We start from the raw sequence: 53853 nt of genomic DNA, 5'->3' as shown, positions 1-53853 counted from the left end.
CGGCTGGCTCACCGGGGCGCAATTCAGCAGCGCCACGCTCACGGGTGATGACCTGAGCGGCGCCCTTCTCTGGTCAGCAAAATTCGATCACGCCTCCCTCGCTGATGTCGATCTCAGTAAAGCTAGCCTTTCAGGTGCGGATATGACGCATGCCAAACTCACGAGAGTAAATCTAAACGGAGCAGATCTAACGAACGCGGATCTACGTGGTGCTGTCCTAAAAGGAACTAACCTGAACGGTGCCGCCCTCGATGGCGCAAAGATCGATGGGGCGGTGGGCCTGCCGCGCCGGTAGGCGTGGATTCCAGAGGCACCCGATTCAGGGGCAGTTCAGAGAGCAGCATTCCTGTCTTCTGGGTTGGAATTCCGCCACTCCGGCTAAAGGGGGCCGTTCCGCAGGGCGAATCGGGTTTCCCTCCGGTAGTGCTGCACGGTGGCTGACATCCATAAGTGACATCAACAGCGCCGGACGTCAGCACGCTTGGGCTGCCTGACACGGACGAGGTGCCCGTACGGGTCCGCGGTCCAGCCCTGTGGAGATCGAACTCCTAAAGCGGTGGTCACACCTTTGGTGACGGTTCTCGATCGAGCGGAGCGAGGTGTTGGCCAGTCGTGTCCCTGCCGCACAGCGCGCGATGGTAGCGAAGGTGTGCCGCGTTGATCTGGTGAGCGGGGTGCGGCCGGAGCTCGCCTATGCGGCTGCCGTCGGCAGTCATGCGAACGATGCCGTCCGGGTCGACGTAAATCGCCAATGTGTCGAACTGGACGTGATGGTTCGGGCACAGCACCAGTAGGTTCGGCAGCTCGTCGGGACCGTTATGGGGACGGCCCAGGCCGCGGATGTGGGCGGCTTCGCTGTAGGTGCCGAACCGCGTGGGCAACTGTAGGCCGCAGACCTGACATCGGTCGGCGTGCAGCTTCTTCGCCTTGGCCGCCAAATCGGTGTCGCGGACGATACGAGATGCGGCGACCGTACGCCGTGCGGCGGGGCTGGCTTCCGTCCCCTGTTCTTCTGTGAAGTCGCCGACGCCGCTGGCCCTCTCGTAGCCGGCCAATCCCAGCCGTTGCATCAGGGCATGCTGGTCTATGTCGGCAAGGTATGTCTCCCGCAGCACGGCGATCGCTTCCGACCGCACGCACAGATCGCTCAGCAGCCGCTCGGCCCGCCCGACTATCCCTCCCTCGGGGTTCAACCTGTCGAACGTTGCCGCATGCACCTTGGTGGCCTGCTCGGCCGGCACACCATGCACATCCCACAGTTGGCTCGTCCGCAGGTGCCAGAACGGATACTCAGGGGTCACAGAAGAGTCCGGAAGGCCGAACTCCGCCAACAGCCCTCCCACCTCGTCGCGGAACTGGCGCCATGGTGCAAAGGAAGGCTTTCCCGTAGCCACGCGGGAGATGCCCCACAGCAAGGCAAGTGGCTTGTGCCTGCTCTGCCGACCGTTCCTCTGGTGGACTTTGAGGCTTCTCAACCTGTCCATGAGCTCGCTGACCGTCATATTCTCCAGCGACCCGGTTGGTGCAGAAGGGGCTGAAGCTGAGTCGTCCGGTCGGCGAGGGACGGGAAATAGGGTCATGGAGCCGCGGTCGTCGTCCTCCGAGCGCCAGTCTGAGCTACTGGCCCCGCGCGTGGTCCGCCGTCGCAACTTCGGCAAGGCGGCATGCCCCTGCTCGACCCACTGACGCCAGGAGCGGGGAGCGCGCGTGAGCGCGTCTGCAGCCGACAGCTCGGGGCTTCCGCGGTCCTCGATCCAAGCCCAATCGACCTGATCGTCTTCTGCGGTCAAGTCCAAGAAGGAGAGGTCATAGCGGTAGTTGGGGAAGGACCTTCCCTCCGCCTCCTGCTCGATCTGCTCGGCATCTTCGATGACCGCCACGCCGCAGAACTCGACGTATCCCTTCGGCGTTCCGTTCCGGGATACCGCCGCGAAGAGCAGCATAGGCGCGGCCAGTGCACGCTCTTCCGGGGTAGTTGCCTGATGCTCCCCCAGTGCCTCCAGCAGCACCGCGTTGCCTTGGGTCGTTCCCACCGGCACTGCGTGATCCACCCTGTGGTCGCCGAAGTAGCGCACGTGGCCGTTGTCCAGGTCGAACACGTCGTGCCAAGGTGTCTCAGCGGTACCAGCCTTCCACGGGCTGGAACGGATCAGGATGGCCGGGCGGCGCCGCCCGCCGACAGCCTTGGCCTTGGCGATCGGGTTGATTCCCTTGCTGAGCTGGATCTGGGCGAGGACCGTGGAAGCTGTGACGTGATGGATATTCGGGTAGCCATCGATGCGCCTTACCGACGGGTCTCTGTTCTGGGCCGACCGAAACACGTCACCGACACGCAAGCTTCCCACCGGGCCTCCCCTGCTGCACCATCCTGCTTTCCTGATCTTGCCAGGCGGGGGAGCCTCCACTCCTTTCAGGCGTGGACTATTTGTGGACGGCGGTTGCCGGGCGGGGGCCCGGCGACTGTGTGACCAGCGGAGGCAGGCGAGCCGCATGGGGCCTCCGGAGCCGTTTGTAGAGAAGCCCCGGACTCAGTCCGGGGCTTCTCGTCATTCTTGGGTAGGCGTTGCTCGCTAGCCGAAGGCCGCTGCCGGCAGCGTAGTGCTCTCGGCTCCGTTGCTGTGGGTTCCCGGGCTTGGGAGCGGCAGGCGGCGGCCGCGGCTTTCCGCGACGCGCAGTGTGTCCCGCAAAGATTCCGCGAGGTCGTGGGCCAGGGTGCGGAGCTCTTCCGGGGCGGTCTCGGTGTCGCCGAGTACCTCAGAGGCGTGGTCCAGGAGTTCGGCCGCCAGGCCGAGTTGGATCGCTTCGGTGTCGTCCGCCAAGCGGGACAGGTGGCCGTTGGTGTCGTCGGTGCTCAGGAAGCAGGGCTTGCCGTCGGTGCCCGACCAGGGGAGGAGCCGTAGTTCGTTGTCGCGCGTCATCCTTCCGTCTTCCTCTCTTCGGTCGTGGGGTGTGTGGTGAAGATTGCGTCCGCGCGGTCGCCGGGGAGCACCAGGAGCGCGGCTTCCACTACGCGGCCGGTGGTATCGGTTGCCACGCTCGTGATCGCGAGGACGGCCAGGGTGGAGTTGATCCGGAGAGTTGTTGCCTCCTCTGGGGTGGGGAGGCGGGCGGTGACCGTCTCTCGGATCTCCGTTGATATCGGCTCCGCTCTCTGGGGCCACGGCGACGAGCTGAGTTGGATGGCCGGCGCCAGGTCGCGGGGGACGTAGATGCGGGCCAGGCTGTGGGGCGACTTTCCCTCGTGGGTGATGCAGAGGAACTCGGTCAAAGGGCTGTTAGGCGAGACCCTCAGTAGGGCTCTGAGGTGACCGCGCGCTCGGAGGCTGGTCGTGCGGATGCTGACTTGGAGTGCGGGATCGAAGGGCGTGCGGCCACCTCCGGCGTACGTGATGCGGCGGAGTGGGGGACGGACGAAGTTCCCCTTGCCGTGGACCTTTTCGATGAGTCCCTCAGCCTGGAGGAGCGCGAGGGCGAGCCGCAGTGTCGTCGTGCTGACCTTGTAGTGGGCGGCGAGCTGGGGCTCCGAGGGGAGGCGGTCGCCGGCCTTGAGGTGGCCCGTCGTGATTTGGGTTCGCAGGTCATCGGCGATGGTGTGACGGAGGGAAGGCACGGCGTGAGTCACCGCCTCTCAGCATTCGTAGGGCGATGAGCCGGGTCCGGGAGTGCATCGTTAGCAGCTCGCCGGATTCGAAGAGGAGGCGTTTGGCGCCGCCGGGGAGTTGGAAGAGGTTGACGACCCGGCACGGCTGACCGCCGATCTGGATGACGTCTCCTGGTTGCACGGTGGCCGAGGTGATCTCGACGTTGGAGGCAAAGGCACCGCTGGGTGCCCGTCCCCTCACTGGGGCACCTCCTTCGGCGCGTTCTGGTCGCCGGCCGGATGGCAGGAGCAGCCACACGCTTCGTAGACCACGGGGATGTCGACCGGCGCCGCGGTGGGGGCGGAGTGGGCGCACTCGTGATGCGTGCCGATCCGGCACGCGCTCGACTGGTAGGCAGCTGCGGAGTCCGTCACTCGCGGTTGGTGGCGACGAGGCATCAGAGGGCCTCCGCCGGCGCGAACCAGGTGTGCGTGAGGAAGTCGTGAGGCAGGGGCGTCGAGCGCCGCAATGCACGCTCCTCGCTGGCCAGTACGTATGGGCGGACGAGCGCGCTGTCCTCGCCCGCGAAGATGTCCGTGCGGTTGCGGTGCGGCGCCGTGAGCAGCGTCGGATAGTTGGAGAGGCCGTGGTGAACGATCGTCGGTCGGTTGGGCGTTAAGGGACGGCGATGCCTGCCCTTCGGGAGGTGCCGCTCTCTGGTGCACGAGACTGCGCGGCGGATACGGTTGAACACGCTGATCAGCTCCTATCGCTGACGGCCAGGTCCCCGGACGTCGCCCGTCGCGGGGACCGCTTTGTGTACGGCGGCCCATAACGTGCGGCCGCTCACACTGCTGGCGAGAAGCCCGAACTGATCGGCCTCCGCCACCACTTCCAGGGCCTCCCGCCATGTCTCGGCCGGGAGAGATTCCGGCACCTCCGCTTCGATCGACGTGTGTCGGGCGTGCGGCTCCACGCGTGTGGTGAGTCCGAGGGCGGACAACCTGGCGGCGATGGCCTCCGCGCTTACTTCCGGAGCAGGCACAGGGAGCCTCCGTCACCATGTGATCACTTTACGTGAAGCTAGTTAACTAGATTAGAGCTAGTGGACTAGATTTTCCATATGCCTGAGCAGCCGCCTTATCTCCGCATCGCGGATGTCCTTCGACAGCGGATCGCGGAGCATGAGTGGACGGCTGGCGACCGGCTTCCCTCCCGCGCTCAGATCGCCCAAGAGTGCGGCGTCGGTGAGAACGTGGTTCGCCGGGCCCAGGAACTACTTATCTCTCAGGGGGTCCTTGAAGGCCGCGCGGGGTCAGGCACGTACGTCGCCGAACCTCGTCAGCGCGTTCGGATGGTTCGGTCCTCGGCGCGCGAGCAGCGCGGCGGTTCTCCATTCCGGGCTGACATGAAGGCTGTGGGGAAGCAGGGAGACTGGGAGAGCCGGACGGAGGCCAAGGTCCCGGCGCCGACTGAGATCGCGGCGCGGCTCGGCATCGCCGAGGGGGACCTGTGTGTCCGGACCGTGTACGAGTTCCTTGCCGACGGCCGGCCCGTGCAGTTGTCGACGAGTTGGGAACCGTACGACCTCACCGGCGGGACGCTCGTCGTCCTTCCCGAGGGAGGGCCGCACGCCGGGGCCGGCGTCGTGAACCGGATGGCCGAGATCGGCATCACGGTTAGCCATGCCGTCGAGCAGCCGGAACCCCGGCAAGCGACGGCCGAGGAGGCGTCGCTGCTCGGGGTCCAGAAGGCCGCGCTCGTTACGCACATCCGGCGGACGTACTACAGCGACCAGGGGCAGCCTGTGGAGACGGCGGACATCGTCGTCCCCGCTGCCCTCTGTGAGATCGTCTACGAGGTCCCGATCAGTCGGTAGGGGGGTCCCTCTGAACGGTGAGACCCGGGCCCGAGTGAACGACCGACGGTGGGCGTCTTAATAGCCGATGCAGGGTGCTGCTACAGGTGGCTCGGTTTCGCCGTTCAAGGCTCGTCGGGCAGCATCCGACATGCGTCCCACCGCCTGGAGCCTCGCGCGTCCAGCATCAACCACGCTCTGGGCAGGCCCGCTTCCTGAGCGGTGTGCATGCGTGGCTTCTAGCTCTCGTTCAAGGCTTCGACGTGCCTGAACGGCTGCGGCGGAGACTTCCTGGGGACCTTCCACACTCACAATGGCCTGAGCAGAGATCAGGTCGGACAGGGCATGCTGAACGGCCGAGTGACGGTCGAGATACTCGGCATCGTCGATGTGGGCCTCCTTCGCCTCACGGATCAAGCCAGCACATCGGATGGCGGCAGCTATGAACTGTGTATAGGCATCCCGTCTGACCGCGCGAGCTTCGGTCTCCCGGCGGTCCACGCGGTCGGCTGCAGCCAGCTCACGTTGAGTCGTGGTCTGGTGGCGCACGCCCCGCAACGCGAGCCAGGAGGCGAGCCCTGCTGCGGCGAAGGCAGCAGCAGCAGTTAAGGCAGCAGTTATCAGTGCTTCGCTCACGGTCAGATCCCACCAAACTCGGTGCAGCGAGCGCAGCTGATTGGTCTGTTCAGCAGCGAGCTGTACGGCACCAGGCTTCCTGCTGAGAGGAAGTCTGACATCCAAAGGTGACATCAACGGCGCCGGACGTGGGCGGTGTCAGGTGGTCAGCGGCGGTGGGTCAGCGCCAGCTCGGAGGCCTGGTTGACCCTGTCCGGGCGAACTTACAAAGCAGATGTCGGCGGTTCGAAACCGTCCGCGCCCACCAGTGCAAAGGCCCCCGCAGCTCATCGCTGCGGGGGCCTTTGACGGTAGAGACTGACGGCAGTCCGGTCGGAGCACGTACGTCAGGACTCCGAGGGCTCGTTCACCGCCCCGTCGCTCGACTGGGGGCCGAGGGTCCAGAGGTATAGCACGCACTGGAACAAAATCGCAGCCGCAGGCGACCCTACGGTGGCCAAGAATCCGTGAGCGATTTCATTCCTTAGGTTCCATCCTCCGGCAGGGTTTCCGCAGATTGTGAGAATGTTGCGATACCAGGACTCCTCCAGTCCTTTTTCGCGGAGGACGCCGAGGAGGGAGCCCAATCCAGGATATTGTCCTGGCTTCTCGTTTCGCTGAAGTCGGTAGACTCCAGCGTCGAGCGCAATTACTAGATTCCTGACTAGAGTCTCAATCTTTGGCGCGATGGTGAAAGCTGCCGCCTCTGGATCTCCCGTCCAATAGCGAATGAGGCAGCGAGAAATGGAGTTCGCAAGATCCTCGTCCGTCAATTTCCCGAGAGCGAGAAACTCCGTAAGTTCTCGTTCGGTCGGAATTCCGTGGGCTTCTGGGATTTTATGCAGTGCTGCAGCCAGGATTGGTGCAGTGTGTTGAAGCATGAAAGATTCCTGTTGGGCCATCCTCATTTCTTCTACGTCGGAGTCGCTCTTGGGTGTGAAACGTGGCAGGCCATCGGACCCAATGAGCTCAGTGGTGAGTATGCTTGCGAAAGTTGCATTCTCGACGAATTCTTGAACCCTCGTGCGCGTATTGTCCACCGTACCGACGGCTGGGCCGTAGGTGAGAGTGAAATTTAGCAAGGCCTCTCGCCAGTCATTGCAATCGGTGATCGGGCTGAGGATTTTTTCGAACTGTTCTTGCGGGACGGCGCTGGACGTCGAAAACCTTGAAAGGCCGAGATCCTCCTCGCGGATTTTCTGCAGTGCTGAGGCGGCGCGCCCGATTAGGTCAGGGTCGTTGGATTCCTGTGCCCGCTCCAGGGCCTTTTTGAGGTGTCCGGATTTGACGAGGCCTGTCGTGCTCTCTGCCGCATCCAGCCAGACCTGTACTTGATGGGCCCGGATTTCCTTCCTTTGGTCGTCGCTCCTGTGGAGGTTAAACTTGATAGTTAGGAGTTCATCCCTCGTGAACGGGGATTCGTATACGTCGATCGCCGAGTCAAGTGCGGCAGCAAGCCCTTCTGGGGGGTTTCGCTCGTAGGCGAGTGGCCTGAGTAGGCGTAGTGTCACCCCAGGCTTGTCGTAGCCGGCTGAAATTGTCTGCCGGTTCACCTCCAGGATTCTTTCGCTTACCTCGCTCGCGAGCTCCGCGGCTCCAACTGCGCGCGCTAGTCGAAGGGCTGTATGCAAACTCTCGGACTTGTCGAGACCAGTTCTCCAGTGGTGGGAGAGGTCGAGATGGCTGCGCGCTGCCGCTATAGCGTAGTCACGCGGATTTCCAACCTTCCTGTCGAACAGGAGATGGTTAAGGCGCGCCTTTCCGAAGTTCGAGGTGACTTTCTCGTGCAGCCTTCTCCAAACTTCGACACCGGTTTCTGAAACATCCTGGACTCTAGGAGGCGTGGAGTGTCCGCTTGAGTCCGCGAAGTACGGGATAAGCTGGACCCGCCACTTGCCGTCGCTTTGGGCTATCTGTAGCCGGTAAGCAAAAGCCCATGCTGTTGCCTTACGGATCGTGGCTTCGGTTAGTTCGGAATCGAGGTTCCCCTGATGCTCACTAATCGGGATTATTTCGTTGAAAGTGCGGATTGCCTGAAAACTGGAGTCGTTGAGGGCGGCTTGGTCGATCCACCCTGCGGCGAGGTCCAATAGGGCGTCGTTGCTCTGCATGCGCCTCAGTGTGGAGGGCATCGGTACGTCGGGCTACCCGTTTGTCCAAGTCCATAGTGGCCGGGACTGCCGACGTGCCTTCCTATAGAGGCACCAGGAAGGCACGTCTAGAGGCACCAGGAAGGCACGTCGGCGAGCTCACTCAATGACGGCGCTTCAGCAGTCGGTCCATGTGGCCCATTGCCTCCCTCCGACGCTCGTCGGAGACGTGGATGTAGACGTTCATCGTGACGGCGATCTGCGAGTGCCCCAGGATCTCCATCACGACCCGCGCCGGAACGCAGAGCGAACAGGAGCGCGGCGCACCCGTGCCGAGCGTCGTGCGGGCGGATGCGGGGGAGCCCCGCCCCCTCCGAGATGCGAGAGAACGAGCGGCTGAGGCTCGGCTGTACGGTCACCATGTGGACGATGAACCAGTGATCATCAAACTGACGCGTGACCAGGCATTCGTCCTGTCTGACTGGCTTTATGAAGTCATGATGCAGTCCGACAAGCTGGACGCCATCGTGCCGGACCGAGCGGTCTGGTCGGGCATCTACGCGATTTCCGGAACGTTGGAGACGACTTTGCCCGAGGTGTTCATGCCCGACTACGCCGGCCGCCTGGAGCAGGCGAGGCGGCGTTTGTTGGAGGCCGCAGGCAGCGATGAAGATGACGAAGCGGGAGCGTGAAGGACTTTGGAGACGCTCGGGTACGCGATTGCCGCCGTGGTGTGGGGCAGCGTTGTCATGGCCCTACTCGCAGGTCTGGTTGCTACGGTGCTGACCGTCAGGTGGCGTCGGCGCGCCATCGCGGCTCTGGAAAGCGAAGAGTTGGCCGCCGAAGGGCGGCAAGCCCCGGGCCGGCCTGACATCTCTCCCTGACAACAGTGCCACCGCCGACATTCCTGCCCGAGGCCCTCTTGAGCGCCGGTCGCTCGGCGGACAATGCCGGCATGACGCTGACGATTTGGGTCGATGACTGGCAGATGCAGTGCTGCGGAGAGAACTTCGCGCCAGGTGATGTTGTCTCGTGGACCCTGCTGGAGGTCGATCCGGAGGACTACGCCGACGTCGTCGGCAGCGAACGTGCGGATGAGATCGACTTCCGCGAGGAGCATCACGGCCAGGACGAAGGGCACGCACCCACCTCGGTGGAGGTGGTGTCGATCGTCGAGGTGCACTGCCGTTACGGGGTACCCCCGGGCGCCACGGACAAGGTGAACTACCCGGTTCCGGGCACGACCGTACTGGTACCGGTTGAGAAGGCGGACGGGTGGGCGAAGGCCAGGCCCGGCGTGAGCTTCGCGGGCTACCTGGTGACGGCCCGGCGAGTCACCGATCTGCCGGAAGGCGCGGCTGCGCGCGGTCAATGAGGGAGCCGGCGGACGCGTGCCAGATGCGTGCCAGATCGAGCGGTCAACCACGGTCACTGGAGGATCTCTGCGGCGTCCACAGCTTGTGGCAGCCAGCGCAGCGCACAGAGGGGCTGAGCTGCCATGACGGATCAGCTGCGGGCGCCAGGCTTACAAAGCAGATGTCGGCGGTTCGAAACCGTCCGCGCCCACCAGTACAAAGGCCCCGCAGCTCATCGCTGCGGGGCTTTTGGCGGTAGTGGCTGACGGTGGTCTCACCTGGGGCTTCGGCGGTGCGTCTCGTTCTCGGTTCGCAGGGTGTCGCCCCGGGGCTGGTGGGGTCGGATCTATCGGACGACGACGTTGTGGGCCGGGATGATCGTGGGCTGTACGTCGGCGTGGCCGAGGTCGGTCAGGATCGGGCCGAAGGTCTTCGCGTGGGTTTCGAGGGCCTCCATGCTCTCCCAGACCTCGGTGACGCGGAATCCTCCGTCGACCGGGCCCGCCGCGTGGGAGATGAGGCCTGGGTTCGGCAGGTCCGCGAACTGTGTGAAGCCTTGTCCATCGGTCACGCGGTCGATGACCGCGTCGTAGAGCTCCTGTCCGGCGTCGGGGAACTCGAAGGTGACGATGATGGCCATGTGGATGCCCCTATCTCGGTCCGCCGCGTGGCTGCGGCAACGCCCGCGAGCCTAGCTGTAAGTAATCGGTTGAGTTCGTCGAGTGAGTAGATGCCCCTCTGGCGGGTGATGTTGCGGCTCGGGTGCCGCGTTGCCGCTGCCGGGTGTGAAGGGTTGTCTTTTGGGTGGTGTGGGTGAGTGTGTGGACGGGTGGGGCGGGTGTGGTCGGATGAGGGGATGAGCACTCTGTACTTGTTTGCCGGCGCCGCCGAGCCCGTCTTCGATATCGCCCGTGTCATCGAGGACGCACAGGCCGACGGATGGGACGTCTGTCTTGGGCTGACCCCTACGGCGGCTCGTTGGCTCGCCGGGTCGCTCGATGGGCTCGCCGTGCTCACCGGGCATGCCGTGCGCTGGGACTACGAGCTGCCCGGTGAGCCGGGCGCGTGGCCGGAGGCCTCGGCGGTTCTTGTCGCGCCGGCCACCTTCAACACGGTCAACCAGTGGGCGCTCGGGATCGTGGACAAGTTTGTTGTCGGGGTGGCTGCGGAAGGGATCGGTAAGGGGATTCCTATGGTGGCCGTGCCCTGTCTGAGTGCCGCCTACGCCCAGCACCCGCAGTTCGAGCGGTCCGTGGAGACGCTGCGCGGGGTCGGGGTCTCGGTGCTGTACGGAGAGGACGAGCCGGTGTGGTGGGACGCGGCGCGTTTTCCGTGGCGGTCCGCTCTCGATGCCGTGCGCGAGCGGGTCGTGGTCGGCTGAGAGTTGACGTGGACTCGTCCTTGCCGGTGTACTCCCGGCATGGCTGAGGTGGGGGACGCGCCCGAACCAGGGGCGCAGGGCGGCGAGATGACGCCGCAGCGGTACATCGAGACCAGGCTCGCGCAGTACCAGGGCTGGTACGACGCCAAGGCGACCCGGATGAAGGCGATGCATCTGCGGATGCGGACCGTGTCCGTCGTCGGCGGGGCGCTGGTCCCGGTGTTCGTGAATCTGGACCTGGGGTTCGCCCGGGTCACCGCCACGGTGCTGAGCGTCGTGGTCCTCGCCGCCGTGTCGTTGGAGAGCGTCTACCGCTATCGGGAGCAGTGGAAGAACTATCGGTCCACCGAGCAGCTCCTCGGGCACGAGCGCGTCTACTTCGAGACCAAGGTCGGGCCGTACCACGGCCTGGGCAAGCGCGAGGCGTTCTCCGTTCTCGTCGCCCGCGTCGAGAAGGCCATCGCCAATGAGAACTCTGCGACTCTGAACGTCATGACCCTCGGCGGGCAGGTCAACTCCGATGTGCAGCAGCAGCAGCAGCGCGGCGGCGGGGGCGGCGGCGAGGGCGGCGAGGGCGGGGGTGGGGTTCCTGCTGCTCGGGAGGAGAGTGAGGCCTCCTGAGCAGCAGACCCGTGGGGCCCGGGGGCCTTCAGGCGTGGTGACCCGTCAGCACCACTTGTAGTCGACCCGCGTCGAGTTGTACGCGCACGTGTCGACGCTCGTGCCGTTCGACCGGCGCAGCGTCGCCGTGTCCTTGTCGTTGTTCCAGACGTACGCGGCACGGTTCTGGTACACGTTCGCGGAGGTGTTCGTGCCGCGGCCCGTGCGGACCGTCACGATCTTGCCCGCACCGAGCGTGAAGCTGCCGAAGGTGTACTTGTGGCTCGCCGCGTCCGTCAGCGTCCAGCCCCGCAGGTTGACCGCCGAACCGGTCGTGTTGCGTATCTGGACGTACTCGGCGTTCAGGCTGCTGTTGGACCGGTTGTCCGTGCCCGGGCTGTCGTAGTAGATCTTGTAGAGGTGGACCGAACCGGCGGCCTGCGCCTGTGAAGGAAGCAGCAGGATGCCGGAGGCGGCGGCCGCGGTCACGGCCGCGAGCGTGCGTACGCGAAGCATGAATGTCCCTCAGTTCTCTGCCGGGCGCCCGCCGATGGGCCCCGGCGAGCACACAGAATACGCACGTCCTTCACCTGTCCCGCACAAGTTCAGGCCAGTTGCCGGAAGCTCGGCCTAGACTCGGTGCATGGGCAGCGACTCGTTGCGGATCACCGTTCTCGGGTCCGCCACCCCCTTTCCCCGGCCGGGCAACGCCTGCTCCGGCTACCTCGTCGAGGGCGGCGGCGTCCGCCTCTGGGTGGACGCCGGGACCGGCACCCTCGCCGAGCTCCAGCGGTACGTGACGCTCGGCGAGGTCGACGCCGTGTGGATCTCCCACCTCCACGCCGACCACAGCGCCGATCTCCTCACCTACTATTACGGGCTGTTGTACGCCGGGCTCGACGTTCCGCTGCCCGTGCCCCTCTTCGGCCCGCCCGGCATCGCCGATCGCCTCGCCGCCTTCCTGACGAACGGACCCGACCGCAGTCCCATCGAAAAGGCCTTCGGCGTGGAGGAGTTGTACGACGGGCACGTCGTACGCGTCGGGGGGCTCACCCTTCGGTCCCGCGCCGTCGACCACGGCGGTCTGCCCGCCTTCGCCCTGCGCGTGGAGGACGAGGGAGGGGCCTCTCTCGTGTACTCCGGGGACTGCGAGCCGTGTTCCCCTCTCGTCGAACTCGCCCTCGGGTGCGATCTGTTCCTCTGCGAGGCCGACGGGTGCGTGCCCGGTCACCATTCGGCCGCCCAGGCCGGACGCAGTGCCGCCGAAGCCCGCGCCGGCCGCCTCGTCGTGACCCACGTCGGCCCGGGGACCGACCCGGCGGACGCCGTCGCCCGGGCCGCCGCCGAGTTCCCCGGTGACGTCGTCCACGCCGACCCCGGCATGCGGTTCGAGGCCGTCGCTATGCGTCGAAGTCGTACTCCAGGACGTACGACGACGAGTCCAACGTCATCTCGTTGAGCTCCACCGCCATCCCCGGCCCCGTGAACGCCGTACGGCCGATGAGGACCACCGGCGTCCCGAACTCCAGGGACAGCCGGTCCGACTCCTCCGCCGTCGGCATCCGGCAGCGGATCTCCTCCCGGAACCGCACCGGCCGGTGCCCCAGCTCCGTGAGCCGCGCGTAGGTGCCGCCGGGACCCGTGTCCGGCTCGGTGATCGGCGTACCCCGTACCAGCTCGGCCGAGAGGTACGAGACCGAGAGCAGCACCGGCTTCGAGTCGAGCACGAAGCGGCGGCTGCGGACGCAGACCGGCGCCCCCGGTGCCAGGTTCAGCACCTCCGCCACCCGGTCCCCGGCCTCCGTCTCGCCCACCTCGATCTGATCGACGACCAGCTCCCGGTCCTCGACGTCCGCCGACCAGACCGAACGGCCGCTGCCCCACTGCTCCCCGGCCAGGCGCGGGATGCCCCGGCGGCGCAGCGGGCGGAAGACCCGGACGAAGACGCCGGCGCCCCTGCGCGCCTCCGCGAGCCCTTCCGTACGCAGCACGGAGAGGGCCTGGCGAGCGGTCATGCGGGCCACGTCGTAGGTCGACATGAGGTCGTTCTCGCCGGGGAGACGATCGCCCGGCGCGAAGGCGCCCGACTGGATCGCGGTTCTCAACTCGTCGGCGATGCGCTGGTACTTGGGCCGACGAGCGCTGTCCTGGTCAGTCACGGGTGGACCACTCCCTTCCATTGCGGGACACCCTACGGCGCACTCCTCGGCCCGGGGGCACACGCGTACGCCGTCCCGCCCGGTCGATCCATCCATCGGGGGACATCTCTAGAGATACGTTGACAGGGCGGGGTCGCCGCGCTTCCCTGAGTGTCCCCAGGCTTCAGGATTCGGGACGGAGGGGATGCGTGCAGCCACTGCCCGAGGTCGGTGACCTCGTCCGCGACACCGCCACGGGGCGGGTCGGTTTCTATGTGCGGAGCGTCTCCGGGCGCTTTCTGATCCGCGCCGTCCACGGCGGCGCCGAGTGGGAGGCCGAGCCCGTCGACGTCCAGCCCGCCACGCCCCTGCACGAGCTGCGCGCCCGCACCGCCGAGATCAACGCACGGAGCAGACGCGGGCTGGGTGGGTGAGGGCGGGCGCCGTCCGACTTCGGGGGCGGGTGTCTGGTGTCGGGGGCGGGTGCCCGGCTTCGGGCGGTCTGGTGTCGGGCGATCTGGTGTCGAGCGGTCTGGTGTCGGGCGGTCTGGCGTCGGGCCTCGGGCTTCGGGGCGTTGTCAGTGGGGCGCGCCACACTGGAGGCATGTGCCGCAGCATCAAGACGCTCCGCCCGCCCGTACTGCCCGAGGAGGCGACCGAGGACGACATCCGCGCCGCCGCCCTGCAGTACGTCCGCAAGGTCTCCGGCTTCCGCGCCCCCGCCGCCCACAACCGCGAGGTCTTCGAGCGGGCCGTGGACGAGATCGCCGACGCGACCGCGAGACTCCTCGACGGCCTTGAGGTGCGCGGCGCGCACCACCACCCCGTCGCCGTCAGGACGCAGGCGCGGGAGCCGCAGCCGGACGCCGTATGAGGTACGCGGCGAGGCCGCCCGCCAGGAACAGCGCCAGGGTCGACACCCCCGCGCTGAACCAGGTCGCGCCCAGCCACTGACCGCCCAGCCAGCCGAGCCCGACGCTGTACGAGGCCCAGGTCACCCCCGCCAGCGCCGACCACGGCAGGAACTCCTCGACCCGGCGCTTCGCCGCGCCCGCGCCCAGCGAGACCACGGAGCGGCCGGCCGGGGCGAAGCGCGCGAGTACGACGAGCAGCCCGCCGCCCCGGGCGAGCGCGGTGCCGAGACGTTCCTGCGCCAGTGAGAGGCGGCGTGACCGTGCGATCGCCCGGTCCAGCCTGGCCCCGCCGCGCAGCGCCAGGCGGTACGCCAGGAAGTCGCCGAGGGTCGAGGCGGTCGCCGCGCAGAGGAACAGGGGGAGGAGGGACGGTACGCCGGAAGAAGCCCCGGCCGCCGTCGTCGCCGCCGTGGCGGCGGTGATCACCAGGAAACCGCTCGGCAGCACGGGCAGGAAGACGTCGAGCAGGATCGACGTCGCCACCACCGGATAGATCCATGGACCGGCGGTGAGCGACCGCAGCGAGCCCAGGCTGTCGAGCAGATTCACAGGGCCAGAGCCTACGCGGGGGCGGGGGGTCGGCTGCCGGTGGGTGCGGGAGGTGCGTCCCGGGGTGGAGATCGAGGGGGGAGGGAGAACGGTGCCGAGCCCCGGCCCCGGTGCCGAGCCCCGGCCCCGGTGCCGAGCCCCGGCCCCGGTGCCGAGCCCCGGCCCCGGTGTGAGCCCCGGCCCCGGTGCGAGGGCCGCTTCGGGCGAGGGCGGTTCGAGCGAGGCCGGTCAGGGCGAGGCCGGTTCGGGCTGGTGCCGGGATCGGTGTGCGGGCCGGTGCCGAGCCCCGGTGCGAGGGCGGTGCCCGCTCTCGCACCGGGAAGGGCCGGAAACCGTCGTGTGGTTTCCGGCCCTTCCCCGTAGGCGTGCTCGTACGTCAGGCCGCGACCGGCGTGCCCCGCTCCTCGCGGGCCTTCGCGTCCGTCGTCTCCCCGGCGCCGAAGAGCCGGTCGAGGGCCAGCGCGCCCGGGCCCGTGAACACGAGCAGCAGGAAGGCCCAGCAGAACATGGCCGAGCTCTCGCCGCCGTTCTGGATCGGGAAGAGCGACTCCGGCTGGTGGACCTTGAAGTACGCGTACGCCATCGAGCCCGAGGCGAGGAAGGCGGCGCTCCGGGTGCCGAGTCCGGCCAGGACCAGGACGCCGGCGCCGAGCTGGATGACGGCCGCGTACCAGCCCGGCCAGGTGCCGGCCGGTATCGAGGTGCCGCCGAGGAGGCCGAAGAGCGAGGAGGCGCCGTGGCAGGCGAAGAGCAGGCCGACGACGATGCGGAACAGGCCGAGCGCGTAGGGCTGGGCGTGGTTCAGGCGGGCCGTGAGGCTCGTGGGAGTGGTGTTCGGGGTGGTACCCGGGGTGGTGCTCTGGGCGGTCATTGGGGTGGGACTCCTTCGGCCTGGCCCCGTCCGTGGGGAACGGGGCGCGGGGGGACGTAAACCGATGAGGCCGTAAGGTTAGGCACCCCTCACTAGTACTTGCAAGTTCAACATTCGGACATCGGGGAGTGTGTGGCGAGGCTCACTCCCCGACGTCCGTCGCTGACGCGCGCTCAGCGGGTGCCCGGTCAGCAGCCGTTGAGGACGGACTGGAGGGCGCTCTTCTCGGCGGAGTCGACGCTGAGGTTGTAGTAGTACTTCACGTGCACCCATGCCCGGACGTACGTGCAGCGGTAGGCCGTCACCGAGGGCAGCCACGTCGCCGGGTCCTGGTCGCCCTTCGCCTGGTTGACGTTGTCGGTGACGGCTATGAGCTGCGGCCGGGTGAGGTCGTTCGCGAACGCCTGGCGCTGGGCGGTGGTCCAGGAGTTCGCGCCCGAGCGCCAGGCCTCGGCGAGCGGGACCATGTGGTCGATGTCGAGGTCGGAGGCGGCGGTCCAGGTGGCACCGTCGTACTCGGAGTACCAGCTGCCGCTGATCGCGGCGCAGCTGGAGTCGGTGACGACGTTCACGCCGTCGCGCTTGAGGACGGTCTCGCGCGTGTTGCAGGTGCCGGACTGGGTGATCCAGTGCGGGAAGAGGTCCCGGCTGTAACCCGTGGTGGAACCTTCCGCCTTGACCGTGAGGGCGGCCAGGTAGGTGCGGGCGGTCGCGGCGCTGACCGGGGTGGGCATCGCGGCCTGCGCGGCCGGGGCGGTGGCGAGGAGGCCGGTGACGGTGAGGGTGGCGGAGGCGGCGAGTACGGCGAGTCGACGCGCGTAGATCATGCCGACGGGCATGGGAACTCCCTTGAGGTGGGGGGACCTTGGCTGACTGTCGTCCCCGCGGGCTGCCGGGCGGTGGGCCCGGCCATCGTGGCGGCGCCAGGTTTCGTTGGGGGGTGCGCCAGGTAACAGGGTGGCGACATGGACACGTCACATCAAGGGGTGTGACGCGTCCTGATGGAGTGCCAGATTCCGCCCGGCGCCCAAGGTTTCAGGGGTTTGTCCGGAAACGCCTCGCGCGCGGCCGGAGGTTCCGGCCGCGCGCGAGGGGAGGGGAGGAGGGGGGTGCTGTGCCTACGCCAGTGCGGTCAGCGTGATCGAGCCGTCCGCCGCGGGCTCCACCCGCAGCCGGGTGAGGTCGGCGATGTGCACGTCCGGCGCGAAGGCCGCCGCGCGCGGGCCCACGCCCACGACGCGCATGCCGGCCGCGCGGCCCGCCTGGATGCCGGCCTCGGAGTCCTCGAAGACCACGCAGTCCGCCGGGGCGAAGCCCAGCGCCGCGGCGCCCTTGAGAAAGCCCTCGGGGTCCGGCTTGCTCGCCCCGACGCTCTCGGCCGTGACCCGGACCTCCGGCATCCGGAGCGCCGCCGCGCCCATCCGGGCCTGCGCCAGCGCCTCGTCCGCCGAGGTCACCAGGGCGTGCGGGAGGTCCGCGATCGCGGCCATGAAGGCGGGGGCGCCGGGGACGGGTACGACCCCGTCCAGATCGGCGGTCTCCTCGGCCAGCATCACCCGGTTGTCGGCGTGGTTCTCCGCCATCGGGCGGTCCGGGAGGAGGACGGCCATCGTCGCGAACCCCTGGCGGCCGTGAACCACCTTGAGCACCTCGCCCGCGTCGAGACCCTGCCGGTCCGCCCAGCGACGCCAGCAGCGTTCGACGACGGCGTCCGAGTTGACGAGGGTGCCGTCCATGTCGAGGAGGAGGGCGCGGGCGGTGAGCGTTGCCGGGGTGGTGGCAGGCATCGGGTCTCCAGAGGGGATGGCGCGGAGAACGAAGCGGTCCCGCCCACCGGTCAGGGAAGCGGGCGGGGCCACTTTGTTCTTTCACGATACAAAACCGTGGGCCGTCTTGGCCAACCGGTCCGCCGCCCTCAGGACAGCGAGGTGCTCCGCTCCAGGGCCTCACGCGTGTGCGGGCCGTACACGCCCTTCGGGTCGTCCTTGATGTACATCCAGGACTGGTAGTTCTTCACCGCGCGCCAGACGTCCTGGTCGTACTTCCCGTCGATCTCGTCGTGGTACGCCCCCGCCAGCGTCAGCCGCATCTGGAGCTCGACCACCTCGTCGCCCTCCGAGCCGATGCCCAGCGTGACCGTCGTCTCCTCGGTCGGCGGCGAGGACGGCGGGGTCGTCGTCGGCGTCGCGGTCGTCGGAGCCTCCGAGGGGGCGGCGGCCGGAGGGGCGGCCCGGCTCGTCGACGCGCTCGGGCTCGCCGTGGCGCTGCTCGGGGAGGAGGTCGGGGGCGGCGATGCGGAGGTCCGCTCCGGGGTCGGGGAGGAGGTGGTCGGTTCCGGGGTCTCGGAGGAGGGGGACGGCGCCTCCGACACGGCGACGTTCAGGGACGCGCTCGTGGTCACCTCGGGCACGGCCGCCCGGTCGTCGGTGTCGCCTGCGCCGCCGAGGACGGCCGCCGCCAGGGCCGCGGTGCCCGCCACGGCGACGGCGGCCACCGCCGCGACCACCGCGCCGCGCCGGCGGCCCCGCCCCCGCGGCTCCTCGTGGCCGGGCGGGGGCGGTACGTCGCCGATGCCGCGCAGCAGCAAGGGCATCGTCTCGGAGGCGTCACCCACGGCCCCGGGGCGCCCGTACTCGGAGTACGCCTCCGGGCCCGAGCCGTTCGGGTACGCCTCCGGGCCCGAGCCGTTCGGGTGCGCCTCCGATCCCGAGTCGTCCGGGTACGCCTCCGGGCCCGAGCCGTCCGGGTGCGCCTCCGGCCCCGCGGCGCCCGGATACGCCTCCGGCCCCGCGACGCCCGGGTGCATGCCGGGGCCGGTCGCCGTCGGGTACGCCTCCGATCCCGAGCCGTCCGGGTGCGTGCCCGGCTGTCCCCCCGTCGGGTGCACCGCCGGTATCGGCGCGGTGAGGTCGGTCTCCGGGCGGATCGCCGTCAGCTGGGTGGTCGGCGGGTCCTCCGGCGCGTACGCCTGCAGGTGCGCGGTCGGCTGCCCGTCCGGCCCCTCGGGCGCGTCCAGGCTCACGTACGGCCTGATCCGCAGCGGGTCGAAGTCCTCGGCCGCCGCCATCTCCGCCGCCCGGGCGCAGGCGCAGCCAGGTCTGTGTACACCGCATTCAGGACAGACGTGTCCGGTCATGATGGGTCCCCTCCCCGATACCACTGCGAGCGATTATGCAGGCCGACCGTGTACGGCGGGCGAACGACTGTGCCCCTCGGCAGGCCATAACGGGACATTCCAATCAGGATGGAGGGGCCGCCCACGGAGACGGAGACAGAGACCCCATGGCCCAGGACACGCACCCGTCCCAGCTCGGTGACGCCGCCGCCCCCGTGCCCGGGGAGGGGCAGAGCCGTCGCACCGTCCTCGTCGCGATCGGCGCGCTGCTGCTCGGCATGCTGCTCGCCGCACTCGACCAGACCATCGTCTCCACCGCCCTGCCGACCATCGTCAGCGAGCTCGGCGGCATGGAACACCTCTCCTGGGTGGTCACCGCGTACATGCTCGCGTCCACGGCCGGGACCCCCCTCTGGGGCAAGCTCGGCGACCAGTACGGACGCAAGAGACTCATCCAGGGCGCCATCGTCCTCTTCCTCGTCGGCTCCGCCCTCTGCGGCATCGCCCAGAACATGCCGCAGCTCATCGCCTTCCGCGCGATCCAGGGCCTCGGCGGCGGCGGTCTCATGGTCCTGTCGATGGCGATCGTCGGCGACCTCGTCCCGCCCCGGGAACGCGGCAGGTACCAAGGCCTCTTCGGCGCCGTCTTCGGCGGCACCAGCGTCCTCGGCCCGCTGCTCGGCGGGCTCTTCACCCAGCACCTGTCCTGGCGCTGGGTGTTCTACATCAACCTCCCCATCGGCATCGTCGCCCTCTTCGTGATCGCGACCGTCCTGCACATCCCGGTCCGCTCCACCCGCCACACCATCGACTACCTCGGCACCTTCCTCATCGCCTCGGTCGCCACCTGCCTGGTCCTGGTGGCCTCCCTCGGCGGCACGACCTGGGCGTGGGGCTCGGCGCAGATCATCGGACTCGCGGTCCTCGGAGCCGTACTCCTCGTCTGGTTCCTGTACGTGGAGCGGCGGGCCGCCGAACCCGTGCTGCCGCCCGCGCTGTTCCGGATCCGGACCTTCAGCCTCGTCTCGGTCATCAGCTTCGTCGTCGGCTTCGCCATGTTCGGCGCGATGACCTTCCTGCCGACCTTCCTCCAGGTGGTCCAGGGCGTCACGCCGACCATGTCGGGCGTTCACATGCTGCCCATGGTCCTCGGCGTCCTGATCACCTCGACCGCCTCCGGCCAGATCGTCTCGCGCACCGGCCGCTGGAAGGTCTTCCCCATCGTCGGCACCGCCCTCACCTGCGTCGGCCTGCTCCTCCTGCACCAGCTGACGGAGACCAGCTCGACCTGGTCGATGAGCGTCTGCTTCTTCGTCTTCGGCGCCGGACTCGGCCTCGTCATCCAGGTCCTCGTCCTGGTCGTGCAGAACGCCGTCCCGTACGAGGACCTCGGCGTCGCCACCTCAGGAGTCACGTTCTTCCGCTCCATCGGCGCCTCCTTCGGCGTCGCCGTCTTCGGCACGATCTTCACCAGCCGGCTCGCCGGCACGCTCGGCGAGGTGTTCGCGAACGCGGGAAGGGAACTCCCGCCCGGCACCGGCCCCGGCCGGGTCGCAGCCGACCCGCGCGCCATCGCCGAGCTCCCGCCCGAACTGCGCCCGCAGGTCCTCCACGCCTACGCCACGTCCATCACGGACGTCTTCCTGTACGCGGCACCCGTCGTCCTCGTCGCGTTCGTCTTCGCCTGCCTCCTGAAGGAGGACAAACTGCGCGCCTTCGTCACCGCCCCCGACACCCACCAGACCCCCGCCTCAGACGAACACGCCCGCGCCCTGTCCCTCCTCGACTCCAGGGAGGGCCGCAAGGAGATCTACGCGAAGATCACCGCGCGCGCCGGGCTCGACCTGCCGCCCGCCGCGAGCTGGCTGCTGCTGCGCATCCGCCGCCACGGGACCGTCGAACCCTCCCGGCTCGCCGAGACCACCCCCGTACCGCTGCGAGTGATCACGGAGGCGTCCCGGCAGGTGGAGGAGCGGCGCCTGGCGACCCGGGAGGGCGGCCGGCTGACCCTCACCGAGGACGGCGTACGGGCGGCGACGGTACTGGCCGAGGCCCGGGAGGAGTCGCTCGCCGAACTCCTCGGCGACTGGTGGGGACCCGAACGGCCCACCGACCTCGTACAACTGCTGGAGGAGCTGACGGCCGAACTGCGCGGCCCGGACGGGGAGCGGCCCCCCACACCCGAGCCGCCCGGCGACCACCACGCCTGAACCCGTCCTCGCGCGGGCTCAGAGCTCCTTGCCGTACCAGACGTCCATATAAGGACCGGTGCAGTACGCGGGGATCTCCACGTACCCGTGCCGCGTGTACAGGGCACGTGCCTCGACCAGGTCGAGCCGCGTGTTGAGGACCATCCGGCGCGCCCCGAGCTCCCGCGCCTCCTCCTCGAGCCTCCGCAGCAGGGCGCCCGCGCCGCCCGCACCGCGGAACGCGTGCCGCAGGAAGACCCGGGTCAGCTCGGCGCGTTCGTCGTCCAGCATCAGGACCCCGCCGCAGCCGGCCGGCTTCCCCTCGAACCGGGCCACCAGGAACTGCCCGGTCGGCGGAGTCAGCTTCTCCACCCCGTCGTCCGCCAGCCCCTCGTCTATCTCCGCCTCGGTCGCGGGCCGCTTCCAGTAACGTCCGGCCACATCGCCGTAGTAGTCACGCCGCAGGGCTGTCGCGTCCGGGGTGTCGACGCGCTCGGGAGAGAAAGTCCAGGTCATGCGGGCCATTCTGCGACCCGCACGACCACCCTCGCCGCCGAATTACTTGGGCGAGGCCTGCTGGACGACCTCGAACGACCACAGGGTGGAACCGGACGCGGCCGGCTTCGGCCGCTCCCCACCCTCGCCACCGCCTTGGTGGGCGGCCTTCATGGAACCGTTCATCCAGTTCTGGAAGTCCTCCTCGCTGCGCCACCGCGTGTACACCAGGTACTGGTCGGTGCCCTCGACCGGGCGCAGCAGCTCGAACCACTCGAACCCGTCGGCCCCCTCCACGGCCCCGGCCCGAGAGGCGAACCGCTGCTCAAGCACCTCACGCTGCTCGGCCGGCACGGTCAGGACGTTGATCTTCACGATGCTCATGGAGGGCAGGATATGACCCACGGCTCCGGCATCACGGAAGCGGACGCGATACGGGATCTGGCCGTGCGCTGGCTGCCCCGGCTCGGGGACGGTGATTTCGTCGTGTCGCCCGTCGGGTTGTGGCTGGCGCTCGGGGTGGTGGCGTCCGGGGCTCGGGGGCGGACCGGGGAGGAGTTGCGGGGGCTGCTCGGGGTTCAGGGGGAGGCGGCTGCCGAGGGCGTGGGCCTTGTCGGGCGGCGGGTCGCGGGTGTCGACGGGGTCTCCGTGGCCACCGGGGTGTGGAGCACCTTGCCGATCCTGGAGACGTTTCGGCGGGGGGTGCCCGGGGTGCGGTTCGGGGTGTTGCCCGGGGCGGTTCTGTTCGCGTTGCCCGACGAGGTGTTCCCGGCGACGGACGACATGTCGTTCGGTGAGCTTCCCGATTTTCAGGGGGAGCTCGACGGGTGGGTGCGGGAGGCCACCGGTGGGCGCATCGAGCGGCTGCCGCTCGATCTCGACGGTTCCGAGGATCTGGTGCTGCTCAACGCTCTCGCCCTCAAGGCCTCTTGGCTGAGCGCCTTTCCGGGGCACCTCACCCGCGACGAGCCCTTCACCGACGGGTACGGCGACACCCGGCCCGTACCGACCATGCGGCAGCGGATTCCGGCCGGGTGGGTCTGGTACGTGGCGGGGGCGTGCGTCGTCGAGCTGCCCTGCCTCGGTGACCGGGCCGTTCGCGTGCGGTTCGTGCTCGGGCCCGAGGGTGCCGGGCCCGCCGAGGTGCTGCCCGCCGCCTGGGCGGAGCCCGGGGCGCGGCGGCCGCTCGTGGCCGAATCGGCCGATCTCCACCTGCCGCGGTTCACTCTCCGTACGACGCTCGACGCGGTGGTGGAGGACCTGGCGGCCCTCGGCGTCGACCGGGCCCTGCGTCCCGGCGCCGACTTCTCCGGGATCTCCGCGGCCGATCTCTTCATCGGCAAGGTCGGGCAGTCGGCGGTGGTCGAGGTCGCGGAGGAGGGCGTCGAGGCGGCCGCCGTCACCCAGGTGGAGATGGGCCGCGGCGCCGTCCCGCCCCGCCACCGGGTGGTCGAGCGGATCGCCTTCGACCGGCCCTTCGGGGTCGTCGTGCTCGACGGGGCCGGTGAGCTGCCGCTCTTCACCGGATGGCGGGCCGGCATCTCCGTTTGACGATTCCTGGCGGTGAGCGTAGTCCGGAATGAGGGGATCCGTCCGGGTTCCCGGGAGGGATTCGGAGAGGAGTCCCACCATGCTGGGCGACGAGCTGGGAACGGTTTCCGGAGAGATGACGGGAATGCGGGTGCTGTCCACGGACGGCGGCCATGCCGTGACGGAGGTCTCGTTCTCGGGGACGGGCACGCTCCTTGGTACGACCGTCAAGGACATGGGGACGTACGAGGCGGTCTCGCAGTCCGACGGCACGCTCTTCGCCGAGGGCCAGGGCATCAGCATGACCCGGGCCGGAGAGACGATCACCTGGCACGGCGTCGGTGTCGGCAGCTTCAACGAGTCCGGCGGGGTGAACTGGCGAGGCGCCCTCTTCTACGAGACCGCCGCCGCCGCGTTCGCCCGGCTCAACGGCATCTGCACCGTCTTCGAGTTCAACACCGAAGAGAGCGGGAAGGTCAGCGGTTCGCTTTACGAGTGGAAGTAGGCCTATGCGGTGACCCGGGCGAGCAGCAGGCCGTCGTAGCCCTTCGTGCCGACCGTCTGGATCGCCGTCGCGTCCAGGCGGGGTTCGCGGGCGATCAGGTCGAACATCTCACGGGTGCCGGTGATCGCCGGGTCGTCGGAGTGTTCGGTGGCGACCCTGCCGTTTCTCACCACGTTGTCGACGATGATGACCGTGCCGGGCCGTGAGAGCTTCAGGGCCCACTCCACGTAGTGCGCGTTGTTGACCTTGTCCGCGTCGATGAAGACGAGGTCGAAGGGGCCCGCGCCCTCCGCCTCCAGCTGCGGCAGGGTGTCCAGGGCCGCGCCCGTCCGGACCTCGACGATCTTGTCGAGGCCAGCACGGGCGATGTTGGCGCGGGCCACGTCCGCGTGGACGGGGGAGTACTCCAGGGTGATCAGCCGGCCGTCGGCGGGCAGCGCGCGGGCCAGCCAGATCGTGCTGTAGCCGCCGAGGGTGCCGATCTCCAGGACGTTCCGCGCGCCCTGCATCCGGGCGAGCAGGTGGAGCAGCTTGCCCTGGTTGGGAGCGACGGCGATCTCGGGCAGGCCCGCCGCCGTGGAGTCGGCGAGCGCTGCCGTGAGCGCCTCGTCGGCGGGGGCGATCGTCTCGGTGAAGTACTGGTCCACTGCCGTCCACTGAGGGTTCGTCATGCGGGCGAACGTACACCGGTGTCCCTGCCGGAGCGGCGCCTTTTCACCCGTACGGCGAACAGTGCCGCCGACAGCAGACCGGCGCCGACCGCCAGGAGCCAGACCGGGATGCCGCCGCCGATGGTGAGGAGCCGGTCGGTGTACTCGATCTCGCGGTACGACGTGTCGGCGACGGTCCTCAGGTGGTGGTCGTCGTCGATGCGTTCGGGGTGGGGGAAGTGCTGTTCCAGGATCGTCAGGCGGACAGGCGCGTCGCCCGTGAGACCCGCGACGGCTCCCTCCGGGCGCTCGATGCGGTCGGCGAACGTCACCTCGGGGCGGTCGCCGCCGATGGGGGAGCGGGGCTCCATCCGGTGCTCGGCGAGGACGTACAGGCCGAGGGTCTGGGGCGTCCGGGCCAGGCGGGAGAGCCGCATGGGATAGACGAGTTCGGGGGAGGCGAAGGCGATCCGCAGCGGGGTCAGCTCGCCGTAGAGGATCGCCCCCTGCTCCTGCGGGGCCAGGCGGACGGCGACGTACTCCCACTTCCGCTCGACGTACGGCCGGAGCGCGCCGGTGAGCCGCTCGGGCAGCTCGAAGCCGTTGGTGTGCAGCCAGTCGCCGAGGGCCTCCGGGTCGGTGGCGGTGAGCCGGGCCACGTCGAAGGGGCCGAGCCGTTCGCGCCCGACGACGCCGACGCCGGAACCCGCGCCGGGCGGGGCGGCGGCGGCTCCGTCGCCGTTCGTGACGTCGAAGGGCCAGTCGCCGCCGCGGGGCCAGAAGTAGTAGCGGTCGCGCTGCTCGGGCTCGGCGAGCCGGTCGAGCTCGTCGAAGAGCGCCGGGTCGCCGAGCCGGACGTCGGCGCGGCCCGGCACCGGCATGATCCAGGCCGCCCGCTCGGCGTTCCCGTGGACGTTGAAGCGCATGACGACGGTCTCGTCGTGCCCGTCCCAGCGGACGGCGGACTCCTCCCGGTCGACGCCGATGCGCTGGGCCTTGTCCGGGATCATGGCGCCGCAGCCGCAGGCGTACGCCGGTGCGACGAGCGAGCCGAGCTGGAGCGCGAGCAGCGCGATGACGATGGTCAGGATGTGTCTCTGTGTCCCCCGCATGCGGGGTCAGACGTGGCAGATCGCGTTCCGGTTCCGCATGCACGGGTCGTACGGGTCGTACGGGTTGTGCGGTCCGGTTCCGTGCGGGCGGGGCACGCCGTCGTACGGACGGGTCGCGCCGTCGTACGGGCGGGTCATGCCGTGCGGGCGGGTCACGCCGAGGCGCGTACGCGGAGTTCCTTCACGCCGTTCAGCCAGGCCGCCCGCAGTCGGCGTGGTTCGCCGGCGAGGGTGAGGTCGGGCAGGGCGTCGGCGATCGCGTTGAAGATCAGCTCGATCTCCTTGATCGCGAGGGACTTGCCGAGGCAGAAGTGGGGTCCGCCGCCGCCGAAGCCGAGGTGCGGGTTGGGGTCGCGGGTGATGTCGAAGCGTTCGGGGTCGGTGAAGACCTCGGGGTCGTTGTTGGCGGAGGAGTAGAAGAGGCCGACCCGGTCGCCCTTGCGGATCTTCTGTCCGCCGAGTTCGGTGTCCTGGGTCGCGGTCCGCTGGAAGGAGACGACGGGGGTCGCCCAGCGCACGATCTCCTCGGCGGTGGTCGCGGGCCGTTCCCGTTTGAAGAGTTCCCACTGGTCGGGGTGGGTGAGGAAGGCGTGCATGCCGTGGCTGATGGCGTTGCGGGTGGTCTCGTTGCCTGCGACGGCGAGCAGCAGCACGAAGAAGCCGAACTCGTCGGAGGAGAGGTTGCCCTGGCCCTCGGCGGCGACGAGCTGCGACACGATGTCCTTGGCGGGGCACTCCTTGCGGGCGGCGGCCATGTTCATCGAGTAGCCGATGAGTTCCATGGCGGCCTCGGCGCCGATCTCCTCGGTGATGGCGTACTCGGGGTCGTCGTACGCGACCATCTTGTTCGACCAGTCGAAGATCCGGGAGCGGTCCTCCTGGGGGACGCCGATGAGTTCGGCGATGGCCTGGAGGGGGAGTTCGACGGCGACCCGGGTGACGAAGTCGAAGGTGCCGTCGGCGTCCGTGCCGCGCTTCGCCTCCTCGACGATGGCGTGCGCGCGCTCGCGCAGGGCGGTCTCCAGGTTCCGGATCGCGCGCGGGGTGAAGCCGCGCTGGACGATCTGGCGGACCCGGGTGTGCTCGGGCGGGTCCATGTTGAGCATGATCAGTTTCTGGACCTCGATCTGGTCCCGGGTGATGTGCTCGTTGAAGCGGATGACGGCGGTGTTCTCGTTGGAGGAGAACAGCTCGGGGTGGGTGGAGACGTACTTGACGTCCGCGTGGCGCGTGACCGCCCAGTACCCGCCGTCCGCGAAGCCGGTGACGCCGGCCGGCTGGGGGCACCACCACACGGGCGCGGTCTGCCGCAGCCGGGCGAACTCCGGGAAGGGGACGCGGTCGCGGAGCAGGTCGGGGTCGGTGGCGTCGAACCCCTCGGGGAGCCCCTCGGGGAGCCCCTGGGGGAGGCCGTCGGGGAGTCCCTCGGGGAGCCGTCCTTCGGGGATCCCTTCGGGGGTCCCGCCGGGGAGATGGGGGCAGGCGGCCATCGGCAACACTCTCCAAATCTGATGGACCATCAGAAGTTGCCGGGAAAGTTAGTAACGAGTTCTACAAGTAGCAAGGGGCGGAGCGGGAACTGTTGCTTCCCGGACCCTTGCGTACCGGCGGTAGCAGTCATAAGACTGCACTCAGAACTAGAACGCGTACTAGTTCCCCCGTGACGCCGACCGACCGGGGTGCCGGGACACCCCGTCCGGTCGAGGAGAGGACGAGCTCATGGCCGCGGAACCCGTCATCGTCGAAGCCGTACGCACCCCCATCGGCAAGCGCGGAGGCGCGCTCGCCAACCTCCACCCCGCCTACCTCCTGGGCGAGACCTACCGCGAACTCCTCGGGCGCACCGGCATCCACGCCGACTGCGTCGAACAGATCGTCGGCGGCACGGTCACCCACGCCGGCGAGCAGTCCATGAACCCGGCGCGCACCGCCTGGCTCACCATGGGCCTGCCCTACGAGACGGCCGCCACCACCGTCGACTGTCAGTGCGGCTCCTCGCAGCAGGCCAGCCACATGGTCGCCAACATGGTCGCGGCCGGCGTCATCGACATCGGGATCTCCTGCGGCGTCGAGGCCATGTCGCGCGTCCCGCTCGGTTCCGGTTCCAAGCACGGGCCCGGCAAGCCGTTCCCCGACGAGTGGAACGTCGACCTGCCCAACCAGTTCGAGGCCGCCGAGCGCATCGCCCGCCGCCGCGGACTCACCCGCGAGCGCGTCGACTCCCTCGGCCTGCTCTCCCAGGAGCGGGCCGCCGTCGCCTGGTCCGAGGAGCGCTTCAAGCGCGAGACCTTCGCCGTCCAGGTCCCGACGACGGAGGCCGAACAGGCCGCGGGGCAGGGCATGTGGCGGCTCGTCGACCGCGACGAGGGCCTGCGCGACACCACCATGGAGGGCCTGGCCCGCCTCAAGCCCGTCATGCCCACCGCGATCCACACCGCCGGGAACTCATCCCAGATCTCCGACGGCGCCTCCGCCATCATGTGGGCCTCCAAGCGCATGGCCCGCGCCCTGAAGCTGAAACCGCGCGCCCGGATCGTCGCCCAGGCCCTCGTCGGCGCCGACCCGCACTTCCACCTCGACGGGCCGATCGACGCGACGCGGGCGGTGCTCGGCAAGGCCGGGATGTCGCTCAGGGACATCGACCTCGTCGAGATCAACGAGGCCTTCGCCTCCGTGGTGTTGAGCTGGGCGCAGGTCTTCGATCAGGACCTGGAGAAGGTCAACGTCAACGGCGGCGCCATCGCACTCGGCCACCCCGTCGGCGCCACCGGAGCCCGGCTCATCGCCACCGCCCTGCACGAACTGGAGCGCACCGACAAGGAGTTCGCGCTCGTCACCATGTGCGCGGGCGGGGCGCTCGCGACCGGGACGATCATCCAGCGGCTCTGACCGCCTCCTCGACGAGGGAGGCGAGGTACGCGGCGGCCGAGGGCTCCTGCGCCAGGGCCGCCGCCTGGCCGGCCCAGAGGTTCACGTACTCGGGCCGGCCCTGCTCCGCCGCGGCCCGCCGCACCGGACCCATCAGCGCGTTCTGCACGGGATACGGCGGTACGTGCTCCTCGTGGGCCGCCATGTCGCGTACGAAGCCGTTCGGGATTCCGCGCGCCGTACGGCCCGAGAAGAGACGGGTCAGGACGGTCGTCCGGGCCTCCGGGGTGCCGAGGATCCGCCGGTGCACCTCGCTCGCCCCCGACTCGCGCGCCGCCAGGAAGCCGGTGCCGACCTGGACGGCGTCCGCGCCGAGCGCGAGCGCGGCGGCGACCCCGCGCCCGTCGGCGATCCCGCCCGCCGCGACCACCGGGACCGACACCGCGTCCGCCACCTGCGGGACGAGGGAGAAGGTGCCGACCAGGGACTCCCGTACGGGACGGAGGAACGCGCCCCGGTGGCCGCCCGCGTCGCTGCCCGAGGCGACGACCGCGTCCGCCCCGGCCGCCTCCAGGGCCACCGCCTCCTCCACCGTCGTCGCCGTGCCGACCACGACGATCCCGCGCCGCCGGGCCTCGGCGACCAGGCGGCGCGGCGGCAGGCCCATGACCAGGCTGATCACCGGCGGGGCGGCCGCGATCAGGGCGTCCAGCTGCGCGTCGAAGTCGGGCCAGGACCGGACGTCCTCGGCGCTCGGGGGACGTACCCCCAGCTCCTCGTAGTACGGGCGCAGTCGCTCGACGTGCTCGGCGAGCGCGGCGGCCGGGAGCTCGGTCCGCTCGCCCTCCTGCGGCACCCACAGGTTCACGGCGAAGGGGCGGCCGGTCGCGGCGCGGAGCTTCGCCACGAGCGCGGTGATCTCCTCGGGGGTGTGGATGTGCGCCCCGTACGAGCCCAGGCCGCCGCCCTCGGAGACGGTCGCGGCCAGTTCGACGGAGGAGAGGCCCCCGCCGAAGGGGCCCTGGACGACGGGGAGCGGGATCCCGACGAGCTCGCCGAAGCGGCCGGGCGGGAGGGTGGGGGTGCGGTGCGCTGACATGGGCAGCCTCCGGGGTCGCGACGGGCCGTCCGCCGCCGAGAGGAACCCTAGACGAAGCTAGACGACCGGTCTACTAAATCGATCGACAGCGATCGATAGCGATTGACGTCGATCTGGCGCCGATCGATCCGGAAAACGCCGCAGGCCCCGCCCCTCCGTGAGGAGGGCGGGGCCTTGCGGATGCGCGGTGCGGCAGGGGCGCTGGGTGTTTCTTAGTACCAGCCGTTGGCCTGCCAGAACGCCCAGGCGGCGTTCGGGGAGCCGTAGCGCTCGTTCATGTAGTTGAGGCCCCACTTGATCTGGGTGGCCGCGTTGGTCTTCCAGTCGGCACCGGCCGAGGACATCTTCGAGCCCGGCAGGGCCTGGACGAGACCGTAGGCGCCGCTGGACGAGTTGGTCGCGCTGGGGTTCCAGCCGGACTCGTGCTCGACGATCTTGCTGAACGACGCGTACTGCGAGGCGGGGACGATCTGACGAGCGAGCTCCTGCGGGCTGGAGGCCGAAGCCGAGCCCGTCGTGCCCAGCACCGCACCGGACGCGCCCAGCAGCACGGCTGCGGAGACGGCGATCTTCTTGTTGCGGGCAGAGACACGAGTGGTGAGCGAGCGGATCAAGGTATCGACCTAACTTCGGGGACAAGGGGCGCGCCAGGCGTTTTCGGCATGCCGGAACCAGGGCCCGGGAGACCCGGGAACTGGGGGGAACCGGCCGTCCGTGGCGCTGCGATGAGCACCGGCTGCCTGGCGACGTCCACCAGAGAAGCAGGGCCGGAACGCCGATGCAACGACCCCCTGTACGAGGAAGGTTCGGACCCGGGGGGTGCGGGGGAGGTGGTTGCTGTGCGGTGTTTCCGCAGGTCATGCGGGGGTGTGGGGTGGTTTGAGGTGGTCTGCCGGTCTACTATTTCGGGTCGTACGTGATGTAGGTCCTATGGGGCGCCTCACTCGGAGAGGGCTCTTCCGGGGCCTCGAATGTGACCTGGGCCTCGAAGTTCGCCCGCCGTGTGGCCCGCCGCAGCGCCCGCAGGAGCGTGCCGCCGACGGTGAGGGTCAGGACGACGGTCAGGGCGGCGCGACCCAGGTCCCAGCCGAGGGAAGTGGCGAGGACGTACGCGAGGAAACGGACCAGGTTCTCGTGGAGCGGGGCGCCCGGCACGAAGGAGATCCCGCTGCTGCCCGGACTCTGGAGCAGGACCCAGCCCTGCAGGTTCATGACCGTGCCGTACGCGAACGCCGCCACGAATCCGTACGCGGACAGCATCAGCAGCTCGGCCCGACCACGAGGGCGGTCCGAGCCCGGCAGCAGCCCCGCGCCCATCGTGAACCAGCCCATCGACAGCATCTGGAACGGCATCCACGGGCCCACCCCGCCCGTCAGCAGAGCCGACGCGAACATCGTCACCGAGCCCAGGACGAAGCCGAAGCCCGGCCCCAGGACCCGGCCGCTCAGCACCATCAGGAAGAACATCGGCTCCAGGCCGGCCGTCCCCGCCCCCAACGGGCGGAGCGCCGCGCCCACCGCGGCGAGCACACCCAGCATCGCCACCGCCTTCGCGTCCATCCCGCAGTCCGCGATCGTCGCCACCACCACCGCGACCAGGAGCGGGAGCAGCGCCGCGAACAGCCACGGCGCGTCCCCGGCGTGCGAGGTCACGGCGGAACCGGCGTCCGCGAAGAGGGGCCAGCAGAAGGCGAGCACCCCGACGAGAGAGACGAGGGCGAGTGCCGCGACCGAGCGGGGGCCGAGGCGGAGCGGGCGGGACGTCCTGGTGGTGCTCACAGGGCAGCCTCCACCTGCTCGACCGTGAGCCACGGCTGCGGGGCGAGGATCTTCGCCACCTGCGGCGAGAAGGCCGGTGAGGAGACGACCACCTCGGCCGTCGGGCCGTCCGCGACGACCTCGCCGTCCGCGATGATCACCACCCGGTGCGCCAGCTCCGCCGCCAGCTCCACGTCGTGCGTCGCCAGCACGATCGCGTGCCCGTCCGCCGCGAGGGTACGGAGGTGGGCGACCAGGCGGGCCTTCGCCGCGTAGTCCAGGCCGCGGGTCGGCTCGTCGAGCAGGAGCAGCGGGGGGCGGCCGGTCAGGACCACGGCCAGCGCGAGTGCGAGGCGCTGGCCCTCGGAGAGGTCGCGGGGGTGCGTGTCGTCCGCGATCTCCGGCAGCAGGTCGTCCACCAGCGCCCGGCAGGTCCCGGGCGTCGCGCCCGCGTCCGCGTCGGCCGCCGTGCACTCGGCGGCGACGGTGTCCGCGTACAGCAGGTCCCGCGGCTCCTGCGGAACCAGGCCGACCTGGCGGATCAGCTCACGGGGCGGGGTGCTGTGCGGGGCCCGCCCCGCGACCCGGACCGTGCCGGTCGTCGGCTCGATCATGCCCACGAGCGTGGAGAGCAGGGTGGACTTCCCGGCACCGTTCCGGCCCATGAGCGCGACGGTCTCGCCGGGGGCGACCTGGAGGTCGACGCGGCGGAGGGCCTCTACGCGGGCGCGGCGGACGCCGAGGGCGGTGACGGTTACGAGGGTGTCGGTGGGGGTGCCGGGTTCGGTGCGGCGCCGTCGGAACAGGGAGAAGCCCCCACCCCGCCCCTTCCCCAGACCGGGGCTCCGCCCCGGACCCCGGGGGGCCGGACTGGCCCCGGGCCCAGAACCGGGGGCGCTGCCCCCGGCCCCCCGCGCCTCAAACGCCGGCGGGGCGGGATTGGCCCCCCGCGCCTCAAGCGCCGGCGGGGCTGTATTTCGGGTGGGGTGGGGGAGAAGTCCCGCAGGGCTCGTCGGTGCCCGGCCCTCCAGGCTGGCCTTCAGTGGCGCCGCCCTTCGCCGCGCATCCCGCACCGTCAGCGGCAGCGGGGCCCAGCCCGCGAGTCGGCCCAGTGCCACCACCGGTGGGTGCACCGGCGAGATCGACATGATCTCCGCCGGGGGGCCCATCACCGCGTCCGGCAGGAGGATGACCTGGTCCGCGTACTGTACGACGCGCTCCAGGCGGTGTTCCGCCAGGAGGACCGTCGTGCCGAGGTCGTGGACCAGGCGCTGGAGGACCGCGAGGACGTCCTCCGCCGCCGACGGGTCGAGCGCGGACGTCGGTTCGTCGAGGACGAGGACCTTCGGGTGCGGGGTCAGGACGGAGCCGATCGCGACCCGCTGGCGCTGGCCGCCGGAGAGCGTCGCGATCGGGCGGTCGCGGAGTTCCGCGAGGCCCAGGAGGTCGAGGGTCTCCTCGACCCGGCGGCGCATCACTCCCGGCGCCAGGCCCAGGGACTCCATGCCGTACGCGAGCTCGTCCTCCACCGTGTCCGTGACGAAGTGCGCGGACGGGTCCTGTCCCACCGTCCCCACCAGGTCCGCGAGCTCGCGCGGCGGATGCGTGCGGGTGTCGCGGCCGTCGACCGTCACCCGTCCGGTCAGGGTGCCGCCCGTGAAGTGGGGGACGAGGCCCGACACCGCGCCCAGGAGGGTCGACTTGCCCACGCCCGACGGGCCGACCAGGAGGACCAGTTCGCCCTCGGGGACGGTGAGGTTCACGTTCCGGAGCGTGGGCTCGGCGTCCTCCTCGTAGCGCACCGAGACGTTTTCGAAGCGGATCACACGTTCTCCTTGGGTTTCGGCGCCACCCACGCCGGGAGCAGGCCCACCAGGACCGACGCCGCCGGCCACAGCGGCAGCTCCGGCGCCTCCAGCGGGACGACCCCGGGGTGCAGTGCCTCCGGCGCGTACGCGTTCGCCCGGATCATCAGGACCGCGACCGCCGCCCCGGAGCCCGCGACCAGCCACGCCCGCGCGCCCCAGCGGTCGGGGCGGTAGCGCGTACGGACCGTCCTGCGGCCGCCGAGCCGGAGCCCCGCCATCGCCGCGACGAGCCCGGCGAGGAGGAGCGGGAGTCCGTATTCCGCGCCCTCCGCCGCCAACAGGCCGTACGAGCCCGCGCAGATGCCGAGGAGGCCCCCCAGGGTCAGGACGTTCGTGGTGCGGCGTACCGCCGCCGGGACCCGGGCCGTCCGCCCGTAGCCCCGCGCGTCCATCGACGCCGCCACCGCGATCGACCGTTCCAGCGCTCCCTCCAGGACCGGCAGCCCGATCTGGAGCACCGCCCGCACCCCGCCCGTGGGCCGGCCGCGCAGTCGGCGGGCGGTCCGCAGCCGGACCACGTCGGCGACCATGTTCGGCGCGAAGGTCATCGCCACGACGACGGCGACCCCGGCCTCGTACAGCGCCCCCGGCAGCGACTTGAGGAGCCGCGCCGGGTTGGCGAGCGCGTTCGCGGCGCCCACGCAGATCAGCAGGGCCGCCAGCTTCGCGCCGTCGTACAGCGCGAACACCAGCTGCTCGGCCGTCACCCGGCCCCCGATCCGTACCCCCTGCGCCCAGTCCGGCAGCGGCACCTCGGGGAGGGTGAACAGTTCGTGCTCACCGGGGATCGGGGAGCCGAGGAGGAGGGAGAAGACCACTCGTAGCACCACGACGAACAGGCCCAGCTTCACGAACGCGCCGTACGAGCGGGCCCAGGGCGCGTCCGTACGCCGCGCCGCCACCACGTAACCCGCCACCCCGACGAGCAGTCCGAGCAGCAGCGGGTTCGTGGTCCTGGACGCGGCGACGGCCAGGCCGAGCGCCCACAGCCACCACGCGCCCGCGTGCAGGGCGTTGGCCCGGCTCGCCTCGGGGGCCGTGTACACGCTCCGGGCCGACGCCGTGAACATGCTCCGGGCCGACGCCGTGTACACGCTCCGGGCCGTACTCATCCGCGTCATCCGCGTCGGCGGGCCTTCCAGATCGCCGCCCCGCCCAGGGCCAGGACCGCCGCCCCGCCCGCGAGTACGCCGAAGGACGGGCCGCCCTTCCCGTCCGGAGAGGCCGGAGTCGTCGGCGCCGGGGTCTTCTTCCCGGTCTCCTCGACCTGTTCGCCGCAGCCCTTCGCCGGGTACCCCGCGATCCCGCACAGCATGGCCGCGCTGTCGTACCGCAGCGGCTTCGCCACCGCCGCCAGCGCCTCCGCGCCCGTCGCGTCCTCGCGGACCTCCGCGCAGCCGACCTCGATCGGCTTCTTCGGCGGGGTCTCCCCGGGCGGCGCGTCCACCGGGCCGCCGAAGTCGACGACGACCGCGATCCGCTTCGTACCGTCCTTCTTCTCCACGCCCCCGCAGATCCCCGGGAAGTCGGGGGCCACGGAGGGCCGGGAGGTGTCGTCCGTGCCGTTGCTGATCGCGAAGCGGAAGCCGAGGACGTCGCCGTCCGCCGGCCGGGCGGTCGCCGGGCCCTGCGTGGCGTACGCCCAGGGCTTCCCGCCGTCGCTCTCCCAGAACGACCAGTAGCGGTAACCGGCCGCCTGCGCCGGAGCCGCCGCGGCCAGGGCCAGGAGCGCCCCCGCCGCGGCGCCCGCGGCCCGTATCCCCGTACGGCTCACTTCTTGCGGCCGCTCACGAGGAAGCCGATGCCGACGCCGACGACCATGCCGATGCCGATGATCCACCAGACGTCGAAGCCGGACTCCCCCTCGTCGCTGGTGGAGGAGGCGGAGGTGTCCGGGGCCTTGGGCGCGGGGCCGGTGGCGTTGAGCTGCTCGACCAGGTCCACCGTGCCGAACTCGCGCGGGTCGGTGTCCGTCGCGCGGGCCGCCAGGATCAGCTGCGCGTACGCGGCGGGGCCGCCCTCCTTCGCCCAGGCGGCGGAGTTCTTCTCCAGCCACGCGAGCGCCGGTTCGGCCTCCTTCGCGGCGCCGGCGGCGGCGAGCGCGACGACGGCGTCGGCGGTGTTGCCGATGTCGGGCTGCTCGGTGGTGTCGGTGGCGCCGGGCATCGGCGGCAGGGTGAGGTGGCCGGTCTTCGCGAGGGCCTTCGAGAGGTACGAGGCGCCGTTCAGCGCGGCCCGCTCGACGGTCGGCTTCGACAGGTCGGTGCAGGTCGGCGGCTGCTCGGGGGAGGCCTTGGTGGCGACGACGCTCTTGCCGAGCCCGGCGAGGGTGGCCGCCGCGGTGGCGTCGGCGTTGGCGAGGAGCTTGCCGGTCTTGTCCGGCTGGTACGCGAACGCCCCTGCGCCCTCTGTAGCGGAGCAGGGCAGGGCGAAGGAGAGGAGCGCGTCGTAGGGGCTGCGGCCCTCGGCGGAGGTGAACTGGCCGGGCCGCACACCGATCGCGGCGAGCGCGCCGACGACGACCGACGTGGAGTTGGCGTCGCTCGCGCCGCCGACGCCGTAGCCCCAGCCGCCGTCCTTGTTCTGCACGGTCCGCAGCCAGTCGGAGCCGGCCTTGACGGCCTTGTCGATCTTCTCCGGGGCGGCGGACTGACGGCGCACGGCGCGGAGCGCCTGGACGGCGACGGCGGTGGCGTTGGTGTCCCGCATCGTCTTCGCGTCGCAGGCCTTCGTCACGTCCGCGCGGTACGAGGCGAACGAGCCGTCGGCGCACTGCTGGCCCAGGAGCCAGTCCACGGCCCGGTCGGCGGGCTGGTAGCCGGTGCCGCGCTGGGCGAGGAAGGCGAGCGACTGCCGCCAGACACCGTCGTACGTGGGGTCCTTCGTGCCGTACAGGCCGGACGCGGAGGTGCCGACGGAGGGCGACGGCGACGGCGAGGGCGCGGCGGAGGCCGCCCCGGCTGCGGCGGTGCCGAGCACGACTGCGGCGGCGGCGAGCGCGGCGGCGCCGCGGCGGACGGTGTTCATGGGGCCCTCTCCTGCGGCCGGGCACCGGCACGCCTCGGGGGCACCAGGCTCCGGCTCCGTATTCCTCGACGGTGCCGGCGGTCATGTCCCGGGCGGGGCATTCCGACTCACCGCTGGTTTTCGGAGCGGCATACGGAATGGGGTGTCCCCTGCTCGAGCGGAGCCGAGAGCTCGGGGAAGGGTCAGTGCCGGATTTTCACCGGCTTCCCCCCGTACGGGCATGATGACGACCCGCCCACTCTACCGGCCCGTACGCCCGCCGCTCCGGGGGTGGGAGGCGCCTCACACCTGGCCGGAAGCGGGTCCGCCGATCGTCTGCCGGGGCAGTGATCGCTGTGCCATGCTGGCGCCGCCACGACAACATGCCGACGGCGTCTTCACGGGGGTGCGGAATGCGGGCGTTGACCGGGAGCGACCCGCGGGGGATCGGTCCCTACCGGCTCCTCTACCGGCTGGGCGAGGGCGGCATGGGCCGCGTCTACCTGGGCCGTTCGCGGGGCGGTCGCACGGTCGCGCTCAAGGTGGTGCACGGCGCGCTCGCCGGCGACCCGGGCTTCCGTACGCGCTTCGCCCGCGAGGTGCGGGCCGCCCAGTCCTTACGCGGCGCCGGCACGGTCCCGGTCCTCGACGCCGACCCCGACGCGGAGGTGCCCTGGCTGGCCACCGCGTACGTACCCGGTCCCGCGCTCTCCGAGGCGGTCCTGGCGCACGGACCGCTCCCCGAACCGGCCCTCTGGCGGCTGCTCTCCGGCCTCGCGCACGCCCTCGACGGCGTACACCGGGCGGGGCTCGTGCACCGGGACGTCAAACCGTCCAACGTGCTGCTCTCGTCGTCCGGCCCCCTGCTCATCGACTTCGGCATCGCGCGCTCCGCCGACGAGACGGCCCTGACGGGGACGGGCCTGGTCGTCGGCTCGCCCGGTTTCATGTCGCCGGAGCAGGCGGAGGGGCGGACGGTCGGGCCCGCCGCGGACCTCTTCTCGCTCGGCGCGGTCCTCGCGTTCGCGGCGACCGGGCGCGGGCCCTTCGGCGGCGGCTCGGTGGCGGAGCTGCTCTACCGGCTCGTCCACCACGAGCCCGACCTCGCCGGGGTCGAGGGGCCGTTCGCGGAGCTCGTACGGCGCTGCCTGGCCAAGCGGCCGGAGGACCGCCCGCCGGTGACCGAGCTCGCCGCGACCGCGGACGCCCACCGGGAGGAGTCGGGGAGCTGGCTGCCGGCGCCGGTGGTCGCGGCCATCGCGCAGAAGGCGGAGGAACTGCTCAACGCGGAGGCGGAGTTCGAGCCGGAGCCCGAGCGAGAGCCTGCGCCAGTGCCTTCAGCGGGCCAGGAGTGGGGAACGGAGCCCGAGCCCGATCCGGAGCCCCGGCCGGGTGCGGCGGAGACCGCCGTCGACCCGGGGCCGACTGCCGTCACCGTCGCCCAGCCGCGCACCGGGCCGCCCCGGACGGCCGTCCTGCCCGCGCCGGAGCCCGCGCCGGAGCCCGCCCCGAAGCCCGCACCGAAGCCCGTCCGGGCGCGCGCCACGAGGTCGTCCGCGCCCGCGCCCGCCCGGTCCTCCGCGCCCGCGCCCACCCGACCGTCCGCACCGACGCCCACTCGGCCGTCCGCGCCCCCGCCCGCCCGGTCCTCCGCGCCGGCACCCGCCCGGTCCTCCGCGGTACCGCGTGCCCGCGCCGCCGCTCGCGGGCCGGCCGTCGGGGCGCGGGCCCGCGCCTCCTCGACGGGGGCGGGGGTGCCGTCCGCGCGGGAGCGTGCCCTGCGGACGCTGACCACGGGGCTGGGGAGGCCGGTCCTCGGGCTGTTCTACCTGGTGCCGATGGTGGTCTTCCTCGTGGGCGGGGTCGACCTCATGGACAAGGCGGTGGCGTACCCCTCGGTCTCCGACCAGGCGCAGGGCCCCTACCAGTGGGCGATGGACGACTGGTGGCGCGTCCCCGCGACCCTCCTCCTGATCGCCGCGATGGTCGGACTCCAGGGCTACCGGGGGCGGCTGCTCACGGTGCCGCCCGGCCGGGTCCGGCTGTGGTCGGTCGGGATCGCCCTGTACTGGATCGCGCTGATCGCCGTACTGACCCTGCACCTCCTCTGGTTCCTGTTCGTCGAGAACGGCTACGCCTCCTACAAGCACGGCGGAGAGCACTGGCTGTGGTGGGTGGCGGGCCCGGTGATGCTGCTCGGCGGCGGCATCTCCCCGCTGGTCCTGGTCATGTCCCTCATCCGCCTGTTCAAGGCCTGAGGCGGGGACTCACACCGCGACGTACGTGACCGGCTCCGTGCCCGCCACCGGCTCCGCGCGGCCGAGCTTCACCAGGCGGCGGAGGTGGGCCTCGGCCTCGCTGACGGCGATGTTGCGGGAGCCGTACGGGATCTGGTCCCAGGGGCGGTTCCACTCCATGCGCTCGGCGAGCTGCCACGGTGTGAGCGGGGTGGCGAGGAGGCCGAGGAGGCCGGTGAGGCGTTCCTCGTGGTGGTCGAGGAGTTCGCGGACCCGGCCGGCGGCGTCGGTGAAGGCGTACTGGTGGGCGGGGAGGACCTCGGCGACCCCGAGGCGGCCGATCCGTTCGAGGGAGTCGAGGTAGTCGCCGAGGGGGTCGGTCGCGGTCGCGTCGTCGGGGTCCTCGTACAGGCCGATGTGCGGGGAGATCCCGGGCAGCAGGTGGTCGCCGGAGAAGAGCCGGCCGTGGCCGGGCAGCCGGGAGGGGTGCTCCTCCTCCAGGTGGAGGCAGACGTGTCCGGGGGTGTGGCCGGGGGTCCAGATCGCGCGGAGGCGCCGCCCGGCCAGGTCGAGGAGTTCGCCGGGGACGATCTCGCGGTCGGGGAGGGCCGAGCGGAGACCGGGCAGGGTCCGCATCCTGCCCGCGTCGCGGGCGGCCCGCAGCGGGGCGATGTGGTCCTCGGGGGCGCCGACGGTGGCGAGTTTGCGGGCGAGGTAGTCGAACCAGGTGCCGGGTTCGGACGCGCGGGTGCGGCGGACGACGGCCGTGTCGGCGGCGTGCATGGCGATCCAGGCCCCGGACTCCTCGCGGACCCGGCCGGAGAGGCCGTGGTGGTCGGGGTGGTGGTGGGTGATGACGACCCCGTGGATCTCCGTGACGGAGAGGCCCAGGGCGCCCAGGCCGCCGGTGAGTTCGCTCCAGGAGGCCGGGTCGTCCCAGCCCGTGTCGACGAGGACCGGGCCGCGGTCGGTGTCGAGGACGTGGACCAGGGTGTGGCCCAGCGGATTGTCCGGGATGGGCACCCGCAGGGACCAGACGCCTCCGCCGTGCTCGGTCACCTGGGGCACCTGTGTCATGAGCGTCCTCGTCTCTGCGTACCGGTACGACCATTGCCCACCATAACTAGAACTGACTGCACGTCAGAAGGGCCTGCGGTGAGGAGACTTCTATCCGCTCGTGACCTGCGTTTCAGTCGTCGTGGTTGGTCATTGTTGGCCGACACTGGCCCCCCTCGCACGGCCCCTGGACGGCCCAGGGGCACCGCGTCCGAGTTGCCTTCCGGATCGAGCAGCAGACGTTTGCGCCCTTTGGAGGGTCCAGGCCCGTAACATCTACGCTCCGGACCTCAGGGGGACAGCACATGATCGACCCGTTGACCGCCGGCCTCACCGCAGACGGCCTCCTTCGCGCAGGGGCTGGTATCGCCGGCTCTTCCATCAGCGGTGCTATGCAGCGCCCGAAGATCACGTTGATCAAGCTGGGGAGCCGTGACGAGCGCCGCGAGGCGTACGCCAACTTCCTGATGGCTTGCCTCGCCCTCAACCACATCCTCGAGGTGCATATCGCCGATAAAGTGGGGACTGAGGTGGACTCGACGACGGTGAAGGCGGACCTGAAGCGCTTGGTTGAGATGTCCAAGCAGCCCGCCTTCGCTGCCGAGTGCGCGATTGCTGAAATGACGATGGTCGCTACCGAGCCAGTCCTAATTGCTGCCGATGTGGTCCGTGATGTGTTGCTCAACTGCGTGATGGTTGAAGCGATGACGGGCATCATTAAATCGGCTCGTAGAAAGAGCCCGGAGCACCAGCTCGCCAGCGACGCCTTTACGGAGGCTTGCCGGGCGTACATTGCTGTGTGTCGCAAGGACCTCTGGTACACCCCGCGCTGGTGGCAGTTCCATCGCCAAGTGGGCAAGCTGGCTGTGTGGGCTTGGAAAAAGGCCAGGAGGATCGGTCCTCTGCCTGTCGAGATTGAGAAGGCCCTCGATGCTGGCGCTCTTCATCAGATCGATGCCCGGGGAAAAATTGGTAAAGACTCTGATGGTAAGCCTCGACCCGGCAGTGTGATTCCGCAGCAGGGCGGGCGAAATTGATGGAGATCCGGAATTAGTTCTCAAGGGAGGTCGGTTCGTGGGTTGGCGTGGAGCAGTCTGAGCAGTCGCCCAGAAGTCCTTCCGATGCGGGCGGGGGTGTCGAGCGGGCTGCTCAGTAGACGCGCTCCACTAACGCCCGTCACGCCCGAGTGAGGGCGCGAGCGATGACTTGCATGTCGGCGACCACCAGACCAGCGCCGGCGGCGGCGAGCGCGTCTTCCTTGCCCGGCTTGTTGGCGAATCCGACACTGCCCGCGCCCGCTGCTCGTGCGGCCTCGATATCGGTGACGGAGTCACCCACCAATGTCGACCGCTCGGGCGATACACCGAGGATTGCTGCGGCTTCCAGCAACGGGTGCGGCGACGGCTTCATGAGGTCCGGACGCAGGGCCGGTCGGCCGACCACGACCTCGACGGCTCCGGACAGCCCTTGCGCCGCGAGGTAGGCGTGCACGCAGTCGGCAGAGTTGTTGCTGACGACGGCTACGCGTCGCCCTGAATCGCGCGCGGCCGCCATGGCCTCGACGGCCCCGTCAGTCGGGGCCCCAGCGACCCCGACGGCCCGAATCTCCGCGTCCGTGAGCGCCGCCTCAACGGCAGCCAGGACATTCTGCCCGGCCTCGCGTGCGAGCTGGTGAACCATCATCGGATCGTCCGTCGCGTGGGCCGCGTCGGCGAGTTCTGGGGCGAGCGTGGCGAGCAATGCCGAGAGATCCTTTGCGACGCCGGGGGCGGGGAGCCCCTGGAAGACGTGGCAGATCGGGCCGTCGAAGTCGAAGAGGATCGCGTCGTAGTCCGCGAGCACGTCAGTCAGTGCATCAGAGTGCATCTGCGGTGGTCTCCCGTCCGATCGTTTCCCACACACTGTCGAACCACATCTGCGCCTGCTCCACCTGCTGGGCCCCGCTGGACGAGGCGCCGTCGTTGAGGGAGTGGTGAAACAGGATGGTGTCCTTGCCCACCAGGTCGTAAATCTCGATGGCTTCCCCCTGCGCGACCACCTTGTTGGGGCGGATCGGGTAGTAGCCGAAGAAGGCGTCTTCCTTGTTGACGATGTAGAGCTTGAAGAACTGCGTGCTTCGGTGGGTGCGCACGCTGACCTGGCCTTCCTGGACGAGCCCCAGGTGCTCCAACTCGCTGATCGAGTCCGTGATGCTGCGGGTGTAGCCGACCATGATGTCGTGCATGCGTGCCCGGAGCCGGGGATCGTCGGCGCAGTCCTCGCGGCGTACGGGCGCAGCCTGCGGGACGCTCATGTCGGGAACGAGGATGCGCACCCGAATGCTTGTGGGCGTGAGCCGTCCGGTGCGGATCTTGTCGAGCGGTTCCTGTAGGGCGCCGTGGAGCGTTTCGCTGGAGAACCCGGCGAAGTCGATCGTCACGTTCCGGCTGGCGAAAGCCTGCTCCACGTACGGACGAAGCCCCGCTGGCCGTTCGGTCCGGTGGCGGACGAACACGCCACTGCCCTTGCGCGAGACGACGAGCCCTTCGTCTTCCAGGTCGCGGAGCGCCCGCTGAATGGTGGCGCGCGCGAAGCCGTAGTGCTCCGTCAGCTTCGCGTGCGACGGCAGCTTCTCCCCAGGTCCGAGCCGCCTGGTGCGAATAGCCGCGCCCAAGCTGCGGGCCACCTGCTCATACGGCGGTCGGTCGTCGTCGGGATCCAGCGGCTCAAGCTCAAAGGTCATGCCTCGATGCTACGGCGAACCTGACTATTTGGGCAGCCTGGCTAGTCACATGTTGACGTGGCTAGCCAGGCTGGCTATGTTCTTCCTGTGCCCACCGGGCTAGCCAAGTGAGTCAGGCTGAACGGGTGAGTTGCGCCTTAAGGCGCAGGTCAGGGGTGCGCACGCACAACCGATCTAGCGCCCGGAGAGGCCCGTGAAACGGCCGCGAAGGAAGCGTTCGTGGCTTGAGAACTGAACAGTGGACACAGAACGACAGGCATCTGCGACAAGCCGTAGGCCCTGCCGCACGAACACTCCGGGTCGCCCTTCGGGTCGGCCGAGGAGTCCTCTACGTGCGGTGAGACAAGGGCAGAGATCGCATCCACACCACGCACTCATGTCCGCCCCGATGGAGGCCGACGTGAAGCGACGAAGACCCTGGGCGCCGCCTCCGCTGGACCGGCGGAGCGGCCGCGCCCACCGCGTCACCTGACCTCCGCAGCCGCTCGGCGGTTGCGGCCGGTTGCCTCCCTCGCCCGTCCGGCCCCGCTCGCGGGTTCCGTACGGGCGGGGTCGAGGGGAGCCGGAGGAAGTCCCCCTGGTTCTAACGGCGAGAGGCCCCGGTGTCCTACCACCGGGGCCTCGGTTCGGGCCGTTCCTGACTGGAAGGAACACACCCAATGAAGTCCATCGCTGCACTTCAGGCCGCTGTTACGGCCGCCGGGTTCGACGGTGAGCCGTCGGACGCGGAGCTGGGCGCGGTCGAGCTGGAGATGCCGCTGATCCTGGCGGAGGTCGACCTGCTCGACGCGCAGATCATGACCCTCGACCGTCCGGCCACGGAGCTGGACGAGCGGCGGATCCGCCGGGCCCGCAACCGGGTGATGGCGGAGCGCCGGGACCTGACGAACCGCGCCGGCCTGGCGCAGGCGGGCGGTGCCGCGTGAACCCCCTCGTCTTCTGGGTCCTCGGGCTCCTGTGCATCGCCGTAGAGATCTGGTGCGCCGTCACCGGCATCAAGGACGGGGTGTCCGTCGCCGCCATCGCCGGGTTCGGCGTGATCGGCGTCGACCGGCTCCTGCTCCGCGCCGACCGCTGCGAGGAGTTCGCCGAGGCGGGTGAGGAGCGATGACCACCGCAGCCCAGCATCCGGTGTTCCTGGATCACCGGGGCAACCCCAGGCCCGTCAAGGAGTCGCCGCTCACCTACGAGCAGGCTCGGCTCGGCATGGCCTTCCACGAGGCCGGTCACGCTGTGCTGGCCATGTCCTACGGCATTCACGTGGCCAGCAGCGAGGTCATCACCTGGACCGTCGAGAAGGACGGATGGGGCCTCACCGGCGACACCAATACGAACGTCGGCAGCGTCAACGCGTGGCACTACTCCGCGGTGTGCGCGGTCGGCGCGCTCTCCGAGGTGCAGTACCTGATGGTCCACGGCCTGTGGACGCCGGAGCGGGCCGCCATTTGCGCCGCCGAGCACGACCGGGCTCATGCCGTCGACGTGCTCGCCGTGCACGGCATCCGGCTCGCCTGCGACCACGTCCCGTCGGGCGGGAAGTCCTGGGGGCAGGTACGGGGCATGGCCCGCCGTCGGATGGACCACCTGTGGCGGGAGATCCGCACCGTGGCCCACGCCATGAACGAGGCGACCAGGCTCACCGGCGAGCAGATCGCCGCCATGACCGGCCTGACCAACCCGCCCCTGCCCGAGGCGGTGGCGCGATGAAGAAGCAGCTGGCGACCGCCGCCCCGGCCGTCGCGGTGACGGTCGTGTCGATGGTCCTCACGCTGGCCGTGGTGGTGATGTGGCTCGGCGGCTCGATGCCGTGGCCGATCACTCTGGTGGTCGGGCTCGGGCTCGACGGCGGCTGGCTGGCCACCCTCGCCTACGAACGGCGCCTCGCCGCGCAGGGCGACCACTCCACCCCGGTCACCGTCGTGGGGTGGGTGTTCGGTCTCGCCGCCACCGGCGTCCTGGTCGCCCACGCACTCGGCGAGGAGTCCACCGGGGCGTGGCTGGCGGTGTCCTGGCTGCCGCTCGGGGCCAAGTTGCTGTGGCTGGTGCACGGGATGTGGGAGCGGACCGCGCTCACCCCGGTCGCGCTGGATGCGATCCGGGGCATCCAGCAGGAGGCTCGGGACGAGGCGGCCGTGGCCCGGGCCCGGCTGCGGGCGCAGGCGGGCACGGAGGAGACCCGGCTGACGGCCGTGACGGAGGCCGGGTCACGCGTCGCACGGGTCCAGGCCAAGACCGCCGAACGGCTCTCCGGGGCGTGGGCGACGCTGGAGGCGGCCCGGCAGGGCGAGGGCACCGCACGGGCCCTGACCTGCGTGACTGAGCGCGTCACACCCGGGGCACAGCCGTCGTGGGAGCTGCCCGTCTGGAGCGCGGCCGAGGCCCGCGCGCTCCTGGAGTCGGCGCCGGCTCTCTCCGACACCGACATCGAGTGGATCGTCACCGACATCATCGGCACCGAGGCCCAGAAGGGCCGGTCGGTCTCCTACCGGGAGGTGGCGACGCTCTTCCGGGAGGCTGGTCACTCCGCCTCGGAGACGCGGCTGCGGGCCGCCTGGCGACGTGTCACCACCACCGCTTCATGAGCACGCTCCCCGTCTACCGCTGGCGCCTGGCCCCCGAAGGGCTCGCCACGGTCCGGCAGCTGCGGGCGCTCGGGCTGCGGCCCGGCGGTCAGCCGGTCGTGGCCCAGCTCGAACGCCCCCGCCGCCGGCGCGAACCGCTCATCGCCTTCCTCTACCGCATCGACCGGGCCCTCCCGGTCCGGCCGATGACCCCCGCCAAGCGGGCAGCCCTGGAACGGGCGAACGCGGCCCGGCGGCTCTGCCCGGAGTGCGGGCGGGACGCCGGGTACCGGATCCCGCCCTCGCTCGGCATGTGCACCCCCTGCGCCTACCCCGACACCACCGCCGCCTGAGCGGCCACGAGAGGACGTGACCTCCGTGAACCACCTCCCCGAACCGGTCCGGGTCGTGCAGCTCCCGGACGGCACCTACACCTACGCCGACCACCTCCCCGCCATCCAGCCCGCCGCGCCGCAGGTGGTCCATCAGCACATCCACCAGGCGCCGCCCGACAAGACGGTTCAGCGGATCGCGCTCGGCTCCGGCGTCGGGGCCGGCGCGGTCGCCGCCGGGGTCTACTTCGGCCCGCTGCTCGTCGGCGCGCTGACCGCGATCGCGGCGAACCTGGCCCTGCTCGCCTTCCTCGCCGCCGTCCTGTCCTGGGGCGTCGTGACCGTCGTGCGGTCGGTCGGCGGTCCGGACGGCAAGGCCGCCGCCAAGACCCTCGCCAAGGCCCGTCGCTCGCGGAAGGGGAAGTGACATGTTCCGTGCCGGAGACAAGGTGTTGATCGTCGCCTGCGAGGACGACCCCCGCGCCATCGGCAAGACCGGCCGGGTCCTGGACGAGGTCCCGCCGGGCCCGCTCACCGACGGCCGCTGGACCGTCGACCGGATCGGCCTGTTCATCGCCCCGGTCCTGGTCCACGCCCACGAGATCCGCAAGGTCGGGTCCTGACCCGACCCGCCGCCGGTCACACCTCGCAGGACTGACGCCTGCCTGCGGCCCCCGCCCGGTTGTGGGGGCCGTGGGGAGTCGGGACAGCCCCGGCCCCGGAAGGGACCGCACCGTGACCAGCAGGAAGAACACCGAGGACACCACGAAGACCCCCAAGCTGACCGCCGGGGAGAAGACGCAGGTCGCCTGGTACGTCGCCCGCATGTGCAAGCGCGGCATCGCCGGCGAGACCGTCTACCAGGGCGACCTGGAGGCCAAGGTCGACCGCGTCATCGACAAGGCGCGCGAGCGCGCCGAGAAGAACGCCAAGCGCAAGTAGCTGTGCCCCGGGGCGGCCGACAGCCGCCAAGCATCCCGACCGCCCCGGGCTTTTCCCTCCACCCTTTCGAGCGGCAGGAGATACCCAGCATGACCGACAACGTGGTTAGCCTGTTCAAGGACCCGCCTACCGAAGAAAAGCCCAGCGCTCCGACCCTGACGGTCGTTCCGGAGCAGCCCGAACGGTCCCGCCCGGTGCGGGTGTTCCTGCGTACGCGCCGCGCCGTGACCGGTGCGGTCAAGCACGAGCGGACCCGGCAGGCCGCGCGGCTGACCGTCCGGCACGGTTCCTACCTGATCGGCGGCACCCGGGTGGTGACCCGTCGTGCGTGGGACGGCCGCACCGGCGCCCGCTACGAGCGGCTGTTGCGGGCGGCGGAAGCCGCGGGGAACTACGAGGCGGCCGGCGAGTGGGAGGAGCGGCTGCACCGCTTCCGCGAGCAGCGGCACAAGCGGCGCATGGACCTGCTCACCGCCCCGCAGGACGCCGCGAAGAGCGCGGCGATCGGCACGGCCACCGGCATCGGCGGCCTCCTCGCTGTCGGCGTCGCCCTCGCGATCGCCACCAAAGATCCGGCCGACGTGGTCACGCCGCTGATGGCGCTGATCGAGCTGATCCGGCTGCTCGTCGTCATCGTGCAGATGGTGTGGGGGCCGCTCGTCGCGATCGGGCCGTGGCTCGCGCTCGCCGGACTGTGGGCGGTCGGGCGCCAGCGCGCCACCGCCCCCCAGTGGGCTCTTCCCGCCAAGCAGCGTTCCGACGACGCCGGGGCGCCGATCACCCCGTCCATCGTGGTCACCGCCCTGCGCGACCTGGGCATCGCCCCGCTGCGCAACGCCATCAAGGAGATGGGCGACGCCGGCGCACAGATGCTCGGCCCGATCCGGATCGCCGGATGCGGTGTGGAGGTCGACGTCACCCTGCCCTCCGGCGTCTCCACGGAGGAGGTGCAGAACCGGCGTAAGAAGCTCGCGGAGAATCTGGCCCGCCACGAGCACGAAGTGTTCATCACGATCCCGGAGGCGGCCCGCACGGTGCGGCTGTGGATCGCGGACTCCGGCGCGCTCGACGAGCCGATCGGCCCCTCTCCGCTGGTCACCGACGAGACGATGAGCGCCGACTACGCCAAGGGCCGCGCCCCCTGGGGCCAGGACCTGCGCGGCGACGCCGCCACGATCAGCCTCTACCAGCGCCACATGCTCATCACGGGCCTGTCCAACCAGGGCAAGACCGCGTCCCTGCGCGCGCTCGCCTTGTGGCTCGCCCTGGACCGCCGGGTGGAGTTCCGGATCGCCGACCTCAAGGGCGTGGGCGACTGGGGCATGTTCGACGGCATCGCCACCGTCCTGATCCAGGGCCCGACCGACGAGCACGTCATCGACGCCACCGAAATGGTCGAAGGCCTGGTCGAGGAGATGGAGCGCCGTCTCCAGGCCCCGCCCGGCACCAAGTTCGACCCGCTGATCGGCATCGTGGACGAGGCGCAGGTCGCGTTCATGTGCCCGGCCGTCGGCGAGGACAAGCGCCCCTATGGCGGGTCGAAGGCGACGTCCCGGTACTTCATGGCGGTCCGCAAGATTCACAACCAGGGCCGCGCGGTGGACGTGCTGATGTGGGAGGGTACGCAGGACCCGACCGACCAGAACCTCCCCAAGCTGGTCCGCGAGGGCGCCCACACCCGCGTCTCCCTCGTCCTGGGCACCGAGTCCCAGGCCCGCATGGCCCTCGGGGACAAGGCCGTCGACGGCGGCGCCGCCCCGCACCTGCTCCGCCAGGGTCTCGACAAGGGCACGGTCGTCATCGCCTCGGACGGCATCAAGATCCCGGCCGGGCAGCCGTCCATCACCGTCCGCACCCATTTCATCGACGACGACGACGCCAAGGCCGTGGCCCAGCGGGCCCGGAACTTGCGGGACGGCGTCACCACCCTGAGCGCCGTCGAGCCCTCGCAGACGGCCGTCGACGCGCTCGCCGACATCGACCGCGTCCTCGGCGACGAGCCGAAGCTGCTCACCCAGGAAGTCCTGCGCCGCCTCGCCGCGCTCAACCCCGGCGAGTACCGCGAGTGGACGTTCTCCGACCTCCGCCAGGTCCTCGAAGCGGCCGGCGCCCCGCCGCGCAAGTCCGACGGACGCATGGTCGTCGACGGCCTCAGGGTCGCCGACGCCCTCGCCCGACGGGCCGACCAGACCCCCGAAACGGCCTCCCGGTGACAGGGAGACGGGCAGGGAGGCAGGGAGAACTCCCTGACCGCCTCCCTGACCCGCCTCCCTGGCTCTGATCAGCGCAAACACCCTTCCAGGGAGGCAGGGAGGCACCCCAGCTCAGGGCCCTGAAACCCCCTCCAGGAGCCCTCTGCGGGCCATCTCTGCCTCCCTCCCTGACCACTCCACCCGACCAAGGAGACAACCCCATCATGGCTCGGACCACCTACACCACGGCCGCCGGATACACGGTCGAACTCAGCGACACGCTCTTCAAGGCCTACCTCTACTGCGCCGGGTGCGGCTCCGGCCGGCACATCAGCAAGCACGGCGCCGACCGCGTTGCCAACGACCACGCCGCCACCTGCCGCCGCACCCCCCGCCGCTGACCCCCACCGTCGAACGGAGACCCCTTCCCGTGGCCCTCACCGTCTCGCTCGTCGCCCTGTTCGGACTCGTCCTGTTCTTCCTCCTGCGCTCCCGCACCCTCGGCCCCGGCGCCGCGTTCATCGCCGCCGGCTTCGGGTTCTTCCTCGCCTCCACCGGCGCCGCCCGCCCCATCAACCAGCTCGCGGCCTCGCTCGTCGAGGCCGCCTCCAACCTCTGACCCGAACCCAGGAGGAGCAATGCCGAACGGCCCGAGCAAGCCCCCGAAGCGACACCCCGGCCTGGCCTCCACCACCCCCGGCGGCCTCGGCTACATGGGCTCCCGCCCCAACACCTCCCCGCGCGGCAGCGAGACCCCCGACACCCGCCGCCGCCCCCGCCCCAAGACCTCCTGACCCCTGCCATGACCTCTCTCCTCGACTGGGGCGACGGCCGGCACTTCGACCCCACCCGGGACCGGCCGTGCTGCCTGTGCGGCAGGCCCACCCCGCTGCGGTCCCACGCCGGAGAGGCCGTCCACAAGGTGTGCGCGGAGGACTGGAACGCGACCCACCCGGCCGAGGCCCGTCGCTACACCCCGCCGTCCAAGGACCGGCCGCAGCACGACGTCGGCACCTGGCGCTTCCACAACGACGGCCCCACCACCGACACTCGTGCGCCCGTCCTGACTCCGGTCACCACCGACTCCCCGCAGCCCGCCGTCGTCGATGTCGACGTCGAGCCAGGGCAGCGTGGCCTGTTCGCCGCGTGACAGCAACAAGGGCGGCCCCCGTCTCGGCAAAGTCCGGGGCCGCCCTCACATCCAGCACTAAGCAAGAGAACTGGAGACACCCAGCATGACCCAACCCACCCTCATTCGGCGAGAGCACGCCGCCCGGCCGCTCCTGTTGGACCTGTACTCGTGCGCCGGCGGCGCCGGACGCGGGTTCGACTGGGCCGGGTTCGACGTCGTCGGCGTCGACATCCGCCCTCGCCCGAACTACCCCTTCACCTTCGTCCAGGCCGATGCCTTGGAGTACCTCTCCGCCCTGATCGCCTCCGGGGAGATCGAGCGGTACGCGTTCATCCACACCTCGCCGCCCTGCCAGGCCGGATGCGCGCTCACCGTCGGTACCAACCGGTCCAAGGGCTGGGGCGGCACCCACGTCGACCTGGTCCCGCCCACTCGTGATCTGCTGGAGGCGTCCGGCCTGCCGTACGTGATCGAGCAGCCCAACGGCAAGGCGGAGATCCGCAAGGACCTGACCTTGTGCGGCGAGCAGTTCGGCCTCGGCGTGCTGCGGCACCGGAACTTCGAACTCGGCCGGTGGAGCGTCGCCCAGCCCGCGCACGTCCCCCACCGAGGTCGAGTGCGGGGGTGGCGGCACGGGGAGTTCTTCGACGGCCCGTACGTCGCCGCGTACGGCAACGGCGGCGGAAAGCCCACCATCCCCGAGCTTCAGGCCGCCATGGGCATCGACTGGACCGACGTCCGGGAGGAACTCACCGAGGCCATCCCGCCCGCCTACACCCAGTGGATCGGCGCCGCGTTCCTGGCTCAGGTCCGGGCGGGGGTGGCGGCGTGAACAGCATCCCCGCCACCGCCCTCGGCCTCGCCGAGATGGGGCTGCCGGTCCTGCCCCTGCGGGCCGACAAGCGCCCCCTCGGCAACTGCCGCGCCTGCGAGGACCTGGCGTGCGGTGGACGCCCGAACATGGCTACCCCCGGCCCCTGCGCCTGCCCGTGGCCCTGCCATGGCTGGGCCGCCGCCACCACCGACCCGACCGTCCTCACCTCCCCGCAGTGGGCGGCCGCATGGCGCCGGACGCGGGCCATCGGCTACCACCCCGGCGGCGCCGGCGTGACCGTCGTCGACCTCGACAACCCGGCCGCCGTCGACTGGGCCCGCACCCACCTTCCGCCCACCACGACCGTGCCCACCACACGCGGACAGCACTGGATCTACTCCGGCACCATGCGCTCAGTGAACGGCGTCCGGGACGGCGTCGACCTGAAGTCCCTGATGTCCTACGCCCGGTGGCTCGGCCCCGGCACCGGCACCCTGGCGGAGCTGCCGGACACGGTGCGCGCGCTCGCCGAGAAGGAGCCCGCCGCCGTCCGGCCGGCGCCGCGTGCCGTGACCGTCTCCGCGCCGACCGGGGGCGGGGAGTGCCGGCACCGCTCGCCCGCCTACCTGGAGCGCGGTATCGCCATGGCCGAGCAGCGCATCACCGACGCTACGAGCGCCATTCACACCACGGTGTACCGGACGTTCCTGGCGGTGCTGTCCGCCCACGGCCGGTGCGGCTGCCTCACCGAGGCGCACATCGGCCGCCTGTTCACCGCCGCGCAGGCCAAGGGGGAGTTGCCCCGGCACTGCACCGAGGCGTGGTCCAACGCCCAGACCGCACTGGGGATGTGACATGTCCGAGGACGATAAGAATCCGGCCCGCGAGGTCATCTCCACCTACGCGCAGGCCCACTTCCGGTACTTCCGCACCGCCGACGGCACCGTCTACGCCCAGCGCAACGGCCACCCCGTCGCCCGCCCGATCCGCTCCCAGGGAACGACGGGCAGCCACCGCCAGGAACTCATCGTCGGCCTGTTCAAGGACGGCTACGGCGTCTTCAACGGAACCGCACTCAAGGAGGCTCTGGACTTGATCGAGGCACTGGCCATCACCGAGCAGGTACAGCCCGTCCACATCCGCGTCGCCCCCGGCTTCGACGGGGCGACCTGGCTCGACCTGGGCCGCGACGACGGCAAGTCCGTCCGCATCCACCCCACCGGATGGGATATCCGCACCCCCGACCCGCAGGAGGTGTGCTGGCGGCGTACCCAGCTCACCGGGGAGCTCCCGCTGCCGGCCAGGGACACCAACGGCAAAGGCATCGACCTGCTGATGCGGCTGTGCAACTTCGCCAACGCCCAGACCGAGAGCCTGGCGATCGCCTGGCTCATCGGCTGCCTGGGGCCGTCCGTGCCCGTCCCCGCCCCGTTCCTCACCGGCCCCCAGGGCGCGGGCAAGTCCACCGGCGCGCGGATGCTCCTGCGGATCATCGAGGGTATGAGCAGCGACCTGCGCCGCGCCCCGAAGGACGAGGAGAACCTCATCGCGGCCGTCGCCGCCGGATGGGTCACCGCGCTCGACAACCTCTCCCACCTCGGCCCGGACCTCTCGGACCTGATGTGCTGCATCGTCACCGGCGCCGAGACCATCAAGCGGGCCCTGTTCACCGACGGCGACGTCGTCCGCTCCCGCTACCGCAAGCCCCTGCTGCTGACTGGCATCGACGTCGGCGTCATCCGCCCCGACCTCGCCGAACGCCTCCTCCCGCTGCGTCTGGAGCGCCCGCTCGTGCGGCGGACCGAGGCGGAATTGTGGGCGGAGTTCGAGGAGATTCTCCCGGTCATCCTCGGCTCGCTGCTCGACCTCACCGTCAAGGTCCGCGCCGCCCAGGCGCAGATCCCGACCGACCTGCGCATGGCCGACTTCGCCCACCTGTGCGCGCAGCTTGACGCGGCCACCGGCTTCGGCGCGCTGGACGCCTACCGGACCAGCCTGGACGACCTGAACGACGATGTCATCGAGGGCGACGTGCTCGCGCAGACCGTCCTCGACCACGCCGCCGGCATCGATCCGGGCGCGGACGTTCGGATGACGTCGTCCGAGTGGTTGCACTGCCTCACCCAGCTCTACACGCGCGACGGCCTGCGGCCCGCGCCGAAGGGGTGGCCGACCACCGGAAAGGTCCTCTCCGACCGGCTCAAGCGGCTGCAGCCCGTCCTGGCCGCGCGCGGTGTCGTCGTCGACTGGGGCCGTACCAAGACCGCCCGCTACATCGAGATGTCCCGCCCGCCGCAGCCGTCGCCCGACACGCAGGCCGGGATGTTCTAGACCGCGCCGCACGGGCCACCGCACAGGCAAGAGGAGCACGCCGCCACGCGGGGACGTGCTCCTCTTGCTCTTCGGCGGCCGCGCCGCCGCTCCAAAGGCGTGCCGCTCTGCGGCTCCCTCTTCACGCATTGAGGCGCGCACAACAACAGACACCACCCTCTCTTTTTCCTAAGAGAGAAACGCTGCGTCACCTGTGTCACGGACGGCCGGAAACGGCACCTGACCAGCAGTAACGGCGGTGACGCAGACGCCAAAGTCTGCGTCACTCCGCGTCACCCGCGTCACCCGTGACGGAGAGCCTGCGTCACCAATGACGCAGACCGCGCACCCTTGCGTCACTGAAACCCGCAGGTCAGACGACCGAGTGACGCGAATGACGCGATGACGCAGAAATCCCGACCTCGGACACATCCGAGAGGAGAGCTGCGGATGGCATCCGCCTTGACCACCCTGCGATCCGGACTCCCCGACCGCTACCTCACCCCCGATGACATCGCCGAGCTGTTCGGCGTGCCTCTGGAGACCGTCTACCAGTGGCGCCGAAAGCGCACCGGCCCGCCCGGCTTCCGGGTCGGGAAGCACGTCCGGTACGACCCCGTCGCCGTCCAGCAGTGGACGCGTGAGCGCATGGCCGCCGACTTGGCCGCCTGAGACACAACCGATCGATCCAACCCCCGGGGCGCGGCCATGCGGTCGCGCCCCACGGCTTTCCCTGAGAGAGGCACAGCACCACATGGCAGGTCACATCCAGGACCGTTGGTTCAAGGTCGAGCAGGGCGCCGACGGCAAGACCCGGCGCGTTAAGACGGACCGCTACGGCACGGGCATGCGCTACCGGGCCCGGTACGTCGGCCCCGACGGCACAGAGAAGTCCAAGAGCTTCCCCGACCGGCAGAAGCGCCTCGCCGAGCAGTGGCTGACGAGCATCGAGACGGACATGGCCAGGGGCGAGTACATCGACCCGAAGGTCGGACGCACCACCTTCCAGCAGTACGCCGAACGTTGGGTCGCCGCGCAGACGACGGACGTCTCCACGCGCACCGGAGCCGAGTCCAGGATCCGGCTGCACGCGTACCCGTACATCGGGTCCCGCCCCCTCGGTTCGTTCCAGCCCGAGCACATCCGGGAGTGGCTGCGGAAGCTGGAGGACGCGGGCCTGGCCGCGTCTACCCGGCGGACCATCTACGCCAACGTCTCGGCGGTCTTCACGGCCGCCGTGGACGACCGGCTCATCGCGCGGAATCCCTTCCGTGCCGCTTCGGTGAAGGCGCCGGCACAGGCTTCGAAGCGCGTTCGCCCGTGGAGCGTTGAGCAGGTGTTCGCGGTGCGAGAGGCGCTCCCAGCCCACTACCGGGCGATGGTCGACGTGGGCGGCGGCTGTGGGCTT

65 protein-coding genes and 1 pseudogene (2 of these 66 cut by a window edge) are annotated in these 53853 nt (G+C 70.5%); 33 read left to right on the top strand and 33 right to left on the bottom strand.

The features are described from left to right. On the top strand, positions 1-295 hold the final stretch of the coding sequence (locus SVTN_RS42010; RefSeq protein WP_245727892.1) for a pentapeptide repeat-containing protein. Its footprint begins 809 nt before the window's first position; 295 of the gene's 1104 nt are visible here — the last part of the coding sequence; the start codon falls outside the window, past its left edge; the stop codon is at positions 293-295. A 265-nt stretch (positions 296-560) separates the two neighbouring features. On the opposite strand, the gene SVTN_RS45485 is transcribed toward SVTN_RS42010, so the two are convergent. The 6 genes from SVTN_RS45485 to SVTN_RS45475 all read right to left on the bottom strand — a co-directional run bounded on the left by SVTN_RS45485 (position 561) and on the right by SVTN_RS45475 (position 4626). After that, on the bottom strand, positions 561-2345 hold the full coding sequence (locus SVTN_RS45485; protein WP_245727509.1) for a phosphorothioated DNA-binding restriction endonuclease family protein: 1785 nt from the start codon (positions 2343-2345) through the stop codon (positions 561-563). A gap of 225 nt (positions 2346-2570) precedes the next feature. Beyond that, on the bottom strand, positions 2571-2918 hold the full coding sequence (locus SVTN_RS11735; protein ID WP_041129043.1) for a hypothetical protein: 348 nt from the start codon (positions 2916-2918) through the stop codon (positions 2571-2573). Beyond that, a complete protein-coding gene (locus tag SVTN_RS11730; RefSeq protein ID WP_099055188.1) occupies positions 2915-3622 on the bottom strand; it encodes a GntR family transcriptional regulator in 708 nt (235 codons plus the stop codon). The genes SVTN_RS11735 and SVTN_RS11730 overlap by 4 nt, the downstream gene beginning before the upstream one ends. 216 nt (positions 3623-3838) lie before the next feature. After that, the gene (locus SVTN_RS11725) at positions 3839-4015 is read right to left on the bottom strand and encodes a hypothetical protein (RefSeq protein WP_245727507.1); all 177 of its coding nucleotides are present in this window, start codon (positions 4013-4015) and stop codon (positions 3839-3841) included. Between the two features lie 23 nt (positions 4016-4038). After that, a complete protein-coding gene (locus SVTN_RS11720; RefSeq protein WP_052499068.1) occupies positions 4039-4335 on the bottom strand; it encodes a hypothetical protein in 297 nt (98 codons plus the stop codon). Between the two features lie 12 nt (positions 4336-4347). Then, complete coding sequence (locus tag SVTN_RS45475; protein ID WP_078908304.1) at positions 4348-4626, bottom strand: hypothetical protein; 279 nt, start codon at positions 4624-4626, stop codon at positions 4348-4350. A 78-nt stretch (positions 4627-4704) separates the two neighbouring features. Here SVTN_RS45475 and SVTN_RS11715 point away from each other — a divergent pair, with 78 nt between their 5' ends. Then, a complete protein-coding gene (locus SVTN_RS11715; RefSeq protein WP_041129041.1) occupies positions 4705-5460 on the top strand; it encodes a GntR family transcriptional regulator in 756 nt (251 codons plus the stop codon). A gap of 57 nt (positions 5461-5517) precedes the next feature. Here the strand turns inward: SVTN_RS11715 and SVTN_RS44230 are convergent, their stop codons facing one another. The 3 genes and pseudogenes from SVTN_RS44230 to SVTN_RS45470 all read right to left on the bottom strand — a co-directional run. Beyond that, positions 5518-6075 carry a hypothetical protein gene (locus tag SVTN_RS44230; RefSeq protein WP_159026440.1) on the bottom strand — a complete coding sequence of 186 codons (558 nt, stop codon included), beginning with the start codon at positions 6073-6075 and terminating at the stop codon, positions 5518-5520. Positions 6076-6401: 326 nt separating this feature from the next. Next, positions 6402-8165: a DUF4209 domain-containing protein gene (locus tag SVTN_RS43725; RefSeq protein ID WP_159026439.1), complete on the bottom strand. Its 1764-nt coding sequence runs from the start codon at positions 8163-8165 to the stop codon at positions 6402-6404. 142 nt (positions 8166-8307) lie between these two features. Beyond that, positions 8308-8545: pseudogene (locus SVTN_RS45470) on the bottom strand (tyrosine-type recombinase/integrase); the annotation flags it as partial. A 36-nt stretch (positions 8546-8581) separates the two neighbouring features. Here SVTN_RS45470 and SVTN_RS11705 point away from each other — a divergent pair. Both SVTN_RS11705 and SVTN_RS11695 read left to right on the top strand, forming a co-directional pair. Continuing rightward, positions 8582-8836: a hypothetical protein gene (locus SVTN_RS11705; RefSeq protein ID WP_245727505.1), complete on the top strand. Its 255-nt coding sequence runs from the start codon at positions 8582-8584 to the stop codon at positions 8834-8836. Positions 8837-9099: 263 nt separating this feature from the next. Next, positions 9100-9519, top strand: coding sequence for a DUF6578 domain-containing protein (locus SVTN_RS11695; RefSeq protein WP_041129038.1), 420 nt, complete (start codon positions 9100-9102; stop codon positions 9517-9519). A gap of 326 nt (positions 9520-9845) precedes the next feature. Here SVTN_RS11695 and SVTN_RS11690 read toward each other — a convergent pair whose 3' ends face one another. Continuing rightward, positions 9846-10139, bottom strand: coding sequence for an antibiotic biosynthesis monooxygenase family protein (locus SVTN_RS11690; RefSeq protein WP_041129037.1), 294 nt, complete (start codon positions 10137-10139; stop codon positions 9846-9848). A 216-nt stretch (positions 10140-10355) separates the two neighbouring features. Between SVTN_RS11690 and SVTN_RS11685 the strand changes: the two genes are divergently transcribed. Together SVTN_RS11685 and SVTN_RS11680 are read left to right on the top strand one after the other, a co-directional pair. Then, on the top strand, positions 10356-10880 hold the full coding sequence (locus SVTN_RS11685; RefSeq protein ID WP_041133804.1) for a flavoprotein: 525 nt from the start codon (positions 10356-10358) through the stop codon (positions 10878-10880). 39 nt (positions 10881-10919) lie between these two features. Continuing rightward, the gene (locus tag SVTN_RS11680) at positions 10920-11501 is read left to right on the top strand and encodes a DUF4231 domain-containing protein (protein ID WP_245727503.1); all 582 of its coding nucleotides are present in this window, start codon (positions 10920-10922) and stop codon (positions 11499-11501) included. A gap of 45 nt (positions 11502-11546) precedes the next feature. Here the strand turns inward: SVTN_RS11680 and SVTN_RS11675 are convergent, their stop codons facing one another. Next, complete coding sequence (locus SVTN_RS11675) at positions 11547-11996, bottom strand: lamin tail domain-containing protein (protein WP_041129036.1); 450 nt, start codon at positions 11994-11996, stop codon at positions 11547-11549. Between the two features lie 127 nt (positions 11997-12123). Here SVTN_RS11675 and SVTN_RS11670 point away from each other — a divergent pair, with 127 nt between their 5' ends. After that, the gene (locus tag SVTN_RS11670) at positions 12124-12939 is read left to right on the top strand and encodes an MBL fold metallo-hydrolase (protein WP_041129035.1); all 816 of its coding nucleotides are present in this window, start codon (positions 12124-12126) and stop codon (positions 12937-12939) included. Here the strand turns inward: SVTN_RS11670 and SVTN_RS11665 are convergent. Next, positions 12881-13639 (bottom strand): GntR family transcriptional regulator, encoded by a 759-nt coding sequence (locus SVTN_RS11665; RefSeq protein ID WP_041129034.1) that lies wholly within the window; start codon positions 13637-13639, stop codon positions 12881-12883. The genes SVTN_RS11670 and SVTN_RS11665 overlap by 59 nt on opposite strands. Positions 13640-13827: 188 nt before the next feature. Here SVTN_RS11665 and SVTN_RS11660 point away from each other — a divergent pair, with 188 nt between their 5' ends. Continuing rightward, on the top strand, positions 13828-14052 hold the full coding sequence (locus tag SVTN_RS11660) for a hypothetical protein (protein WP_041129033.1): 225 nt from the start codon (positions 13828-13830) through the stop codon (positions 14050-14052). Positions 14053-14222: 170 nt separating this feature from the next. Beyond that, positions 14223-14492, top strand: a complete 270-nt coding sequence (locus SVTN_RS11655) for a DUF2277 domain-containing protein (RefSeq protein ID WP_041129032.1) — start codon at positions 14223-14225, stop codon at positions 14490-14492. Here SVTN_RS11655 and SVTN_RS11650 read toward each other — a convergent pair. The 5 genes from SVTN_RS11650 to SVTN_RS43160 all read right to left on the bottom strand — a co-directional run bounded on the left by SVTN_RS11650 (position 14452) and on the right by SVTN_RS43160 (position 19019). Continuing rightward, positions 14452-15081 (bottom strand): DedA family protein, encoded by a 630-nt coding sequence (locus SVTN_RS11650; protein ID WP_425428961.1) that lies wholly within the window; start codon positions 15079-15081, stop codon positions 14452-14454. The genes SVTN_RS11655 and SVTN_RS11650 overlap by 41 nt on opposite strands. Positions 15082-15457: 376 nt before the next feature. Further along, entirely contained in the window at positions 15458-15952 is a 495-nt protein-coding gene (locus tag SVTN_RS11645; protein WP_052499066.1) for a DoxX family protein, read from the bottom strand. A gap of 188 nt (positions 15953-16140) precedes the next feature. Then, the gene (locus tag SVTN_RS11640) at positions 16141-16791 is read right to left on the bottom strand and encodes an HNH endonuclease family protein (RefSeq protein ID WP_041129031.1); all 651 of its coding nucleotides are present in this window, start codon (positions 16789-16791) and stop codon (positions 16141-16143) included. A 279-nt stretch (positions 16792-17070) separates the two neighbouring features. After that, positions 17071-17739: an HAD-IA family hydrolase gene (locus SVTN_RS11635; RefSeq protein ID WP_041129030.1), complete on the bottom strand. Its 669-nt coding sequence runs from the start codon at positions 17737-17739 to the stop codon at positions 17071-17073. Between the two features lie 128 nt (positions 17740-17867). Next, on the bottom strand, positions 17868-19019 hold the full coding sequence (locus SVTN_RS43160) for a peptidoglycan-binding domain-containing protein (RefSeq protein ID WP_041129029.1): 1152 nt from the start codon (positions 19017-19019) through the stop codon (positions 17868-17870). A gap of 215 nt (positions 19020-19234) precedes the next feature. On the opposite strand from SVTN_RS43160, the gene SVTN_RS11625 reads away from it, so the two are divergent. Beyond that, entirely contained in the window at positions 19235-21277 is a 2043-nt protein-coding gene (locus SVTN_RS11625; protein WP_041129028.1) for an MDR family MFS transporter, read from the top strand. A gap of 18 nt (positions 21278-21295) precedes the next feature. On the opposite strand, the gene SVTN_RS11620 is transcribed toward SVTN_RS11625, so the two are convergent. After that, the gene (locus SVTN_RS11620) at positions 21296-21781 is read right to left on the bottom strand and encodes a GNAT family N-acetyltransferase (protein WP_041129027.1); all 486 of its coding nucleotides are present in this window, start codon (positions 21779-21781) and stop codon (positions 21296-21298) included. Between the two features lie 33 nt (positions 21782-21814). Further along, the gene (locus SVTN_RS11615) at positions 21815-22135 is read right to left on the bottom strand and encodes an antibiotic biosynthesis monooxygenase family protein (RefSeq protein WP_041129026.1); all 321 of its coding nucleotides are present in this window, start codon (positions 22133-22135) and stop codon (positions 21815-21817) included. A gap of 12 nt (positions 22136-22147) precedes the next feature. On the opposite strand from SVTN_RS11615, the gene SVTN_RS11610 reads away from it, so the two are divergent. Both SVTN_RS11610 and SVTN_RS11605 read left to right on the top strand, forming a co-directional pair. After that, the gene (locus SVTN_RS11610; protein WP_041129025.1) at positions 22148-23302 is read left to right on the top strand and encodes a serpin family protein; all 1155 of its coding nucleotides are present in this window, start codon (positions 22148-22150) and stop codon (positions 23300-23302) included. A 79-nt stretch (positions 23303-23381) separates the two neighbouring features. Then, the gene (locus SVTN_RS11605; protein ID WP_041129024.1) at positions 23382-23786 is read left to right on the top strand and encodes a hypothetical protein; all 405 of its coding nucleotides are present in this window, start codon (positions 23382-23384) and stop codon (positions 23784-23786) included. 2 nt (positions 23787-23788) lie between these two features. Here the strand turns inward: SVTN_RS11605 and SVTN_RS11600 are convergent, their stop codons facing one another. From SVTN_RS11600 to SVTN_RS11590, 4 genes are read right to left on the bottom strand one after another with little or no spacing between them, the layout of a single operon-like run. Further along, positions 23789-24457 (bottom strand): O-methyltransferase, encoded by a 669-nt coding sequence (locus SVTN_RS11600; RefSeq protein WP_041129023.1) that lies wholly within the window; start codon positions 24455-24457, stop codon positions 23789-23791. Beyond that, positions 24454-25548, bottom strand: a complete 1095-nt coding sequence (locus tag SVTN_RS11595; protein WP_052499065.1) for a DUF2330 domain-containing protein — start codon at positions 25546-25548, stop codon at positions 24454-24456. The genes SVTN_RS11600 and SVTN_RS11595 overlap by 4 nt, the downstream gene beginning before the upstream one ends. A 6-nt stretch (positions 25549-25554) precedes the next feature. Then, positions 25555-25704, bottom strand: coding sequence for a hypothetical protein (locus tag SVTN_RS44225; RefSeq protein WP_159026438.1), 150 nt, complete (start codon positions 25702-25704; stop codon positions 25555-25557). Beyond that, positions 25701-27038 (bottom strand): cytochrome P450, encoded by a 1338-nt coding sequence (locus tag SVTN_RS11590; protein WP_245727501.1) that lies wholly within the window; start codon positions 27036-27038, stop codon positions 25701-25703. Before SVTN_RS11590 ends, SVTN_RS44225 begins: the two co-directional genes overlap by 4 nt. A gap of 229 nt (positions 27039-27267) precedes the next feature. On the opposite strand from SVTN_RS11590, the gene SVTN_RS11585 reads away from it, so the two are divergent. Then, on the top strand, positions 27268-28437 hold the full coding sequence (locus SVTN_RS11585; RefSeq protein WP_041129022.1) for a steroid 3-ketoacyl-CoA thiolase: 1170 nt from the start codon (positions 27268-27270) through the stop codon (positions 28435-28437). Here the strand turns inward: SVTN_RS11585 and SVTN_RS11580 are convergent. From SVTN_RS11580 to SVTN_RS11550, 7 genes are all read right to left on the bottom strand, one after another. Further along, on the bottom strand, positions 28421-29515 hold the full coding sequence (locus tag SVTN_RS11580) for an NAD(P)H-dependent flavin oxidoreductase (RefSeq protein WP_041129021.1): 1095 nt from the start codon (positions 29513-29515) through the stop codon (positions 28421-28423). The genes SVTN_RS11585 and SVTN_RS11580 overlap by 17 nt on opposite strands. A gap of 212 nt (positions 29516-29727) precedes the next feature. Then, positions 29728-30129, bottom strand: a complete 402-nt coding sequence (locus SVTN_RS11575; protein ID WP_041129020.1) for an aggregation-promoting factor C-terminal-like domain-containing protein — start codon at positions 30127-30129, stop codon at positions 29728-29730. Positions 30130-30415: 286 nt separating this feature from the next. After that, positions 30416-31294, bottom strand: coding sequence for an ECF transporter S component (locus SVTN_RS11570; protein WP_041129019.1), 879 nt, complete (start codon positions 31292-31294; stop codon positions 30416-30418). Further along, on the bottom strand, positions 31291-33099 hold the full coding sequence (locus SVTN_RS11565) for an ABC transporter ATP-binding protein (RefSeq protein ID WP_041129018.1): 1809 nt from the start codon (positions 33097-33099) through the stop codon (positions 31291-31293). The genes SVTN_RS11570 and SVTN_RS11565 overlap by 4 nt, the downstream gene beginning before the upstream one ends. Then, a complete protein-coding gene (locus SVTN_RS11560; protein ID WP_041133798.1) occupies positions 33096-34211 on the bottom strand; it encodes an energy-coupling factor transporter transmembrane component T in 1116 nt (371 codons plus the stop codon). The genes SVTN_RS11565 and SVTN_RS11560 overlap by 4 nt, the downstream gene beginning before the upstream one ends. Positions 34212-34258: 47 nt before the next feature. After that, positions 34259-34915, bottom strand: a complete 657-nt coding sequence (locus SVTN_RS11555; protein WP_052499064.1) for an SCO2322 family protein — start codon at positions 34913-34915, stop codon at positions 34259-34261. Continuing rightward, positions 34912-36168 (bottom strand): SCO2321 family membrane protein, encoded by a 1257-nt coding sequence (locus SVTN_RS11550; RefSeq protein ID WP_041129017.1) that lies wholly within the window; start codon positions 36166-36168, stop codon positions 34912-34914. Before SVTN_RS11550 ends, SVTN_RS11555 begins: the two co-directional genes overlap by 4 nt. Before the next feature lie 392 nt (positions 36169-36560). Here SVTN_RS11550 and SVTN_RS45465 point away from each other — a divergent pair, with 392 nt between their 5' ends. Next, a complete protein-coding gene (locus SVTN_RS45465; protein WP_052499063.1) occupies positions 36561-38405 on the top strand; it encodes a protein kinase domain-containing protein in 1845 nt (614 codons plus the stop codon). Between the two features lie 9 nt (positions 38406-38414). On the opposite strand, the gene SVTN_RS11540 is transcribed toward SVTN_RS45465, so the two are convergent. Beyond that, positions 38415-39461 (bottom strand): Strvi_7410 family MBL fold metallo-hydrolase, encoded by a 1047-nt coding sequence (locus SVTN_RS11540; protein ID WP_041129016.1) that lies wholly within the window; start codon positions 39459-39461, stop codon positions 38415-38417. Between the two features lie 284 nt (positions 39462-39745). Here SVTN_RS11540 and SVTN_RS11535 point away from each other — a divergent pair, with 284 nt between their 5' ends. After that, positions 39746-40477: a hypothetical protein gene (locus SVTN_RS11535; protein ID WP_041129015.1), complete on the top strand. Its 732-nt coding sequence runs from the start codon at positions 39746-39748 to the stop codon at positions 40475-40477. 139 nt (positions 40478-40616) lie between these two features. On the opposite strand, the gene SVTN_RS11530 is transcribed toward SVTN_RS11535, so the two are convergent. Beyond that, a complete protein-coding gene (locus tag SVTN_RS11530) occupies positions 40617-41306 on the bottom strand; it encodes an HAD family hydrolase (protein ID WP_041129014.1) in 690 nt (229 codons plus the stop codon). Continuing rightward, on the bottom strand, positions 41296-42162 hold the full coding sequence (locus tag SVTN_RS11525) for a GntR family transcriptional regulator (protein WP_041129013.1): 867 nt from the start codon (positions 42160-42162) through the stop codon (positions 41296-41298). The genes SVTN_RS11530 and SVTN_RS11525 overlap by 11 nt, the downstream gene beginning before the upstream one ends. A gap of 659 nt (positions 42163-42821) precedes the next feature. Between SVTN_RS11525 and SVTN_RS11520 the strand changes: the two genes are divergently transcribed. From SVTN_RS11520 to SVTN_RS11445, 18 genes are all read left to right on the top strand, one after another. Continuing rightward, positions 42822-43088: a DUF6284 family protein gene (locus SVTN_RS11520; RefSeq protein ID WP_041129012.1), complete on the top strand. Its 267-nt coding sequence runs from the start codon at positions 42822-42824 to the stop codon at positions 43086-43088. Continuing rightward, positions 43085-43273, top strand: a complete 189-nt coding sequence (locus SVTN_RS11515; protein ID WP_041129011.1) for a hypothetical protein — start codon at positions 43085-43087, stop codon at positions 43271-43273. The genes SVTN_RS11520 and SVTN_RS11515 overlap by 4 nt, the downstream gene beginning before the upstream one ends. Beyond that, complete coding sequence (locus tag SVTN_RS11510) at positions 43270-43869, top strand: hypothetical protein (RefSeq protein WP_041129010.1); 600 nt, start codon at positions 43270-43272, stop codon at positions 43867-43869. Before SVTN_RS11515 ends, SVTN_RS11510 begins: the two co-directional genes overlap by 4 nt. Next, positions 43866-44744: a hypothetical protein gene (locus tag SVTN_RS11505; RefSeq protein WP_041129009.1), complete on the top strand. Its 879-nt coding sequence runs from the start codon at positions 43866-43868 to the stop codon at positions 44742-44744. Before SVTN_RS11510 ends, SVTN_RS11505 begins: the two co-directional genes overlap by 4 nt. Next, complete coding sequence (locus tag SVTN_RS11500) at positions 44741-45076, top strand: RRQRL motif-containing zinc-binding protein (protein WP_041129008.1); 336 nt, start codon at positions 44741-44743, stop codon at positions 45074-45076. Before SVTN_RS11505 ends, SVTN_RS11500 begins: the two co-directional genes overlap by 4 nt. Positions 45077-45101: 25 nt before the next feature. Further along, the gene (locus SVTN_RS11495; protein ID WP_041133795.1) at positions 45102-45482 is read left to right on the top strand and encodes a DUF6251 family protein; all 381 of its coding nucleotides are present in this window, start codon (positions 45102-45104) and stop codon (positions 45480-45482) included. Between the two features lies 1 nt (position 45483). Next, a complete protein-coding gene (locus SVTN_RS11490) occupies positions 45484-45678 on the top strand; it encodes a hypothetical protein (protein WP_041129007.1) in 195 nt (64 codons plus the stop codon). Between the two features lie 112 nt (positions 45679-45790). Beyond that, positions 45791-45997 (top strand): DUF6257 family protein, encoded by a 207-nt coding sequence (locus tag SVTN_RS11485; RefSeq protein ID WP_041129006.1) that lies wholly within the window; start codon positions 45791-45793, stop codon positions 45995-45997. 89 nt (positions 45998-46086) lie between these two features. Beyond that, positions 46087-48210, top strand: coding sequence for an FtsK/SpoIIIE domain-containing protein (locus tag SVTN_RS11480; protein WP_041129005.1), 2124 nt, complete (start codon positions 46087-46089; stop codon positions 48208-48210). Between the two features lie 203 nt (positions 48211-48413). Further along, positions 48414-48590, top strand: a complete 177-nt coding sequence (locus SVTN_RS44220; protein ID WP_159026437.1) for a hypothetical protein — start codon at positions 48414-48416, stop codon at positions 48588-48590. Positions 48591-48619: 29 nt separating this feature from the next. Beyond that, the gene (locus SVTN_RS11475; RefSeq protein WP_041129004.1) at positions 48620-48808 is read left to right on the top strand and encodes a hypothetical protein; all 189 of its coding nucleotides are present in this window, start codon (positions 48620-48622) and stop codon (positions 48806-48808) included. 19 nt (positions 48809-48827) lie between these two features. After that, positions 48828-48983 (top strand): hypothetical protein, encoded by a 156-nt coding sequence (locus tag SVTN_RS44215; protein WP_159026436.1) that lies wholly within the window; start codon positions 48828-48830, stop codon positions 48981-48983. 8 nt (positions 48984-48991) lie between these two features. Then, complete coding sequence (locus tag SVTN_RS11470) at positions 48992-49339, top strand: hypothetical protein (protein WP_041129003.1); 348 nt, start codon at positions 48992-48994, stop codon at positions 49337-49339. A gap of 85 nt (positions 49340-49424) precedes the next feature. Further along, the gene (locus SVTN_RS11465) at positions 49425-50153 is read left to right on the top strand and encodes a DNA cytosine methyltransferase (protein ID WP_041129002.1); all 729 of its coding nucleotides are present in this window, start codon (positions 49425-49427) and stop codon (positions 50151-50153) included. 35 nt (positions 50154-50188) lie between these two features. Beyond that, positions 50189-50989 (top strand): bifunctional DNA primase/polymerase, encoded by an 801-nt coding sequence (locus tag SVTN_RS11460; protein ID WP_245727891.1) that lies wholly within the window; start codon positions 50189-50191, stop codon positions 50987-50989. Position 50990: 1 nt separating this feature from the next. Further along, entirely contained in the window at positions 50991-52466 is a 1476-nt protein-coding gene (locus SVTN_RS11455) for a hypothetical protein (protein ID WP_041129000.1), read from the top strand. A 429-nt stretch (positions 52467-52895) separates the two neighbouring features. Next, the gene (locus SVTN_RS11450; protein WP_041128999.1) at positions 52896-53117 is read left to right on the top strand and encodes a helix-turn-helix domain-containing protein; all 222 of its coding nucleotides are present in this window, start codon (positions 52896-52898) and stop codon (positions 53115-53117) included. Between the two features lie 82 nt (positions 53118-53199). Further along, positions 53200-53853, top strand: the 5' portion of a protein-coding gene (locus SVTN_RS11445) for a tyrosine-type recombinase/integrase (RefSeq protein WP_041128998.1). Its footprint extends 612 nt past the window's final position; 654 of the gene's 1266 nt are visible here — the first part of the coding sequence; its start codon is at positions 53200-53202; its stop codon lies beyond the right edge, outside the window.

The organism is Streptomyces vietnamensis (genome assembly GCF_000830005.1).
Classification (GTDB): Bacteria; Actinomycetota; Actinomycetes; order Streptomycetales; family Streptomycetaceae; genus Streptomyces; species Streptomyces vietnamensis.
This window is presented reverse-complemented; position numbering and strand designations above follow the sequence as displayed.

Coding starts and splice junctions, on each gene's coding strand:
- SVTN_RS11490 (WP_041129007.1), top strand. CDS start 45,484: ATGTTCCGTGCCGGAGACAAGGTGTTGATCGTCGCCTGCGAGGACGAC.
- SVTN_RS11520 (WP_041129012.1), top strand. CDS start 42,822: ATGAAGTCCATCGCTGCACTTCAGGCCGCTGTTACGGCCGCCGGGTTC.
- SVTN_RS11585 (WP_041129022.1), top strand. CDS start 27,268: ATGGCCGCGGAACCCGTCATCGTCGAAGCCGTACGCACCCCCATCGGC.
- SVTN_RS11470 (WP_041129003.1), top strand. CDS start 48,992: ATGACCTCTCTCCTCGACTGGGGCGACGGCCGGCACTTCGACCCCACC.
- SVTN_RS11535 (WP_041129015.1), top strand. CDS start 39,746: ATGATCGACCCGTTGACCGCCGGCCTCACCGCAGACGGCCTCCTTCGC.
- SVTN_RS11540 (WP_041129016.1), bottom strand. CDS start 39,461: ATGACACAGGTGCCCCAGGTGACCGAGCACGGCGGAGGCGTCTGGTCC.
- SVTN_RS45465 (WP_052499063.1), top strand. CDS start 36,561: ATGCGGGCGTTGACCGGGAGCGACCCGCGGGGGATCGGTCCCTACCGG.
- SVTN_RS11675 (WP_041129036.1), bottom strand. CDS start 11,996: ATGCTTCGCGTACGCACGCTCGCGGCCGTGACCGCGGCCGCCGCCTCC.
- SVTN_RS11595 (WP_052499065.1), bottom strand. CDS start 25,548: ATGCGGGGGACACAGAGACACATCCTGACCATCGTCATCGCGCTGCTC.
- SVTN_RS11480 (WP_041129005.1), top strand. CDS start 46,087: ATGACCGACAACGTGGTTAGCCTGTTCAAGGACCCGCCTACCGAAGAA.
- SVTN_RS11510 (WP_041129010.1), top strand. CDS start 43,270: ATGACCACCGCAGCCCAGCATCCGGTGTTCCTGGATCACCGGGGCAAC.
- SVTN_RS43160 (WP_041129029.1), bottom strand. CDS start 19,019: ATGGCGGCGGCCGAGGACTTCGACCCGCTGCGGATCAGGCCGTACGTG.
- SVTN_RS11695 (WP_041129038.1), top strand. CDS start 9,100: ATGACGCTGACGATTTGGGTCGATGACTGGCAGATGCAGTGCTGCGGA.
- SVTN_RS11465 (WP_041129002.1), top strand. CDS start 49,425: ATGACCCAACCCACCCTCATTCGGCGAGAGCACGCCGCCCGGCCGCTC.
- SVTN_RS11560 (WP_041133798.1), bottom strand. CDS start 34,211: ATGTTCACGGCGTCGGCCCGGAGCGTGTACACGGCCCCCGAGGCGAGC.
- SVTN_RS11715 (WP_041129041.1), top strand. CDS start 4,705: ATGCCTGAGCAGCCGCCTTATCTCCGCATCGCGGATGTCCTTCGACAG.
- SVTN_RS11640 (WP_041129031.1), bottom strand. CDS start 16,791: ATGCCCGTCGGCATGATCTACGCGCGTCGACTCGCCGTACTCGCCGCC.
- SVTN_RS11620 (WP_041129027.1), bottom strand. CDS start 21,781: ATGGCCCGCATGACCTGGACTTTCTCTCCCGAGCGCGTCGACACCCCG.
- SVTN_RS44220 (WP_159026437.1), top strand. CDS start 48,414: ATGGCTCGGACCACCTACACCACGGCCGCCGGATACACGGTCGAACTC.
- SVTN_RS11580 (WP_041129021.1), bottom strand. CDS start 29,515: ATGTCAGCGCACCGCACCCCCACCCTCCCGCCCGGCCGCTTCGGCGAG.
- SVTN_RS11605 (WP_041129024.1), top strand. CDS start 23,382: ATGCTGGGCGACGAGCTGGGAACGGTTTCCGGAGAGATGACGGGAATG.
- SVTN_RS11460 (WP_245727891.1), top strand. CDS start 50,189: ATGGGGCTGCCGGTCCTGCCCCTGCGGGCCGACAAGCGCCCCCTCGGC.
- SVTN_RS11600 (WP_041129023.1), bottom strand. CDS start 24,457: ATGACGAACCCTCAGTGGACGGCAGTGGACCAGTACTTCACCGAGACG.
- SVTN_RS11690 (WP_041129037.1), bottom strand. CDS start 10,139: ATGGCCATCATCGTCACCTTCGAGTTCCCCGACGCCGGACAGGAGCTC.
- SVTN_RS11615 (WP_041129026.1), bottom strand. CDS start 22,135: ATGAGCATCGTGAAGATCAACGTCCTGACCGTGCCGGCCGAGCAGCGT.
- SVTN_RS11655 (WP_041129032.1), top strand. CDS start 14,223: ATGTGCCGCAGCATCAAGACGCTCCGCCCGCCCGTACTGCCCGAGGAG.
- SVTN_RS11530 (WP_041129014.1), bottom strand. CDS start 41,306: ATGCACTCTGATGCACTGACTGACGTGCTCGCGGACTACGACGCGATC.
- SVTN_RS11505 (WP_041129009.1), top strand. CDS start 43,866: ATGAAGAAGCAGCTGGCGACCGCCGCCCCGGCCGTCGCGGTGACGGTC.
- SVTN_RS44215 (WP_159026436.1), top strand. CDS start 48,828: ATGCCGAACGGCCCGAGCAAGCCCCCGAAGCGACACCCCGGCCTGGCC.
- SVTN_RS11625 (WP_041129028.1), top strand. CDS start 19,235: ATGGCCCAGGACACGCACCCGTCCCAGCTCGGTGACGCCGCCGCCCCC.
- SVTN_RS11670 (WP_041129035.1), top strand. CDS start 12,124: ATGGGCAGCGACTCGTTGCGGATCACCGTTCTCGGGTCCGCCACCCCC.
- SVTN_RS11590 (WP_245727501.1), bottom strand. CDS start 27,038: ATGGCCGCCTGCCCCCATCTCCCCGGCGGGACCCCCGAAGGGATCCCC.
- SVTN_RS11450 (WP_041128999.1), top strand. CDS start 52,896: ATGGCATCCGCCTTGACCACCCTGCGATCCGGACTCCCCGACCGCTAC.
- SVTN_RS11680 (WP_245727503.1), top strand. CDS start 10,920: ATGGCTGAGGTGGGGGACGCGCCCGAACCAGGGGCGCAGGGCGGCGAG.
- SVTN_RS11550 (WP_041129017.1), bottom strand. CDS start 36,168: ATGAACACCGTCCGCCGCGGCGCCGCCGCGCTCGCCGCCGCCGCAGTC.
- SVTN_RS11610 (WP_041129025.1), top strand. CDS start 22,148: ATGACCCACGGCTCCGGCATCACGGAAGCGGACGCGATACGGGATCTG.
- SVTN_RS11525 (WP_041129013.1), bottom strand. CDS start 42,162: ATGACCTTTGAGCTTGAGCCGCTGGATCCCGACGACGACCGACCGCCG.
- SVTN_RS11645 (WP_052499066.1), bottom strand. CDS start 15,952: ATGACCGCCCAGAGCACCACCCCGGGTACCACCCCGAACACCACTCCC.
- SVTN_RS11500 (WP_041129008.1), top strand. CDS start 44,741: ATGAGCACGCTCCCCGTCTACCGCTGGCGCCTGGCCCCCGAAGGGCTC.
- SVTN_RS11735 (WP_041129043.1), bottom strand. CDS start 2,918: ATGACGCGCGACAACGAACTACGGCTCCTCCCCTGGTCGGGCACCGAC.
- SVTN_RS43725 (WP_159026439.1), bottom strand. CDS start 8,165: ATGCAGAGCAACGACGCCCTATTGGACCTCGCCGCAGGGTGGATCGAC.
- SVTN_RS11685 (WP_041133804.1), top strand. CDS start 10,356: ATGAGCACTCTGTACTTGTTTGCCGGCGCCGCCGAGCCCGTCTTCGAT.
- SVTN_RS11455 (WP_041129000.1), top strand. CDS start 50,991: ATGTCCGAGGACGATAAGAATCCGGCCCGCGAGGTCATCTCCACCTAC.
- SVTN_RS11635 (WP_041129030.1), bottom strand. CDS start 17,739: ATGCCTGCCACCACCCCGGCAACGCTCACCGCCCGCGCCCTCCTCCTC.